This window comes from Gluconacetobacter tumulisoli, assembly GCF_014174155.1.
Taxonomy (GTDB): Bacteria; Pseudomonadota; Alphaproteobacteria; order Acetobacterales; family Acetobacteraceae; genus Gluconacetobacter; species Gluconacetobacter tumulisoli.
In genome coordinates, this window is sequence record NZ_JABEQM010000009.1 from 56,383 (window position 1) to 112,442 (window position 56,060).

General features: G+C 66.8%; 53 protein-coding genes, 2 tRNA genes and 2 pseudogenes (1 of these 57 running past the window's edge). 28 read left to right on the forward strand and 29 right to left on the reverse strand.

What is annotated here, in order from left to right; genetic code table 11:
• Window positions 1-150: 150 nt before the first annotated feature.
• Entirely contained in the window at window positions 151-1,479 is a 1,329-nt protein-coding gene (locus tag HLH28_RS11895) for a tyrosine-type recombinase/integrase (protein ID WP_182959390.1), read from the reverse strand.
• A gap of 187 nt (window positions 1,480-1,666) precedes the next feature.
• Here HLH28_RS11895 and HLH28_RS11900 point away from each other — a divergent pair, with 187 nt between their 5' ends.
• Window positions 1,667-1,897, forward strand: a complete 231-nt coding sequence (locus HLH28_RS11900; protein ID WP_182959391.1) for a hypothetical protein — start codon at window positions 1,667-1,669, stop codon at window positions 1,895-1,897.
• 672 nt (window positions 1,898-2,569) lie between these two features.
• Here the strand turns inward: HLH28_RS11900 and HLH28_RS11905 are convergent.
• From HLH28_RS11905 to pdxA, 7 genes are all read right to left on the reverse strand, one after another.
• Entirely contained in the window at window positions 2,570-2,893 is a 324-nt protein-coding gene (locus HLH28_RS11905) for a helix-turn-helix domain-containing protein (RefSeq protein WP_338029723.1), read from the reverse strand.
• A gap of 324 nt (window positions 2,894-3,217) precedes the next feature.
• A complete protein-coding gene (locus HLH28_RS11910) occupies window positions 3,218-3,418 on the reverse strand; it encodes a DUF2905 domain-containing protein (RefSeq protein WP_182959393.1) in 201 nt (66 codons plus the stop codon).
• 9 nt (window positions 3,419-3,427) lie between these two features.
• Window positions 3,428-3,583, reverse strand: a complete 156-nt coding sequence (locus HLH28_RS11915) for a hypothetical protein (protein WP_182959395.1) — start codon at window positions 3,581-3,583, stop codon at window positions 3,428-3,430.
• Window positions 3,584-3,593: 10 nt separating this feature from the next.
• On the reverse strand, window positions 3,594-3,833 hold the full coding sequence (locus HLH28_RS11920; protein WP_182959397.1) for a hypothetical protein: 240 nt from the start codon (window positions 3,831-3,833) through the stop codon (window positions 3,594-3,596).
• Between the two features lie 179 nt (window positions 3,834-4,012).
• Window positions 4,013-4,375, reverse strand: coding sequence for a cupin domain-containing protein (locus tag HLH28_RS11925; RefSeq protein ID WP_182959399.1), 363 nt, complete (start codon window positions 4,373-4,375; stop codon window positions 4,013-4,015).
• A gap of 14 nt (window positions 4,376-4,389) precedes the next feature.
• Window positions 4,390-5,070: a 4-hydroxythreonine-4-phosphate dehydrogenase gene (locus tag HLH28_RS11930; protein WP_182959401.1), complete on the reverse strand. Its 681-nt coding sequence runs from the start codon at window positions 5,068-5,070 to the stop codon at window positions 4,390-4,392.
• A complete protein-coding gene (pdxA, locus tag HLH28_RS11935; RefSeq protein WP_182959403.1) occupies window positions 5,067-6,089 on the reverse strand; it encodes a 4-hydroxythreonine-4-phosphate dehydrogenase PdxA in 1,023 nt (340 codons plus the stop codon). Before pdxA ends, HLH28_RS11930 begins: the two co-directional genes overlap by 4 nt.
• Window positions 6,090-6,164: 75 nt before the next feature.
• Here pdxA and HLH28_RS11940 point away from each other — a divergent pair, with 75 nt between their 5' ends.
• Window positions 6,165-7,028 (forward strand): LysR substrate-binding domain-containing protein, encoded by an 864-nt coding sequence (locus tag HLH28_RS11940; RefSeq protein WP_182959405.1) that lies wholly within the window; start codon window positions 6,165-6,167, stop codon window positions 7,026-7,028.
• A gap of 149 nt (window positions 7,029-7,177) precedes the next feature.
• On the opposite strand, the gene HLH28_RS18115 is transcribed toward HLH28_RS11940, so the two are convergent.
• Both HLH28_RS18115 and HLH28_RS11945 read right to left on the reverse strand, forming a co-directional pair.
• On the reverse strand, window positions 7,178-7,717 hold the full coding sequence (locus HLH28_RS18115) for a TonB-dependent siderophore receptor (RefSeq protein ID WP_246396090.1): 540 nt from the start codon (window positions 7,715-7,717) through the stop codon (window positions 7,178-7,180).
• Window positions 7,600-8,433: a TonB-dependent siderophore receptor gene (locus HLH28_RS11945; RefSeq protein ID WP_338029724.1), complete on the reverse strand. Its 834-nt coding sequence runs from the start codon at window positions 8,431-8,433 to the stop codon at window positions 7,600-7,602. The genes HLH28_RS18115 and HLH28_RS11945 overlap by 118 nt, the downstream gene beginning before the upstream one ends.
• Here HLH28_RS11945 and HLH28_RS11950 point away from each other — a divergent pair.
• The 5 genes and pseudogenes from HLH28_RS11950 to HLH28_RS11970 all read left to right on the forward strand — a co-directional run.
• Window positions 8,318-8,866 (forward strand): annotated as a pseudogene (locus tag HLH28_RS11950) (energy transducer TonB family protein); the annotation flags it as partial. The gene HLH28_RS11945 and the pseudogene HLH28_RS11950 sit on opposite strands and share 116 nt — an antisense overlap.
• Before the next feature lie 20 nt (window positions 8,867-8,886).
• On the forward strand, window positions 8,887-9,546 hold the full coding sequence (locus tag HLH28_RS11955; RefSeq protein WP_246396062.1) for a hypothetical protein: 660 nt from the start codon (window positions 8,887-8,889) through the stop codon (window positions 9,544-9,546).
• Window positions 9,547-9,621: 75 nt separating this feature from the next.
• The gene (locus HLH28_RS18400; RefSeq protein ID WP_338029725.1) at window positions 9,622-10,059 is read left to right on the forward strand and encodes an RcnB family protein; all 438 of its coding nucleotides are present in this window, start codon (window positions 9,622-9,624) and stop codon (window positions 10,057-10,059) included.
• 317 nt (window positions 10,060-10,376) lie between these two features.
• Window positions 10,377-10,817 (forward strand): PadR family transcriptional regulator, encoded by a 441-nt coding sequence (locus HLH28_RS11965; protein WP_246396063.1) that lies wholly within the window; start codon window positions 10,377-10,379, stop codon window positions 10,815-10,817.
• 29 nt (window positions 10,818-10,846) lie between these two features.
• Window positions 10,847-11,464 carry an O-methyltransferase gene (locus HLH28_RS11970; RefSeq protein ID WP_182959414.1) on the forward strand — a complete coding sequence of 206 codons (618 nt, stop codon included), beginning with the start codon at window positions 10,847-10,849 and terminating at the stop codon, window positions 11,462-11,464.
• An 87-nt stretch (window positions 11,465-11,551) separates the two neighbouring features.
• On the opposite strand, the gene HLH28_RS11975 is transcribed toward HLH28_RS11970, so the two are convergent.
• Both HLH28_RS11975 and HLH28_RS11980 read right to left on the reverse strand, forming a co-directional pair.
• A complete protein-coding gene (locus HLH28_RS11975; protein ID WP_182959416.1) occupies window positions 11,552-12,268 on the reverse strand; it encodes a hypothetical protein in 717 nt (238 codons plus the stop codon).
• A gap of 787 nt (window positions 12,269-13,055) precedes the next feature.
• The gene (locus HLH28_RS11980; RefSeq protein ID WP_182959418.1) at window positions 13,056-13,859 is read right to left on the reverse strand and encodes an SDR family NAD(P)-dependent oxidoreductase; all 804 of its coding nucleotides are present in this window, start codon (window positions 13,857-13,859) and stop codon (window positions 13,056-13,058) included.
• Window positions 13,860-13,974: 115 nt separating this feature from the next.
• On the opposite strand from HLH28_RS11980, the gene HLH28_RS11985 reads away from it, so the two are divergent.
• Window positions 13,975-14,415, forward strand: coding sequence for a hypothetical protein (locus tag HLH28_RS11985; RefSeq protein WP_182959420.1), 441 nt, complete (start codon window positions 13,975-13,977; stop codon window positions 14,413-14,415).
• Window positions 14,416-14,433: 18 nt separating this feature from the next.
• Here the strand turns inward: HLH28_RS11985 and HLH28_RS11990 are convergent, their stop codons facing one another.
• The gene (locus HLH28_RS11990; RefSeq protein ID WP_220790065.1) at window positions 14,434-14,862 is read right to left on the reverse strand and encodes a DOPA 4,5-dioxygenase family protein; all 429 of its coding nucleotides are present in this window, start codon (window positions 14,860-14,862) and stop codon (window positions 14,434-14,436) included.
• Window positions 14,859-15,521: an NADPH-dependent F420 reductase gene (locus HLH28_RS11995; protein WP_182959422.1), complete on the reverse strand. Its 663-nt coding sequence runs from the start codon at window positions 15,519-15,521 to the stop codon at window positions 14,859-14,861. The genes HLH28_RS11990 and HLH28_RS11995 overlap by 4 nt, the downstream gene beginning before the upstream one ends.
• Window positions 15,522-16,141: 620 nt before the next feature.
• Here HLH28_RS11995 and HLH28_RS12000 point away from each other — a divergent pair.
• Window positions 16,142-16,282, forward strand: coding sequence for a hypothetical protein (locus HLH28_RS12000; RefSeq protein WP_182959425.1), 141 nt, complete (start codon window positions 16,142-16,144; stop codon window positions 16,280-16,282).
• Between the two features lie 69 nt (window positions 16,283-16,351).
• On the opposite strand, the gene mobA is transcribed toward HLH28_RS12000, so the two are convergent.
• Window positions 16,352-16,963 carry a molybdenum cofactor guanylyltransferase gene (mobA, locus tag HLH28_RS12005; protein WP_182959427.1) on the reverse strand — a complete coding sequence of 204 codons (612 nt, stop codon included), beginning with the start codon at window positions 16,961-16,963 and terminating at the stop codon, window positions 16,352-16,354.
• An 84-nt stretch (window positions 16,964-17,047) separates the two neighbouring features.
• Between mobA and mobB the strand changes: the two genes are divergently transcribed.
• The 3 genes from mobB (at window position 17,048) to HLH28_RS12020 (ending at window position 19,780) form a co-directional block, all read left to right on the forward strand.
• Window positions 17,048-17,596 (forward strand): molybdopterin-guanine dinucleotide biosynthesis protein B, encoded by a 549-nt coding sequence (gene mobB, locus HLH28_RS12010; RefSeq protein ID WP_182959429.1) that lies wholly within the window; start codon window positions 17,048-17,050, stop codon window positions 17,594-17,596.
• Complete coding sequence (cysG, locus tag HLH28_RS12015; protein WP_182959431.1) at window positions 17,593-18,996, forward strand: siroheme synthase CysG; 1,404 nt, start codon at window positions 17,593-17,595, stop codon at window positions 18,994-18,996. The genes mobB and cysG overlap by 4 nt, the downstream gene beginning before the upstream one ends.
• Before the next feature lie 115 nt (window positions 18,997-19,111).
• Window positions 19,112-19,780, forward strand: coding sequence for an NnrU family protein (locus HLH28_RS12020; protein WP_246396065.1), 669 nt, complete (start codon window positions 19,112-19,114; stop codon window positions 19,778-19,780).
• A 10-nt stretch (window positions 19,781-19,790) separates the two neighbouring features.
• On the opposite strand, the gene hpxZ is transcribed toward HLH28_RS12020, so the two are convergent.
• Window positions 19,791-20,177: an oxalurate catabolism protein HpxZ gene (gene hpxZ, locus HLH28_RS12025; protein ID WP_182959433.1), complete on the reverse strand. Its 387-nt coding sequence runs from the start codon at window positions 20,175-20,177 to the stop codon at window positions 19,791-19,793.
• 89 nt (window positions 20,178-20,266) lie between these two features.
• Here hpxZ and HLH28_RS12030 point away from each other — a divergent pair, with 89 nt between their 5' ends.
• The 3 genes from HLH28_RS12030 to HLH28_RS12040 all read left to right on the forward strand — a co-directional run bounded on the left by HLH28_RS12030 (window position 20,267) and on the right by HLH28_RS12040 (window position 22,356).
• On the forward strand, window positions 20,267-21,340 hold the full coding sequence (locus HLH28_RS12030; RefSeq protein WP_182959435.1) for a 2OG-Fe(II) oxygenase: 1,074 nt from the start codon (window positions 20,267-20,269) through the stop codon (window positions 21,338-21,340).
• 162 nt (window positions 21,341-21,502) lie between these two features.
• Window positions 21,503-21,718, forward strand: a complete 216-nt coding sequence (locus HLH28_RS12035; protein ID WP_182959437.1) for a hypothetical protein — start codon at window positions 21,503-21,505, stop codon at window positions 21,716-21,718.
• Window positions 21,715-22,356 carry a helix-turn-helix transcriptional regulator gene (locus tag HLH28_RS12040; protein WP_182959589.1) on the forward strand — a complete coding sequence of 214 codons (642 nt, stop codon included), beginning with the start codon at window positions 21,715-21,717 and terminating at the stop codon, window positions 22,354-22,356. Before HLH28_RS12035 ends, HLH28_RS12040 begins: the two co-directional genes overlap by 4 nt.
• Here HLH28_RS12040 and HLH28_RS12045 read toward each other — a convergent pair.
• From HLH28_RS12045 to HLH28_RS12065, 5 genes are all read right to left on the reverse strand, one after another.
• The gene (locus tag HLH28_RS12045) at window positions 22,337-23,701 is read right to left on the reverse strand and encodes a sensor histidine kinase (RefSeq protein WP_220790076.1); all 1,365 of its coding nucleotides are present in this window, start codon (window positions 23,699-23,701) and stop codon (window positions 22,337-22,339) included. The two genes, HLH28_RS12040 and HLH28_RS12045, sit on opposite strands and share 20 nt — an antisense overlap.
• Window positions 23,702-23,760: 59 nt before the next feature.
• Window positions 23,761-24,429 (reverse strand): response regulator transcription factor, encoded by a 669-nt coding sequence (locus HLH28_RS12050; protein WP_182959439.1) that lies wholly within the window; start codon window positions 24,427-24,429, stop codon window positions 23,761-23,763.
• Between the two features lie 135 nt (window positions 24,430-24,564).
• Window positions 24,565-27,624 (reverse strand): efflux RND transporter permease subunit, encoded by a 3,060-nt coding sequence (locus HLH28_RS12055; RefSeq protein ID WP_182959441.1) that lies wholly within the window; start codon window positions 27,622-27,624, stop codon window positions 24,565-24,567.
• A gap of 1 nt (window position 27,625) precedes the next feature.
• Window positions 27,626-28,804: an efflux RND transporter periplasmic adaptor subunit gene (locus HLH28_RS12060; RefSeq protein WP_246396067.1), complete on the reverse strand. Its 1,179-nt coding sequence runs from the start codon at window positions 28,802-28,804 to the stop codon at window positions 27,626-27,628.
• Window positions 28,801-30,111, reverse strand: a complete 1,311-nt coding sequence (locus HLH28_RS12065; RefSeq protein ID WP_182959443.1) for a TolC family protein — start codon at window positions 30,109-30,111, stop codon at window positions 28,801-28,803. Before HLH28_RS12065 ends, HLH28_RS12060 begins: the two co-directional genes overlap by 4 nt.
• Window positions 30,112-30,304: 193 nt before the next feature.
• Here HLH28_RS12065 and lepA point away from each other — a divergent pair, with 193 nt between their 5' ends.
• Together lepA and HLH28_RS12075 are read left to right on the forward strand one after the other, a co-directional pair.
• Entirely contained in the window at window positions 30,305-32,110 is a 1,806-nt protein-coding gene (gene lepA / locus HLH28_RS12070) for a translation elongation factor 4 (RefSeq protein ID WP_182959446.1), read from the forward strand.
• A gap of 107 nt (window positions 32,111-32,217) precedes the next feature.
• A tRNA-Ser gene (locus HLH28_RS12075) sits at window positions 32,218-32,308 on the forward strand.
• Between the two features lie 824 nt (window positions 32,309-33,132).
• Here the strand turns inward: HLH28_RS12075 and HLH28_RS12080 are convergent.
• Window positions 33,133-35,031: an NAD(P)-binding protein gene (locus HLH28_RS12080; RefSeq protein ID WP_182959448.1), complete on the reverse strand. Its 1,899-nt coding sequence runs from the start codon at window positions 35,029-35,031 to the stop codon at window positions 33,133-33,135.
• Between the two features lie 184 nt (window positions 35,032-35,215).
• A pseudogene (locus tag HLH28_RS18125) lies at window positions 35,216-35,323 on the reverse strand (IS630 family transposase); the annotation flags it as partial.
• A 540-nt stretch (window positions 35,324-35,863) separates the two neighbouring features.
• On the opposite strand from HLH28_RS18125, the gene HLH28_RS12090 reads away from it, so the two are divergent.
• Both HLH28_RS12090 and HLH28_RS12095 read left to right on the forward strand, forming a co-directional pair.
• Window positions 35,864-37,459, forward strand: a complete 1,596-nt coding sequence (locus HLH28_RS12090; protein ID WP_182959451.1) for an isocitrate lyase — start codon at window positions 35,864-35,866, stop codon at window positions 37,457-37,459.
• Between the two features lie 479 nt (window positions 37,460-37,938).
• A complete protein-coding gene (locus HLH28_RS12095; protein WP_182959453.1) occupies window positions 37,939-38,697 on the forward strand; it encodes a DUF72 domain-containing protein in 759 nt (252 codons plus the stop codon).
• Window positions 38,698-39,302: 605 nt separating this feature from the next.
• Here the strand turns inward: HLH28_RS12095 and HLH28_RS12100 are convergent.
• From HLH28_RS12100 to HLH28_RS12110, 3 genes are all read right to left on the reverse strand, one after another.
• A tRNA-Thr gene (locus tag HLH28_RS12100) sits at window positions 39,303-39,377 on the reverse strand.
• A 90-nt stretch (window positions 39,378-39,467) separates the two neighbouring features.
• Window positions 39,468-39,881, reverse strand: a complete 414-nt coding sequence (gene dksA, locus HLH28_RS12105; protein ID WP_182959455.1) for an RNA polymerase-binding protein DksA — start codon at window positions 39,879-39,881, stop codon at window positions 39,468-39,470.
• A gap of 185 nt (window positions 39,882-40,066) precedes the next feature.
• Window positions 40,067-41,728, reverse strand: coding sequence for an efflux transporter outer membrane subunit (locus tag HLH28_RS12110; protein WP_182959457.1), 1,662 nt, complete (start codon window positions 41,726-41,728; stop codon window positions 40,067-40,069).
• Between the two features lie 127 nt (window positions 41,729-41,855).
• Between HLH28_RS12110 and HLH28_RS12115 the strand changes: the two genes are divergently transcribed.
• Window positions 41,856-42,512, forward strand: coding sequence for a TetR/AcrR family transcriptional regulator (locus tag HLH28_RS12115; RefSeq protein WP_182959459.1), 657 nt, complete (start codon window positions 41,856-41,858; stop codon window positions 42,510-42,512).
• A 195-nt stretch (window positions 42,513-42,707) separates the two neighbouring features.
• On the opposite strand, the gene HLH28_RS12120 is transcribed toward HLH28_RS12115, so the two are convergent.
• On the reverse strand, window positions 42,708-43,097 hold the full coding sequence (locus HLH28_RS12120) for a DUF4112 domain-containing protein (RefSeq protein ID WP_182959461.1): 390 nt from the start codon (window positions 43,095-43,097) through the stop codon (window positions 42,708-42,710).
• A 147-nt stretch (window positions 43,098-43,244) separates the two neighbouring features.
• Here HLH28_RS12120 and HLH28_RS12125 point away from each other — a divergent pair, with 147 nt between their 5' ends.
• From HLH28_RS12125 to HLH28_RS12140, 4 genes are all read left to right on the forward strand, one after another.
• Complete coding sequence (locus HLH28_RS12125; RefSeq protein WP_182959464.1) at window positions 43,245-45,446, forward strand: TonB-dependent siderophore receptor; 2,202 nt, start codon at window positions 43,245-43,247, stop codon at window positions 45,444-45,446.
• A gap of 118 nt (window positions 45,447-45,564) precedes the next feature.
• The gene (locus HLH28_RS12130; protein ID WP_182959466.1) at window positions 45,565-45,843 is read left to right on the forward strand and encodes a DUF3649 domain-containing protein; all 279 of its coding nucleotides are present in this window, start codon (window positions 45,565-45,567) and stop codon (window positions 45,841-45,843) included.
• Window positions 45,840-47,297: a PepSY-associated TM helix domain-containing protein gene (locus HLH28_RS12135; RefSeq protein WP_246396069.1), complete on the forward strand. Its 1,458-nt coding sequence runs from the start codon at window positions 45,840-45,842 to the stop codon at window positions 47,295-47,297. The genes HLH28_RS12130 and HLH28_RS12135 overlap by 4 nt, the downstream gene beginning before the upstream one ends.
• Window position 47,298: 1 nt before the next feature.
• Window positions 47,299-47,583, forward strand: a complete 285-nt coding sequence (locus HLH28_RS12140; RefSeq protein WP_182959468.1) for a DUF3325 family protein — start codon at window positions 47,299-47,301, stop codon at window positions 47,581-47,583.
• Here HLH28_RS12140 and HLH28_RS12145 read toward each other — a convergent pair.
• Window positions 47,572-48,618 (reverse strand): retropepsin-like aspartic protease, encoded by a 1,047-nt coding sequence (locus tag HLH28_RS12145; protein WP_182959469.1) that lies wholly within the window; start codon window positions 48,616-48,618, stop codon window positions 47,572-47,574. The two genes, HLH28_RS12140 and HLH28_RS12145, sit on opposite strands and share 12 nt — an antisense overlap.
• Before the next feature lie 253 nt (window positions 48,619-48,871).
• Window positions 48,872-49,708: an SDR family oxidoreductase gene (locus HLH28_RS12150; RefSeq protein ID WP_246396071.1), complete on the reverse strand. Its 837-nt coding sequence runs from the start codon at window positions 49,706-49,708 to the stop codon at window positions 48,872-48,874.
• 252 nt (window positions 49,709-49,960) lie between these two features.
• Here HLH28_RS12150 and HLH28_RS12155 point away from each other — a divergent pair, with 252 nt between their 5' ends.
• The 4 genes from HLH28_RS12155 to HLH28_RS12170 all read left to right on the forward strand — a co-directional run.
• Window positions 49,961-50,509 (forward strand): dienelactone hydrolase family protein, encoded by a 549-nt coding sequence (locus HLH28_RS12155; protein WP_246396073.1) that lies wholly within the window; start codon window positions 49,961-49,963, stop codon window positions 50,507-50,509.
• Between the two features lie 159 nt (window positions 50,510-50,668).
• Entirely contained in the window at window positions 50,669-50,935 is a 267-nt protein-coding gene (locus tag HLH28_RS12160) for a hypothetical protein (protein ID WP_182959620.1), read from the forward strand.
• Between the two features lie 458 nt (window positions 50,936-51,393).
• A complete protein-coding gene (locus HLH28_RS12165; protein WP_182959471.1) occupies window positions 51,394-53,928 on the forward strand; it encodes a mechanosensitive ion channel domain-containing protein in 2,535 nt (844 codons plus the stop codon).
• 150 nt (window positions 53,929-54,078) lie between these two features.
• Window positions 54,079-56,060, forward strand: the 5' portion of a protein-coding gene (locus HLH28_RS12170; protein ID WP_182959473.1) for an AsmA family protein. 331 nt of this gene lie beyond the right edge of the window; only the first 1,982 of its 2,313 coding nucleotides appear in the window; its start codon is at window positions 54,079-54,081; the stop codon falls past the right edge of the window.

A 56,060-nucleotide genomic window follows, 5' to 3' on the forward strand; every position in this document is an offset into this window, starting at 1 on the left:
GGGGAGTGCGCGGAGCCAGAGAGCCGCGTCCATGACGAACGCGCACGCGATCGGCCCAATATTCCGGCACACCGCGCATCAGAGCAGATAGAGGCGCCGCGCGTTAAGTCTTTGCAGCGCCCCCTCTGCACCTTCCTTGTCGCGTCGCAACTATGCGCCCATTCTTTCCTTTTCGGCTTCACGTTCGACTGCGTCATCGACGCGGTGCCCAGACGGCCTCCTGATGTGAATGACGCTAAGACTGCCTTGTCCTCCGTCCAGGATCGTCGCAATTTCCCGCGAGACGCGCTCCGCAGCCACGACGAGCGCCGCATCGAGATGGATATAGTTCTGCGTTACACCGCGCGCCGCGTGACCGAGAAGCCCCGCGATCGTTAATTCCGAGAAGCCCAGATCTCCAGCGATGCTTGCGAAAGTATGGCGCAGCACATGGGGCGTGATACCTTCCAGCTTTGCCTGGGCACAAACCCTCGACAAGACCCGTACGACACCGATGAAATGGCCAGTTCCTATATCGGCGGGAAAGACGAAGCGGGAGGGCGAGCCATTCGTCTGGGCCTCAACGCACTCGATCGCCGCCTCGCCCACGACACGGACCTGTTCGCCGCTCTTGGTATCTGGGAAATAGACGCAGTGGTCGGCTCTGCTGACCCACTGGGCCTGAAGGCCCAGCACTTCCATTCGGCGAAACCCGGTCAGAAGCATCAGGCGTATGGCGGCCAGAGCGGTCGGGTGTTCGCCATTCTCCATGGCTTCCCGCATCGTCGCGCCGAGACGTCCGATTTCGGCCGCTCCGAGTCTCCGCTTGCGTTTCGCGACGGCGAGTTGCCTGACGCCCGTCGCGGGGTTGGTTTCGATAATATTGTGGCGTGCCGCATGGCCGAGAAGCGCCCGGAAGGTGCTGATCGTGCGGCTTGCGACGCCGGCGCCTCCCTTGGATCGTCCGCCACGTCCCTTCTTTTTGGCAGCTTTGACGGATTTGCCCTTCGCGATATCGGCCTGCATCGCTTCGATGTCGCCTAGGGTCAGGCCGCTGATCAGTCGGGAACCAATCAGCGGCTTGATATGGGTGGCAATCCGGCTCCGGTCCATCTGCAGGCTCGATGCCTTGATCGGTCTCCTGTTGCGGCCGAGAATCGTGCCGGCCTCCGCGGCTTCCAGATACCAGTCGCATATCTCGGACACAGTCATGCCCGCCCGGACGGCTTGGCGTTCGGCCGACGGGTCTTTGCCCTGCGCGACTTCGGTCAGTCGTTGCCGCGCCATGTCGCGTGCGATTTCGACCGTCAGCACACCGTAAGGGCCCAGGACCAGTCGCCGCGTCCGGTTTTCCGCGTTCCGATATTGGATCAGAAACGCCTTCGACCCCGAAGGTTTTACCCGGACGCCGAAGCCGCGAAGCTCTCCGTCCCAAATGAAGGCTTCAGACTTCGCATTGGACTTTAACGCGTCGACACTACGCTTTGTAAGCTTTGCCATTTTCGTTAGCTCCGTTTCGATATCGTTCCTAGTTTGCTTCCCCGGCTCCTGCGGCGGCGGGCCGGGGAAGCAGGGGGGAAGCAAATGGGCGCGTTTCGAAGGGTAGGAGCAGGATAGAAAAGGGATGGACCGGTGCAACAAAAACCGTTATATCTAAATGTCTTATAGGGCGGCAGGATAGCAAAACATGCTGTGGCGTAGTTTGCCTTATCGGGTTGCCAAGGTTGGGGTCGTGGGTTCGAATCCCATCGCCCGCTCCAGATTTTCCAAGGAAAATCAGTCGGTTAAAGCGGCCCTTCGGGGCCGTTTTTTGTTTCCCCATCCCCGGCAGACCAACCGGGGAAGCGGGAGGGAAGCAAACGGCGGCGTAATCGCCGCCGCTTCCGAATACTGGCGACACGAGCGTCTTCCCGTGTGACGAGCGAAGTTTTTCTGCCGTTCGCGACGCCTTCAAACCTACCGTAATCCACGAACCGAAGCGACGCGCTTCATGCGTCCGTGGCTAGGCATGTATCATGTGAAAATGATGCAACAGAACCAGTTTTCTTCCATGACACGCTTCGTTGTGCCTGGCGATGCAGGGCACGTGACGTCAATCGGCGGGCTGGCACTCTTATTTATCATGATGTCCTGAAAGCCGTATTCGGGTGGAAGCGTGCAGCCTCGTTTCCGTTTTTCCGATTCGACTTGTCGGAGAGAGGACAGGTGGGATTTCGCGACGGATTGAAGGTTGGAGGAGAGTCCTCCGGCCGTCATGGAGTTTCCTGTCACGGCAAATGCCATCCGGAAGATCATGCCGAGCGGGTCGCGCGACATCCCCTTCAACAAGCTCGTCCTGACCCTACGATGGCTTCGCACTCTCCATTGTTCCGGAACATGGCGGAACGCAGCCCTCGATACGCGATGAGCCGCCCGGCGATCCGCAGCAGGTCGTGGAGTTCGCCCTACTGTGCGTGCGAAAATTCCGGCTGGGCACATGGGGACCCGATCTCGGCCGCCACTGCACCCGTGTGATGGATTACCACTACCGTCTCTGGCTGATGCGGACATCACAGACGGGGAAAGCCCTGCCCAAGCTGGCTGAACCCGTTCACGGTGGGCTGGCGAACCGCCGGCGATATTCTCGCGGCGCGAGGCCGGTGATCCTGATGAACAATTTACGGAACGAACCCGAATCATCATAGCCGGCCTGCCAGGCGATCTCGTCGATCGACGCGGTCGTGCTCTCCATCAGGTCACGCGCCCGGCTGATCCGCAGATGCTGGCAGTATTCGATCGGCGTCAGCCCTGTGGCCTTATGGAACCGCCGCAGAAAGGTTCGTTCTTCCAGCCCGGCCTGCGCCGCCATCGCGGTTGCCGATACGGCGCGTGGATCGGCGTCTCGAAGCCAGCGCTGGACCGTGAGCACCGCCACGTCGCCATGCGTGAGCCGGGGTATGAAGGCGCGTCACATCAAGCCCTCGATCCCCGTCACGGGGGAAAACGGCATTCCCATTCGCGATGAGCTGGTTCTCAGGCTGGATCTCCGTTCGCAGTGAGAGTGCGAAAGGTGGACATGCCGATTGCGTCAGATCGTCGCCAGTCAGATAGCGGACGACGCCAGGACCGATCATGCGCATGACATCGCTTCATTTCCGCCATGACATCCGCGTCCATATCGGACGCCATGATGCCGCCTTCCAAGAGCAGGACGGTCGCAAGACAGAGACGCCCGTTCGAGAATGGCAACGGATCCAGCCTACCGCCTGACGAGCCAGAAGATCAGCGAAAGGGCCACGCTGATCACGACGCAAGTCGCGACCGGCGCGTAGAAGGTGAAATTCTGCCGCTGGATCACGATGTCGCCCGGCAGCCGCCCAAGCGGCAGTCGTGACAGGAAAGGCCATAGCACTCCAACGAGCACCAGAACGATGCCAAAGGCGATCAGGGTTCTGGACATACGGCTCCCTCAGCGTTGAGCGAGCTGGCCTACGAGCTTTTTATTCTCTTCGGTCAGCGCGCGGACGTGCTCCGGGTTGTCCTTCTCCGCCCGCGCCAGATCGCGCTCCACTTCCTTCAACCGATGGGCGAGAGCCGCAGCAGACGGTTCATGATACGTGGTCATGGTCGCGTTCTTATTTCCTGTCCAGAATCTGGCGGGCAAGTGCGACGATGTCGGACTTTTCCATGCCCTCGGGGTTATGCCGCGCCTTCTTCGCAATCTCGCGTTCCGGCTCCGAGGCATGTTCACCGCCCTTGAGCACGAAATCCGCCAATTCCGTTACCTCGGCCTTCGTCAGCAGCTTGGGCTCCTTGACCGCCCGTTCGGCGAGGGCGTGCAAGCTGCTCGTTTCATGAGGAAGCCTGTCGGTCATGTCGATTCCATCCTGTTATGGGCGTGCGTTTCCAGTCATGGACGTGGGGACGCAAATGCGGGTCAGCAACCCTCGGACACAAGCGTGGGACTGCAGGTTGCTGTATCGGGCACGCGCGGCGGGTCGAGGAACCACGCTGGCGCAGGATTGCCGGGCATCATCGACCGTCCCGTCACCGGCTATATCCGGGAAAGCGCACGCACGGTACGGTCGTTGTTCACGTTGCCCGTGTTGAGGGTCGTGTTCGGTTCCAGCAGGACGACATGACATTCGTCGCCCAGGGCCTCGGGACAATGCTCCACGCCATGCGGTACGATAATGAATTCCCCGGCTGCGACGTCGATGTCGCGATCCCGGAAATGCATGCGCAATGTCCCGGAGACGACCAGGAACAGTTCGTCCTCATGCTCGTGATGGTGCCAGTCGAACGCCCCTTTGAATTTCGCCAGCTTGATCTGGGACGTATTGATGTCGCCCGCCACGCGGGGGTTCCAATAGTCGGAAAACATCGCGAAGGCCTGCGCCAGGTTTATCTTTTCCATCGGTCGGTTCTCCATCAGATCTGGGACACGATAGTCTGGACATGGGCGATCTGGCCCGAAAGATCCGGCGGCGCCGGAAACGCGCCGTCGAGAAGCGCCGTGCCGACTGTAAAACCGGCGGCCCCTGCCGAGGCGATGGCCCGGATCCGCTCTGCTCGATCGAGCGAGCCGGCGACAATGACGGGCTTGTCCGCCACGGCGGCGCAGACCCGTCGCAACACATTCGGCACGTCTCCAGCAAACCGATAGGCCAGCAGATCCAACCCGTGCACGCCCGGCCGGGAAGCGAGATCGACCGCGCTGCGCACGATCTCGGCCTCGGTCCCTTCGAGAATGCTGGGATGCCCGCTGATCCGGCCGGGAAAGGGGTAATAGCGGATCGTCGTGCCGTCCAGCAGCCGCAGCGCGTCATCGACATGCGTGCCGCCCAGCAGATAATCGACGCCCAGATCGATCCCGGCCTGCACCGAGCGAAGCTCGCTATCACGATCGAGCGAGACGACTTCGAGATAAATCTTCGCCCCGGCCCGCCGGATCGTGCTGGCAAGCGTCTGGAGCGCCACAAAGGGCAGGCCGATATCCTTGAATCCGATATGGCGTATACCCGCGGCGCGGGCGGTTTCGACCAACTCGGCAGCATTCTCTATCGTCCGGTCATGGCGCGTCAGCATGAAGATGAAATCGGGTTCGGTCATGCTGCGGCTCCTGGCCTCGGAACGGGTATGGTGAGGCGACAGGCGCAGTCGAATGCAGTCTCCAGGCTGGACGGATCCGCGATGCCGCGCCCCGCGATATCGAAGGCGGTGCCGTGGTCGGGGCTGGTGCGGATGAAGGGCAGTCCGAGCGTGATGTTCACACCCTGCGCCAGGCCCATATATTTCACCGGAATCAGTCCCTGGTCGTGGTATTGCGCGACCACGACATCGAAGCGTTTTTCCCGCGCCTGCATGAACACCGTGTCGCCGGGCCACGGACCGGACGCGTCGATGCCCTCGCTCCGCGCCTGTGCGATGGCGGGCGCGATGATGCGGGCTTCCTCCTCGCCGAACAGGCCGCCTTCCCCGGCGTGGGGATTGAGGCCCGCCACGGCGACGCGCGGGCGTGCGATGCCCAGCGCGCGTGCGCCCGCCTGGGCGAGGCGGATCGCCGTCATCTGGGCGGGAAAGTCGGCGCGCCGGATCGCGTCCCGCAGCGAACAATGGATGGTCACCAGCACGACGCGGATATCCTCGTTCGCCAGCATCATGGCGACGCGCGCGCCGCCGGCCTGTTCGGCGAGGATTTCCGTATGGCCCGGATAATGCAATCCGGCGGCGGCGAGCGCCTCCTTGTGGATCGGCGCAGTGACGATGCCCCGGATCGCGCCATCCCTGGCCATCTGGATGGCGGTGCTGATCGCCGCATAGGCGGCACGGCCGCTTTCGGCACTGATACGCCCCACGGGCGGCAGGGCCACGCATTCCGATGACGCCAGCACATTCAGCACCCCGTCATCGAACCGGGCCTCGGCCGGCGTCGCGACCCGGCGCACCCGCGCCGCCGGGTCGAGCGCGGCCAGGACATGGCGCATCACCATCGGGTCACCGACGACGATCCAGCGCCGTTGCGCCGGTCGCCGCAGGAACATCCGGGCCACGATCTCCGGCCCGATCCCTGCAGGATCGCCCATCGTGACGGCCAGCGGCCGGGCATCAAGGGAAGCACTCTCGATCATGATGGTGAGAATAGCGGAACGGTCCAAAGGGAAAATCGATATGAACTGACCCGTTCCGATGATAAAAACTGACCAATGAAGCGATCCGACATCCCATCGCTCGACGATCTGCGTGCGTTCGAGGTCGTAACGCGCCTCGGCTCGATGCGGGCAGCCGCCACGGAACTGGCCCTGACGCATGGCGCAGTCAGCCGCCGGATGTCCAAGCTGGCTGCCGACCTGAAACTGCAGTTGCTGGAGCCGGACGGGCGCGGCGTGCGGCCGACCAGGGAAGGCGCGCGTTTGGCAGAAGCGGCGACCGACGCGCTGAAGGGGATAGCGGCGGCGCTGGCCGAGATCAGGTCGTCGTCCGGTGCGCAACCGATCGTGCTGTCCTGCGAACGGTCGCTGGCGATGCGCTGGCTGATCCCGCGGCTGTCCGACTTCCAGGATCGCCATCCCGGCATCGACGTGCATCTCTCGACCGGCGGCGGCGCGCTGGATTTCGCGCGCGACCGCGTCACGTTGGCGATCCGGCGCCTCGATTTCCCGCTCGATCCCGACTGGGCCGTCACCACACTCGTGCCGGAGGCGGTCGGGCCGGTCATGCGGCCCGACATGGCGGAGCGGTTCGCGGGCGGAGACTATCTGGCGCTCGGATCCCGGACCCGCCCCGAAGCATGGAAGAACTGGCTGGCGTCCCGGCCGGACATTCCAGCACCGCGCGACATTCGTTTACATGACCATCATTTCATGATGCTGGAAGCCGCCGCCAATGGCCTGGGCGTCGCCCTGTCGCCCCGGATCATCGCGGCGGACGAAGTCGCGAACGGGCGGCTTCTGGCGCCGGCCGGATTCGATGCGGACGGAACGGATTATGCGTTAATCCGGCCCAGGGGCACGCAGGTGGCGGAAAGCGTGGAGAGTCTCGAGAGGTGGCTCGCGCAACAGGCAGGATAATCCGTCTGGCCGGAGCCGGGATACGGGTTTTCGCTCTCCTCTGCCATAACCCCGAAAAGGCTCTTTCCCGCAGGCAATCAGCCACTCGCGTACAGGTCTCCTGGGGCATGATGATAACGGGCGAAAAGCGGACATCGTCCGGCGGAGGATTACCAACTGTAGGTGATCTTTCCGATCACGTTCCGGTTCGCGCCGATATAGCAACCCGTGTCCGCCGAGGTGCATCCAGGATAGTAACGCGTGTTCAGAAGATTCTGGGCCGTGACCTGCAACAGCATCCCCTTCAGCCGGGGTACCATTGCGTCAAGCGCGTACTGGGCCTGCGCATCCACGAGCGTGTAGCTCGGGGACACATACTCAAGCGTGTTATCGACCAGAGTATTGCCATTGTAACGCACGCCCGCACCGATCCCGAAACCCTGCAACGGACCGCTGTGAAGATCATAATGTCCCCAGACGGAAAACGTCTGCTTCGGTACGGAAGTGGGACGCTCCCCGGTCAGGTCACCACTTCCCTTGGTATAAGCTACATCCTGGTAGGTATAGGCGGCGATGATATTCAGATTGCGCGTCAGGTCGACATGCGCTTCGACTTCGACGCCGCGGGCACGCAGACCGCCAGTCTGGGTGTAAAAATCGAGATGAACCGGGTCGGAAACCAGAACGTGGCTTTGCTTGAGATCGTACAGCGCCACCGTGAAAAAAAACCATTGAAGTTACGCGGTTGATATTTGAGTCCCATCTCGAACTGTCTGCCGCGGGTCGGCTTGAAGGGCGTTCCGTTGAACGACAGGGAGTTCGTGGGCTGGAAGGATTCCGCGTAATGGAAACAAGGAGAGAGGCCCGAGTCGAACGCATAAAGTATGCCGGCACGCCATGTTGTCGCCTGATCCGCCTGGTTGAACCCATCGTCATCCGTCACATCCCGCGTGTCGATCCGCGACCAGTCATGACGCACGCCGCCCTGCACATGCAGCCTTCCCCAGGTCATCTGGTCTTCACCGTATATGCCTTCCTGGTTCGTCGTGATGCCCTGCGCCGTAATCAGGGAAGGTGCGTCGATGGCCACCCCGTAGGACGGTGAAAACACGTCCAGCGGCGGCGCATCACCTGCATAAAGGTTCGCCGAATCGCGGATGTTCTGCCAGTTTCCTCCTACGATGACCTGATGTTTCACCGGACCGGTGCGGAAATGGCCGAGAACCTGTTCCTCGACCGTGACCGTGTCATAATGTTCTTCGGACGCATACGTCTCGCGTTCGAGCGTGCGATTGTCGTCGTCGAGCATGCCGCCCAAGGTGACCGCGCCGCCGTCTCCCGCCCCGAACCCGCCCGTGCCGGTACCCAAGCCGGAGAAGCCCCGGCCGGTGAAGAAGAAGACGAAGCCCGCGCCGAAGCAGTCCATGAAAACGCACGACAGGCTGCCCCCCGCGTCCGAGACCACGGCACCCCCGTCCTCCGAGGCGCCCCCCGCACCGACACAGGCGGCTCCTGCGCCGGGCTCCTCCGCGTCGCAGGAATCGCGTGATCCGGTGAGTTGGCAGGGCGCGCTGCTGGCCCGGCTGGAGGAATACAAGCGCTATCCGGCCGAGGCCCAGGCCGACCGGCAGGAAGGCACGGTGATGCTGCATTTCGCGATGGACCGGAAAGGCCATGTGCTTTCCGCCAGTATCGAGGGCAGCTCCGGCCACGGCCTGCTGGACCAGGAGACGCTGGCGCTGGTCCGTCGCGCCGAGCCCCTTCCACCCCCACCCGACACCGTGACGGGCGATCCCATCACCCTGACCGTGCCCGTGGAATTCTGCCTCAATCAGTCCGGGGACCAGACCCCGCGCTGAACAGAACGAAAGAACGCACCATGCCGGCCCTTTCCGAACGCCGCCGTTCCCCTCTCAGCCTTTGCTCCATTCCTGTCCGGATGCGCGCCGATCGTCACGCGTTCGAGGCACTGAGGGCACGCAGCAAACAGGCCGGGATCCGGATGACCGATCTGCGGGATGTGCTGCTGCACGGCATTCTGCGGGCGGGCGAAGGGGCGTCGGCCATCGAAATCTGGAAGACGCTGGTCGGCATGACGGACGGGCGCGCGCCCAGTTGCGGTTCGCTCCAGCGCAACCTCAACATCCTGGTGGACCTGGGCATCCTGCGCCGGAAAGCCGGGGCGGACCGCGTCTGGCGCTACGGCATCGCACCCGATTCCACCGAAATGGTCGCGACGTCACCGCCCGCGGTGACCTTTCTCGACGCGGATACGGTCACAGGACGTCGTGCGACCTGCCGGAAATCGCCGCTTTCCTGCATCGCGTCGCCGTGGAGCGGGGTTTCGCCATCCGTAGCGCCGCGATTACCGTGCTGCCCCGTGAGCACGCGGGCTGAAATCGAAACGGAAAGAATTTCCGGCGCGGGAAAACACACCCGCGCTGTTTTCAGGCGCCGCAACGGGCCGCATTCTCGCCCAATAGGACGAATTTTGAACCAGCCTTCCGGGATGCCATTCTCGTTTCCAGCCATTTTGTAATCCTGGGCGAAGGATCGTGTCTGGATTTCGCCACAAGGCGGCAACATGATCCGCCCCGTGCAAGTGGAGAGTCATGTGAAAACAAAACTGATTGCCGCCCTGCTGCTGAGCGGTTTCGTCGCGGGTGCCACGGGGGCTTACGCCGATCCGCGAGGGCCGGGCGGCCCCGGGGGCCATGGCGGCGGGAACGATCACGGTGATCATCGTGGTCCAGGCGGTGGCGGTCCCGGCGGTGGTGGCCCCAGGGGCGGTGGTCCCGGCTACGAGCGTGGCGGTCCGCAGAACGGCGGCGGCCGCATCTGGAAACGCGGAGATCGCTACGACGGACCTCGTTCCGGAATGTGGGCGGTGCAGGACTGGCGGCGGTATCGCGGCCTCTATGCGCCGCCGCCGGGTTATTACTGGGTCCAGTACGGGAACCAGTTCCTCCTGACCGCCGTGGCGACGGGCATCATTTCCAGCGTGATCGCCGGCTCCTATGGCGCCGGGCCCATGGGGCCCGGCCCTTACTGATCCCGGCAACAGAAGACCTGCGGCCCTTAGCGGCAGGTCTCTGACCCGCGGCCAGACCTCTCCCGCCTCGGGACGAGGCTGGCGCGGGATACGGATCGGCATCCGGACATGTCCAAAAATACATCTCGATATATCTTGATTTACGATATATCGAGATTTATATCGGATCCATGAAACACAGACACAGACACGCAGGCGGTCATGACCGCCGGGTTTTTTCCGCCGAAGAATCCGCAGGCCTTTCCGGGTCACGCGGCCACCATGGCCGTGGCGGCGGTCGGCGGGGGGGGCGCAACAGGCTGTTCGATTATGGGGAGATGCGCCTTCTGGTTCTCGCCCTGATCGCCGACAAGCCGACCTACGGCTATGAGCTGATCCGGCACATCGAGGAAAAATTCGGTGGCAGCTACACGCCAAGTCCGGGGGTGATCTATCCCACCCTGACCTGGCTGGAAGAGGGTGGCTACATCCGGCCGGTCGAGGCAGAGGGCCGGAAAAACTACCATATAACCCCCGAAGGCACGGCTTTCCTGACCGCGAACCGCGCGGCACTCGACGAGATCCTGGCCCGCGCCGCGACGGCCGGACCGGAAGGCCGGGGCGGGCGGCGGAACATCCCCGTGCCGGTGATGCGCGCAATGGAAAACCTTCGCACCGCCCTGCGCCTTCGGCTGCGCAACGGGGGGCTTGATCCTGAAGCCGAGGAAAGAATTGCAGCACTCCTGGACGGGGCAGCCCGCGCGATCGGACAGGTCTGAGGTCGCATCAGCCGATATGGAGCACGATCATGGATGACAGGATTTCCACGGTTCTCGATCTCTATCACACTCGGATGCAGGCGGAACGCAGCCAGCCGCGGGTGGAGGCACCCGGGGGCCGGGACGGCGGACATGACCAGCGCATGCGGGCCATCGGGCCCGAGACCGGGCGGCTTCTGAACATCCTCGCGCGCAGCCTGGACGGGCCGGCCATTCTCGAACTCGGCACGTCCTTCGGCTATTCCGGCATCTGGCTCGCCGAGGCGGCCCGCGCGACGGGCGGGAAGCTGATCACGATGGAACTTCACGATTATAAATCGGCTTACGCCCGGCGGATGGCCGAACAGGCGGGGCTGGCCGACTGGATCGATTTCCGTGTCGGCGATGCGGTCCGGATGATCGGGGAACTGTCGGGGAAGGTCGATTTCGTCTTCGTCGATTTGTGGAAGGACCTCTACCTGCCGTGCCTCGAGGCGTTTTATCCGCGCCTCAACCCGGGCGCGATCATTGTGGCCGACAATATGATCAGGCCGGGAACGGAGGACGTGAAACGCTACGCAAGGGCGATCCGCGCCCTGCCCGGCATGTCCAGTGTCCTGCTGCCCGTCGGCACCGGGATCGAGGTCAGCCGCTTTGAACCGAACTGAAATCGGCGTCTCGCCATGGCGCCGGTGCCGGTACCGGTGCGAACGACCGCATGGGGTTTTCGGAACCGTACACCGCCTTTTCCGATATCAACGCCCGCCTGGCGAAGTCATCTCGTGATCGTCCGCGCCGATTCCGCCCGTGACGGCGATGTCCCCACCCGCGTGCATGTCACCTCCGCCACCTCCCCCGCCGCCCGTTTTGCCGGCGCCCTCTTTCGACCCGTCATCCTTCCCGCGACCACCTGAAGCCTGCAGGCGGGCAGGTCCCTGCATCGGAATGGCCAGGCCGGGTGGAATCGGGTCGAGATCCAGAGCCTTGCGAATGAAATTGCGGAGCGAGACGACCAGATCATGGGTATGCACAAGCTGCCCGGACACCAGTTCCCGTGCCGCCCGTTCGGCCAGCCGCACGTGCTCTTCCGTTCCCAGAAGGATGATATCCGACAACGCGGCCTCGACCGCGTCGCGGATACGGCGGGCGCGATCCGACCCGGCCTCGTTCCCGCTGTCGTTTCCATCCATGGCCTCCCCGCCGGATCCCAAGCTCTCGCCCGTCCGGATCCTGAGTTCGCGGCGGTGTCTCGGGTTGACCGCCAGGTCGCCGGTGAACGAGCCACCCAGCGTCCGATAGGCCGCAATCAGGGTCCGCAGGCGTTCGTTGATCTGCCGGTTCATGCGCTCGCGACGCTGCTGAATGACAAACATCACCAACAGCCGGATGCCCACGCCGATCAGCGTGATCAATGACAGCCCGATCATGGTGGCAAGCAGATTATGCCAAGAACTGAAGTCGAGATTATGCAATGTCAGCCTCCGGCGGATAGGATGGCGAATGAGCAGGGCGGCACCGATTTCAATGCCGCCGCGGACGCGGATGCCGTTCCAACGCGCCTGGCGGCATGTTCGGATTCCTGGCCATCGTTGCCTTTTACGACGACAGGCGTGGTGCGCGGGTGAACGCTGTCCCGGTAAGTGGTGACCTCGGTATTCGTGGACGACGACGAGCCACAGGTGCTGGTCGGCATGGCGCCGTCGTGGGAGCGGTATAACGGCAATGTCGTACGGCGCATTTCCTGCAATTCGATGCGCATACCGACACCGTACTGCACGACGACGCCACCCCGCCCAGACGCGGATCGGTTTCCTGCAGCTGATGCTGCGTCTTCATGCAAATTTGTTCACGGGGCTGACCGGGAATCTGTTCTCACTCTTATGGCCGTGTTTTTCACCACCGCCATCTTCTCGGACGTCGCGCTCCACGATCCGTTCATAAACGGCCGCCCTTCGGCACGATGCGGACGAAGCATTCGTCCGGCTACGCTGGCTGGATCTGCACAACTGGACAGGTCTTGGGCGTGACCGGCCGGCTGTTCAGGCCCGTTCTCGTAGACGCCCGCAGCGGCAAGGTAACGGCCGTCGTCCCTATCGGCACGACATCCTCCTTCATCGGCCAGTTCGGCACGATCGCGGCCTCACGACCACCTTTACCGGCAACCGGTGGCAATCTACGACCATCCGACCGGCCGGTCGGCGTCCTGCCGGGCACAGGGCGCCGACCTGGCCGCACCGGACATGCCCGCGCCGCGCGATTTCACAGGATACCGCCGGAAATCGGCACATTGACACCCGTCATGTAACTGGAATCGTCGCTCATGAGGAATGAAACGACACCCGGTATTTCGGAAATATCGCCATAACGTCGCATCGGCACGCTCTCGATCATCTGTTTCGCCACCTCCTCGGGGTTCGAAGAAAAATACTGCGTTCCAGCTTCAGCCTGAAGTTCGACCTGGCGATCCCACATGTAACCGGGCCCCATGAAGGCGGGGCTGATCGCGTTTACCCGAATATTGTAGGGTGCAAGGTCCTTGGATGCGATCTGGGTCAACCCGACGACACCGAACTTCGAGGTACCGTAGGCGACCATATTCGGTGGGCCCTGGACACCCGCCATGCTTGCCGTATTCACGATACGACCGAACCGCCGCTTCACCATGTGCCTCGAAACGGCCCTGAGCATATGGAAGGCGCCGAAGACATTGATCCTGATGACGGCTTCGAAGTCTTCTTCGGGATATTCATGGATCGGCTTGAAAGCCCCCTGAAACCCCGCGTTGTTGAAAAGAAGATCTATGGCCCCGAATGCGCTGACGATCCGGTCGACGGTTGCCGCTACCGCGTCCCGGTCGGTGATATCGCAATCATAGGCCTCCACGGGAACACCGCTCGCGCTACATGCCGCCTTCGCCTGGGACAGCTTTTCAGGACTTATGTCTACAAGAGCAAGTGCGGCACCTTCATTCGCCAGGCGCAAGGCGGTCGCCAGGCCGATATTGCCTCCGGCACCGGTGACCAGGGCCGTTTTGCCGTCGAATTTCCGTCCATCCTGTGGCATCTTTCCCTCCGTCAAAAACAATACGGCGACCTCGCCAGGATATTCTAGCTGGTAACGCCGGCAAAAGTTTCGTTGCGAATTGGATGTATGTCCGCTCGTAACGAAGGAGACCGCCATGACGTCCACCCGCTCACGCCCGCTGGTTTCGTTGACGGCGGCCGCCGCCATTCTGCTGGCCGTCACGGACGCACGCCCGGCCGGGGCACAGGCCACGGCCGCCGCACCACCGCCCGGCCATGCGGTCGCGACGCCCGATAACGCGATCCTGCTGACGATTTTCCTCCGGCACGACGAGGGCCGGCCTTTGGGCGAACTGAACGCGCAGCTCCAGCGGCAGGGCTTCTACAAGGCCTTTCCGCCGAAGGGCGTCGAAATCGTCAGCTGGTATGTCATGATGGGGATCGGGCAGGTCGTCACCCTGCGCCTGCCGGCGTCCCGGCTGCGCGAGGTGAACCGCGTGCTCGAGGACAGCGCGTGGGGCGTCTATCACACCGAGTTCTATCCGACCTACGACTACAAGCCGATCGGGGTGGCGCAGCATGAAAGCGCGAAGTGACCGGCCTGCCGCATCCGCCTAGATCGACGTGTCCCCCGTCGGCGTCGTGTTCGGGACGCCGGCGCCATCCGCTTCAGACGCGTCCTCCGGCAGCCGCGCGCCCAGCAATGCGCGGCGCTGTCCAAGCCAGATACCGTCGAGGAGATGATCGCGGCGCGGGAAGCGCGTATTGGGATGGATCAGGACGCTCAGCCCCTGATGATTGAGCATCAGCCATGGCACCAGCGTCGCGAACAGCGCGGTCTCGAAGGCGATCTGATACATCGGCAGCGTATGTGGCCCGACCGGAACCTCATGCCAGCGTCCCAGCCGCACGACGAAGCGTTCCGCGAGGGCGGCGCGCAGATGCTCGGCGGCCGTCCGCTGCGCCGGGTCGTCGAAATACACATGGGCATGGTAGCTGGCGATCGTCTCGATCGACCGGACCGGCTCGGACATCGGCTTCATTTGGCCTTCCATAGGGCTGTCCGCTCGGGTCGGGCCTGGGACAATGCGTTTTTCACGCCCGCCGCGTCCAGATCGGCGACATAGACCGGCGTGCCGGGCTGCTGCCGCCAGGACTCGTCCAGGCCCCCGGCATCGACCGGATCGAAGCCGAGATCATTCACCAGATCCATCACGATCGTCTTGGCGGCGGCATCGTCGCCCGCGACCGGCAGGGCGATGCGTCCGGGACTTCCCTGCGGCGTGCCGTTCTCCAGCAGATGGCGGGCGTAGATGGTGTTGAACGCCTTGATGACCGGATGGCCGATCGTCTTCTCGACCCAGCGGCTTTCCGGTAGCCCGTCCTCGATCGCCGCGATCCTGCCGTCCCGCTGTTGCGGATAATAATTTCCGGTATCGACGACCGGCAACGCAGGCGGCACGTCGGCGAACAGGTCGCGCGGCAGGTGCGGGACATTCTTCTCCGGGACCGTCACCACGACCAGATCGACGCCCCTCACCGCCTCGCGTGACGTCACGGCGGTCGCACCGGTCTCCGCCGCGAGGTCGCGCAGCGTCTCCGGGCCTCGGGAATTGGCCACCTGGACGGTGTACCCCAGCGCCGCCAGGCGTCGGGTCAACGTGCCGCCGATCTGGCCGGCGCCGATAATGCCGATTTTCATTCCAGCCCCCGTTGGATGATCGTCTGTTGGCATGCATTGATCTATGGACGACCTGTCACCCGGGCAAGGGGACGGCAGAGGCCAGACCGAAACATGCGGAGAGCCAGATATCAGGATGCCTGCCCGTTGGGGCGCTTGTGTGTGTCCAGCCCGAACTAACGTTTCAATCTTCGAACATCACCAGTGGATCGCGACATGTTACAAGAGGCCGATGACCGCCATGCCAATGTGCTGCCTGGTAAGCAGGCAAGCCCCGCCGGCTAACCGGACTCCAATGAATCATGACCGCATCGGGAGGCTCCGTTGTGGCTGGCAATGCCTCGACGATCTCCCGCTCGAGTTCTGGAACACACATGACTGCTACCTTCTCAAGCGGTACGAAGGCCGCCGTCCCAATCCGGTTGCACCATTCATGATGTTCTGATCTACGGTTTTCCCGCTGCAGAATATACCGGACAGGAATTGACCCGGACAGGCTTCGCACAAGGGATCACACGGACGATCCGATCTACGTCGATCCGAAGGTCGACTGTCAGGAAATACGGATCCATCATGATCGACCCGGTGATCTGGCAGCCGTCGCGAAAGCTCCGCAACATTCCCCCCGGGCCGAAGCGCGCATGGCAATCGCGTTTCAGAAGGAACTGGGCAAGGCCCGGGTTACGCTTTTCAGTCTCTGCCAGACCCGCCCCGTCATCATCCCCGACACAGGCGGCACGGCGGCGGAAAACCCCCATGGCGAAACCTGGAAGACGTTATGACATCATGACGGAGAGAATCGCTTCGCACCGTCAAGATGACGGATCCCGGACCGGCGCATGTCCTTGCGTTCAGCCTGCCCCGATCAGGGCAGCCAGGCGGTCGGCCTCGGCCAGGTCGGCCGGGCTGTTGACGTTGAAGAACGGATCGAACGGCCTGTTGGAAAACACGACGTCGCGCATGCCGATCGTCGCGGCGAAGGCCCGAACGCCGAACGCCGCGCGCGGGGCGTCCGGCCCCGTCGCCGCCAGACGGTCCCGCAACGCCGCACGCGCCGCGACAGGCCATAACGCGACCAGATGATGACGCCGATCCCCCGACATCGCGACGGCGGGGGCCGGGGCCAGCATGACAGGCAGGTCGCGGGGGATGAACGGCGTGTCGCCCGGCACGGTCAGCACCGCGTCGCAGCCCAGGCCGGCGGCCCAGTCCATCGCCGCCAGCACCCCGGCCAGGGGTCCCGCGCCGGGCAGATCGTCCGGCAGGACCGGCAGCCCGAAGGGGCCGAACCGTCCCGCATCGCCCCGTGCATTGATGGCCAGCGGCCGGCCGTGCGGCCCCAGCCGGTCCAGCACATGATCCAGCAGGCTCCGTCCCCCCGCGCGCAGAAGCGGCTTGTCCCCGCCGCCCATCCGCCTCGCCTCGCCCCCGGCGAGCACCACGCCGGCCCATTCCATCGCCATTCCCCCAATTCGACCGGGCCGACCTTGCCATCATCGCGGATCGAAGGCACCTGTACGCCCAGGTGACAGAAACGGGAAAGAGGCATGCACAGGCCCGCCATCATGGGAATCACCGGCCGCAGCGGCGCGGGCAAGACGACGCTGATCGTTCGCCTGCTGCCGGAATTGCGGCAACGGGGCCTGCGGGTCTCGACGATCAAGCACGCGCACCACGGGTTCGACATCGACCGCCCGGGCAAGGATTCCCACCGCCACCGCCAGGCCGGCGCGCATGAGGTCATGGTGGCGACAGCCGATCGCTGGGCCCTGCTGCATGAACGCGTCGACGAAGCGGAACCCGCCCTGCCCGACCTGATCGCCCGGATGGCCCCGGCCGACCTGATCCTGGTGGAAGGCTTCCGCGGCAGCCTGCCCGTCGCCATCGAAATCCATCGCCCGGCGATCGGCAAGGATCCGCTCTGGCCCGACACCGCGGCGATCGTCGCGGTCGCCACCGACACGCGGCCCGGCCTGCCGCCCCACCTGCCCGCGGGCCTGGCCCGGCTGGACCTGGCCGACGTCCCCGCCATCGCCGATTTCGTGACGGCCCATGCGCGGCCCTGCCCCGTCCCATACCCGGCAGGTCGCGCGTGACCGCGCCCGTCGACCCAGGCTGGTTCCCGCTGGCCCTGCGGCTGCAGGGCACACGAGTGCTGGTCGTCGGCGGCGGCGGCATCGCGCTGAACAAGGTGCGGCTGCTGCTGGCGCACGGCGCGCGGATCGAGATCGTCGCGACTCATCTGGACGAGACGCTGGAACAGTGGCAGGCCGAGGGCCGCATCGCCCTGGTCGGCGCCGACGCCACGCCGGACCTGCTGCGCGCGCTGCTACCCGGCTGCCGCCTGGTCTATGCCGCGACCGACGATCGTGCCCTGAACCGCGACGTGGCGGCCCTGGCACGCGAGATGAACATCCTGGTCTGCGCCGTCGACGATCCCGCGCCCTCGAATTTCATCACCCCGGCGCAGATCCATCGCGGCCCCGTCCGCATCGCCATTTCCACCGGCGGCGCGGCCCCGGTGCTGGCCCGCCGCCTGCGCGAACGGATCGAGGCCGCGGTCCCCGCCGGGCTGGACGGCCTGGCCCGCTTCCTGCAGGCCGAACGCGCGCGGGTCGTCGGGCGCTGCCCCGACATCGCCCGGCGGCGACGGGTGTGGGAGGATTTCCTGGACGGCCCCGGCGCCACCGCCGCGGGGGCGGGCGACGACGATACCGCCCGCCGGGTCCTGGACCGCCTGCTGGATGGCGGGAATACGGGCGGCGAGGTCTGGCTGGTGGGCGCCGGGCCGGGCGACCCCGACCTGCTGACCCTGCGCGCGCTGCATTTGATGCAAAACGCCGATTCCGTGCTGTACGACCAGTTGCTGCCGCCCGACCTGCTGGACCGGGTGCGGCGGGACGCGGAACGCGTGTTCGTCGGCAAGCAGCGCAACCGCCACACCATGCCCCAGGCCGACATCAATGCCGAGATGATCCGCCGCGCCCGCGCGGGCGAGCGCGTCCTGCGCCTGAAGGGCGGCGACCCGTTCATCTTCGGACGCGGCGGCGAGGAAATCGAGGCCCTGATGGCCGCCCGCGTCCCCTTCCAGGTGGTCCCCGGCATCACGGCGGCCAGCGGCTGCGCCGCCTATGCCGGCATACCGCTGACCCATCGGGACTGCGCGCAATCCTGCCTGTTCGTCACCGGGCACGCCCGTGCGGACGGCACGCTGGACCTGCCGTGGGACAGCATGGCGCGACGGGGACAGACCGTTGCCATCTATATGGGCGTCACGGCGCTGCCGGCCCTGTGCGACATGCTGATCCGGCACGGCCTGCCGCCCGACTGGCCCGCCGCGGTCGTGGAACGCGGCACCCGGCCCGACCAGCGGGTGCTGACCGGCACGCTGGCCGACCTGCCCGACCTGGCACGCCGCAACGCCGTCACCAGCCCGGCGCTGGTCCTGGTGGGCGAGGTCGTGAACCACCGCGTCGTCACGCCCCCGCCGATTTGAGCGACTGAACCCTGACCGCGTCCCGAACGGCGAAGGACGGCAGACGCACGTCGGATGGCCGGCCAGACGAGTTTTAAACCAGTTCCTGAAGCCCGGACACCCTGACCGGATTCCCATGCGGGAACCGGATCATATCACGATCGTTTCGACCGGACGGGCGGCATATCCCGATGATCTCCGCACGGCATCGAAGGGGCGTCGCGTCATGCTGCTGCTGATCTGCGGTCTTGTCGTCTTTCTCGGCATGCATTCGGTCCACATGATCGCCCCCAGCTGGCGGGGCCGGCAGGTGGCCTCCTGGGGCCTGATGCGCTGGAAGGGCGTTTTCTCGTTGGTCTCGCTGACCGGCCTGGTGCTGATCGTGATGGGCTTCGGCGCGGCGCGGATGCAGCCGCACATGCTGTATGCCCCCCCGGCGTGGCTGCGCCATGCCAACGCGCTGTTCACGCTGGTCGCTTTCGTGCTGGTCGCGGCCGCCTACGTGCCGCGCAACCATATCAAGGCCCGCCTCGGCCATCCGATGCTGGCCGGCGTCAAGATCTGGGCGTTCGGCCATCTGCTGGCCTCCGGCATGGTGCATGACGTCGTGCTGTTCGGCCCGTTCCTGCTGTGGGCCGCGCTCGATTTCATGGTTTCCCGCCGTCGCGACCGGACGGCCGGCACCGTCTATCCGGCCGGATCGGCGCGGGGCGATGCGACGGCGCTGGTCATCGGCGCCGTGGCCTGGACCGGCATGGCCGTCTGGCTGCATGCTCTCCTGATCGGCGTGCCCGCCCTGGCCTGACGACCGGTTTCTACGAGATATCGGCCATCAGCGAGACATGGGCGCAGGAAATCTTCCACCCCGCGCCGGTCCGGATCCAGGTCTGGCTCTGCCGTCCGATCCGCGTGCCGCCCTCGCGCTGGAATTCCAGATTCACCGTCGCGACATCGCGGCCCAGCGCGGTGACGACGCGCCGCAGCACGCGCCGCTGCGGCGAGCCGCCCGTGCGGCCCTTGCGAAAGGCCGCGATCTCGGCGAAACCGTACAGCACCTCGCCCACGCCATAGCGGATGGTCTCGGGCGCGTCGCGGAACAGCGCGTCCAGTTCGTCCAGGTCGTTGGCCATCAGGGCGGCCTCGTACCGGTCGGACATGGCGGTCACTTCCGCCACGATGGCGGGATCGTCGATCGTCAGCATGCACCCCCCTTCCCGTTTCACCCTTCCGGGAAACTGTCCTAGGCTGCCCGCAATCGCGCGTCCGGTCCATACAGCCACGAGGCCCCAGCATGTCACCCGCCCGGCCCCTCTTCGTCGGAGACCCGGCCCCCTGGTTCATCCAGCGCTGCACCACGCCATTCGGAACCTACAGTTTCGACATGGCGGCAGGACGGCATATCGTCCTGTTCTTCTTCGCATCCTCGGCCGACCCCGCCGTCGCAGCGGCGCTGGAGACCGTGATGCGCAACCGCGCGATCATGGACGGGACGAATTGCCATTTCTTCGGAATCTCGACCGATCCCGCAGACGAGGCGCGCCTGCACGAGACCCTGCCGGGCATCCGCTTCTTCCGCGACGACGACCGCAAGGTCACCGACCTGTACGGCCTGTCGCCCGGCGACGTGCCACGCTGGTTCATCATCGATCCGATGCTGCGGGTCAGCGCGACCTGGACCGACGGGCCCGGCGTCGCCCAACGCATGATGGATCTGCTGTGCCGCCTTCCGCCGGTCACGACCCGCCCACCCGGTATCCCCGTCCCCGCGCTGATGCTGCCGGACGTATTCGAACCGGAATTCTGCCAGCGGCTGATCGCCTATTATGCCGCGCAGGAGACGCGCCAGTCCGGGGTCTTCACCGAACGCCAGCCCGGCCAGTCGCTGTCGGTGACCGACCTGGGATTCAAGCGGCGGCGCGACTGCACGCTGGCCGACCGCACGCTGGTCGGACAGGTGCAGGCCCGCATCATCCGACGCGTCGCCCCGGAAATCCGCAAGGTGTTCCAGTTCAATGCCACGCAGATGGAACGGCTGATCCTGGCCTGCTACGATTCGTCGGACCGCGGCTGCTTCGGGGCGCACCGCGACAACACCGTGGCGGCAGCGGCACACCGGCGGTTCGCCGTGTCCATCAACCTCAACGACGATTTCGAGGGCGGCGAGCTGTCCTTTCCCGAATTCGGCGGCCCCGGCTTCCGGCCGCCCGCGGGCGGCGCGCTGATCTTCTCCTGCGGGCTGCTGCACGCCGTGGCCCCGGTGACGCGGGGGCGACGCTTCGCCTGCCTGCCGTTCATCTATGACGATGCCGCCGCCGCACTGAAGAAGGCCAACCGTGCGGCGGCAGCCCGGACCGAAATCGCCTGAAATCCCGGGGCGCGCTGCCCCGCGCCCCGCCAAAGGCAGTCGCCTTTGGCAACCAATTATTATCAATAATCGGGTCCAGGACCTCAGGCCCTGGTGGGTTCGGGCAAAGCCCGAAAACGGCCACCCGTTGCAACAGGTCGCCGAATTGTCGATCCTCGGCCGATGTGGACACAACCCTATCTGGAAACCTGCTGCCGGTCGGCGCTGCATCGCCTGACCTTGTGCGACCCGACCGGGCGCCCGCCCGGCCTGAAGGACCAGCCCTGCCTGGAGCGCCTGGAACGCATGGGACTGGCGGCCCGGGACACGGCGGGCCGCTATCACGCCACCGCGGCGGGACGGGCGCGCCATGACGACGAGATCCTGAATCCCCCATGATCCGGCATCGCGACCTGTGGCAGGCGCTGGATACCCTGGCGGCGGAACGGGGGCTGACGCCATCCGGCCTGGCGCGCGCGGCGGGGCTGGACGTCACCGCCTTCAACCCGTCCAAGCGCGTGACGCCGGCCGGCCGGCCGCGCTGGCCCGGCACCGAAAGCCTGGCGCGGGTGCTGGACGTCACCGGCACGACGCTGGAGGCCTTCAGCCGCATGCTGGACGGCCACGCCCCGCACCGCGCGACCCGACCGGCCGCCCGGACGCGGCTGCGGATGTCCCCCCTGTCGCACCTGGAGCTGGACGGGATGTTCGACAGCGCCGGCCTGCCCACCGGCCGCCACTGGGACGCCTGGGACCTTCCCGGCGCCGCCGAATCCGACTGCTACGCCGTACTGGTCGACACCGACGCCTTCGACCCGGTGTTCCGCGTCGGCGCGACGCTGGTCGTCTCGCCCGGCGCGGCGATCCGGCGCCACGACCGGGTCGTCCTGCACCGGCCGGACGCGACCCTGTGCGCGATCGTGCGGGACCGGGGCGATGACGGGATGGTCCTGGGCGGGATCGGCACGCAGGACGGCCTGGATATCCCGACCCTGCGGACGGACCATCTGCACCGGATCACGATGGCCTTCCTGTAGATCCGCCGGTCCCGACCGCCAGGCGGTCCGCGTCCCGCGCCGCCGGCACGGCGACGTAGCGGGCCAGGACGACCCGAACCCGGAACCCGCCGACCCGCCCCGGCAGGGGGGACAGGAAATCCAGGCGCGCGCCCATCTGGCCCGCGATGCTGGCGGCGATGGCCAGGCCCAGGCCGCTGCCTTCGGCCGGGCTGTCGCCCCGCACGAACGGCTCGGTCAGGCGCGACAGGACACCCGGTGGCAGCGGCGGGCAGTCATTGACGATATCGACATGGCCGTGCCGCGACAGCGCGACCATGATCACCGTGCCGGGCGTGCCGTGATTGGCGGCGTTTTCGATCAGGTTGCGCAGCAGGATCCCCGCGGCGTCCATGTCGCCCTGGACGAACAGCGCCTCCAGCCCGTCGCAGGAGACCACGACGTCGCGAAAGGCCGGCGGCGTGTCCTGGACTTCCTCCGCCAGGATCTGCGCCACCGCGATCAGGTCGAACCGGTCGTCGGCCATCGCGGCGCCGGACGTCGCGCGCGACAGTTGCAGCAGCTTTTCCGTCATGCGGCCCAGGCGGCGGATCTGGGCGACGATGGTGGCCAGGCGCCCGGGCGCCTCCGGTTCGTGCAACTGCTCGCGCAGCATCTGCGCCTGGGCCAGCAGGGCGGCGATCGGGTTGCGCAGCTCGTGCGCCGCATTGGCCGCGAAGGCCCGTTCCGAGGACAGCGCCTTGTTCAGCCGGTCCAGCAGCGAATTGACCGCCGCATGGATCGCCGACAATTCGTCCGGCAGGTTCAGCGAGGGAATGGGCGCCAGGTTGCCGCCGCCGCGCACGCGGATCTCGGCCTGCAGATCGGTCAGCGGCCGCAACGCGCGGCGCACGACCCAGCGTACCAGCAGCCACACGCACGGCAGGAAGACCAGCATCGGCAGGATCGAGATCAGCATCGCGCGCCGCTCGGCCTCGCGCCGGTGAAAGGTCGGCTCGCCCACCAGGATGTAGTGCCCACCGCCCGGGGCGATGGCGACATAGACGCGAAAGCGCGGCCGGTCGTAGAAACCCGGCCGCAACGTCAGCACGAAGGGATCCGCGGGCGCGTTCTGCGTGCGCAGGACGATGCGCCCGTCGGGGGTCATGATCTGGTAGGCCAGCGTGCGCGGCCCGACCTCCGGCAGTCGTGCCACGTCGCCGGCCTGCTGGCGGGGGGACAGGGCCGAAATGACGAATTCCAGCCGCTCCGCGACCTCCTGCAGGGAATTGTCCAGCCGTTCCGTGACCTCGTAGCGGGTGAAGCCCGCGACCAGCACGCCCAGCATCAGCAGGCAGCCCAGCACGACCGCCAGCACGCCCGCCATGATGCGCGACGCCAGGCTCCATGTCCCGCGCGCCCGCGCGACTATCGCCTGACCGTCGGTCACGACGCGACGTGCCGCGCCAGGCGATAGCCGCGCCCGCGCACCGTCAGGATCAGTCCGGCCCCGATCTTCTTGCGGACGCGGCTGACGAAGACCTCGATAGCGTTGCTTTCGATCTCCTCGCCCAGGCCATACAGCGCGTCCTCCATCTGCTCGCGCGAGCAGATGGCGCCGGGGCGGCGGGCCAGCAGTTCGATCACCGCCCATTCGCGCGCCGTCAGGTCGACCTCCGCCCCCAGGCGCGACATGCGGCGGCGTGCCAGGTCGATCTCGACATCGTCCACGACCAGGCGGTTGTCGGCCAGCGCGACATAGCGGCGGGACACCGCATCCAGGCGGGCCAGCAATTCGTCGACGTCGTAGGGCTTGACGATGTAGTCGTCCGCCCCGCCCGCCAGGCCGGCGATGCGGTCGCTGATCTGGTCCTGCGCCGTGGTGACCAGGATCGCCATGCGCGACCCCTCGCGCCGTACCTGCCGCAGCAGGTCGCGCCCGCTGCCGTCGGGCAGGCCCAGGTCCAGCAGCAGGAAATCGTAGCTGGCGGCCGCCAGGGCCGCGCGCGCGTCCTCCAGCGTCGTGAACCAGTCGGCGGCATGCCCCGCGCGGCGCAGCCGGTCCTGCACGGCCGAGCCCAGCGGCGTTTCGTCCTCGACGATCAGGATCCGCAATCGGCCCTCCTCCGTGATGCCGAAGCGGGCCGCCGCGCCGCAACCCGCCAAAGGCTTTGCCCTGGCAACCAGTCGTTAAAATGGATCGGGGTCAAGGGGCCCGCGGTCCCTCGCGGGTTCGGGCAGGGCCCGACCTTACCCCCGGCCCCGCATCATCCGCGCATAAAGCGACGGCAGCACCAGCAGCGTCAGCAGCGTCGACGACACCAGCCCCCCGATCACCACGGTGGCCAGCGGCCGTTCGACCTCCGCCCCCGCGCTGGTCGAGAAGGCCATCGGGAAGAAGCCCAGGCTGGCAACCAGTGCCGTGGCGACCACCGGGCGGAACCGCTCCTCCGCCGCGTCGAACGCCGCCCGGGCCGCATCCAGCCCGGTCCGGCGCAGATGCTGGATATAGCTGACCAGGACGACGCCGTTAAGGATCGCCACGCCGAACAGGGCGATGAAGCCGATCCCGGCGGAAATGCTGAACGGCAACCCGCGCGCCGTCAGCGCCAGGATGCCCCCGGTGGCGGCGATGGGCAGGTTGACGAACACCAGCACCGCCAGCCGGACCGAACCCAGCGCCACGACCAGCAGCGCGAAGATCAGCGCCAGGGCGATCGGCACCACGATCTCCAGGCGCGCCATGGCGGATTGCAGGTTACGGAACTGCCCTTCCCACGTGATGCGATAACCGGGCGGCAGGCGCACCTGGGCGGCAACCGCCGCCTGCGCTGCCGCGACATAGGACCCCAGGTCGCGGCCGCGCACATTGGCCTGCACGATCATCCGGCGCTGGATTCGGTCGCGGCTGATGCGCGGCGGCCCGTCAGCAACCGAGATCGTCGCCACCTGCGACAGCAGAACCGTCCCCGTTCCGTCGGCCCGGCGCACGCGCAGCCGCGCGATCCGGTCGCGGGAGCCGACCTGGGCCGGATCGAAGCGGATCTGCGTGTTCACCACCGCGTTGTCGACGATGACCGGGCGGCCGATATGCCCGCCCACGGCCTCGACCGTATCCAGGACCTCGGACATCGGCACGTCCAGGCGGGCGGCGCGGTCGCGATCGACATCGACATGGATGAAGGGCACCGTGCCGTTGCCCTGGGGCGCCACGTCGGCCGCGCCCGGCACGCCGCCCAGGGCCGACGCCACCTGGTCCCCCAGGCGCGAGAGCATGTCCAGGTCGGGACCGTAGATCGACACCGCGATCTGCGTGCGCACGCCCGACAGCAGGTCGTCCATGCGCATCTGCACCGGCTGGCTCCAGGAAAACAGCGCATCCGGCAACTGCTCGCGCAGGGTCCGGTCGATCGCCGTCACCAGGCCCTCCTGCGTGCGCGCGGTCCGCCATTGCGACGGGTCCTTGAGGAAGACGAAGGTATCGGTCTCGTTCACGCCCATCGGATCGGTCGGGATCGCGGAGGTTCCGGTGTTGCTGACGACGGTGGCGACATCGGGGAAGCCCATCAGGATCCGCTCCTCCACGCCCACCGAATGCAGCACGGTGGGCAGGGACGCGCTGGGCAGGCGCGTGGTGGTGACCACCAGCGCCCCCTCGCCCAGCTGGGGAATGAATTCGCCGCCCAGCCGCGTCGCCAGGACCACCGACACCAGGAAGACCGCGATGGTCGTGCCGAACAGCAGGCCGGGATGCGCCTCGCCCCATTTGACCATCGGCCCGTAACGGCGGCGCAGCGCGGCCACCAGGCGCGTATCCCCATGCGCCGGCGCGCGGCGCAGCGCCAGCGCCGCGATCACCGGCACGCACAGCACGCAATAGGCCAGCGATGCCAGCAGCGCCATGATGACCGTCTGGGCCATCGGCCGGAACATCTTCCCCTCGATCCCCTGCAGGCTGAGGATCGGCAGATAGACCATGACGATGACCAGGATCGCGAACGTGACGGGCCGGATCACCTGCATCACCGACGACACCACAAGCCGTCCCATCTCCGCCCCGCCCCGCTGGCGATGGGCCATCAGGTTTTCCACCACGACCAGCGAACTGTCGACGATCATCCCGAAATCGATCGCCCCGAGGCTGAGCAGGTTGGCCGAAATCCCGAACTGCCGCATGCCCGCCATGGCGCAGACCAGCGCGAAGGGGATCACCGACGCGATCACCAGCGACGCGCGCCAGTCGCCGATGACCACCACCAGCACCAGTACCACCAGGGCGGCGCCGATCATCAGGTTCTCGCGCACCGTGGCGATGGTCCGGTTCGTCAGGTCGGACCGGCTGTAGTACGGATCCAGCACGACCCCGGGCGGCAGCGCCCGGCGGATGGCCGGCAGCGCGTCGCGGATCGCCGCCAGCGTGGCGTCGGAACTGGCGCCCATGCGCATCAGCACGACGCCGTTGACGATTTCGCCGCGGCCGTCACGCGTGACCGCGCCCAGCCGCGTGCGCGGCCCCATCGACACCGCCCCCACGTCGCGCAGGCGGATCGCCGTGCCATCCGGACCCAGCCGCACCGGCAGCGCGCCGAAATCGTCCAGGCTGTGGACCAGGCCGCGCCCGACGACGATCTGCTGTTCGGCATGATGTTCGATCCACCCGCCGCCCGACGCCGCGTTGTTGCCGTCCACGGCCCGGTAGACGTCACCGACCGACACGCCGTACGCCGCCAGCCGCGCCTGGTCCAGCGCGACCTGGTAGGTTTCCTCCGCCCCACCGTTGACGTTCACGTCGACCACGCCGGGCACCAGCTTCAATTGCGGCGCCACGGTCCAGGTCATCAGCCGGTTCAGCTCCATCAGGGACTGGCCATCCCCCCGGATCTGGACCTGCATGATCTCGCCCATGCCGGTGGCCAGCGGGCCCATGTTGATCGCCAGGCCGGGCACCGAAATCGACGACCGGGCCTGCTGGATGCGTTCGTTGACCCGCGTGCGGTCCAAATCGATGTCGGTGTCGTCGTCGAACTGGACGTACACGACCGACACGCCCGAGCGCGAGACCGAGCGCAGGTCGCTCATGCCCGGGATGCCGGCCATGCTGGCCTCGATCGGGAAGGTGATCAGCTGTTCCACCTCCTCCGTCGCCAGGCCGGGGGCGACGACGGACACCAGCACCTGGCGGGGCGAGATGTCGGGCACCGATTCGACCGGCAGGCCGACCACCGCGACGATCCCCGACAGCAGGATCGCGACCAGCGCGCCCAGGACGACGAAACGGTTCCGTTGCAGGAAAACCAGGACGGATTCCATCTCAGTCCCCGCCCAGGGCCGAGAGCAGCAGCATGGATTTCAGCGCGAAACTGCCATGGGCGGCGATGGATTGCCCCGCCGCCAGGCCGGACAGGACGACCGTGCTGCCGCCGCTCTCCAGTCCGAGCGTGACGGGCACCGGCCGGAACATGTCGGGCGCCGTGCGGACGAAGACGACATCGCGCCCCGCGACCCGCTGCACGGCCTCGGTCGGGACCAGCAGGCCGGACGCCCGTTCGTCCGTTTCCAGTTCCGTGTCCACCATCATGCCGGGGCGCAGGTCGCCATCCGGGTTGGGCACGGCGCTGATGACCCGCACCAGGCCGGTCGCCGGGGCGGCCATGCCGTCCACCGTGCCGATCCGCGACAGCAGGCGGCGGTCGCCGATGCGCGTCTCCTGCCGTCCACCTACGACCACGCGGGCGGCATCCTGCGGCGGCAGGTCCGAAACGATCCAGACCAAGGACAGATCGACCACCGTCATCACGTCCTGCCCCGGCGAGACATCGCCGGCGACCGAGGCCGCGACGGTCTGCACGGTTCCCTCGACCGGCGACAGAAGGGTCGAGGTCTCGTCCGTGCCATCGCGTTCGGTGACCGAATTGAACTCCTCGCGGAAACGGTGGGTCATCGTGCCGACGTCGGCCTGCCGTGCAACGACCGTATTCTGCGCTTCCTGCAACACCGCCAGCCTGCGGCGGACCTCGCCGGCCGACACCGTGCTGCCGGACAGGTCTCGCCCCCGGCGCCACGCTGCGGCGGCCTCGTCCCGCGCGGCGACAGCGGCATCCAGCGCCGCCTGCATCTGGGTGGCCTGCAGGCGCGCGACATGCAGGCTGTGATCCAGATACTGAAGCAGGGTCGCATTGCGCGCGACATGCTGGCCCGCCATCACCGCGACGCTCAGCACCTTGCCCGATCCGGCCGGGCGGATATGGACGACGCGGCTGTCGTCCGGCATCACGCGCGCCAGGGCCGGCAGGACGCGCGAGAGGGTGCCGGACCGCACCTCGACGACCGTCAGGCCCTCGTTCCGCTGGGCCTGCGCCCCGATCCTCACTGGGGCCGGATCGGGCGCGTCGGACCAGGCCGGCCCCTCGGCGACCGGCATCAGCACGGCGGACAATATCATGGCGGGCAGCATCACGGCGGACGGCACCGCACGCCGCGTCCGCCTCATGGCGTCATGCCCGCTGCGATGGCGGCCCGCACGATCGCGGCGTGCCAGCCGACCTCCGCCGCATTCAGCGACAGGATGGCGTTATAAGCCGCCTGCCGCGCCCGCAATGCCTCCACCAGCGATGTCTCCCCGACCTTCCAGGACCGTTCCAGTTCGTCCGCCCGCCTGTTCAGCGCCCCGGCCGACGCGCGCGCGCCGTCCAGCGTCACGCCCGACGCCTCCAGCCGGGCGCGGACCTGCGCCAGTTCCACGCGGACCATGCGCCGTGCCTGCCGTTCCTGGCTGTCCGCCGCGGCCAGGCGGTTGCGGGCATCCGCCATCATCGGCACGTTCCGTGCCGCGCTGGGCAGCGGCACGCTGATATTGACGCCCACCCGGTCGTCCCACGGGCTGCCGTACGAGCCCTCGTGGATCGCGCCGATCCCGACCTCCGGATTGGGCATGAAGGATGCCCGCGCAAGCTTCACGCCGTCCTCGGCCGCCAGGGTGGCGCGGTGGCTGGCCCGGACGCGGGGGTCGTTGTCCTCGATCAGTTGCGGGGTGTCGAGGCGCGTCCGCGCCAGCAGGCGGGAATCGTAGGTCATGATATCCGGCAGCCCGTCCCGCCCCAGCAGGACCGCCAGCGCCGCGGCGGACGACGCGACCTGCTCGCGCGCCAGCCCGACCTCGTTGCGGGCGCCGGCCAGTTCGGCCTCCACCGCCTGCCGGTCGGCCAGAGTGGATTCCCCTGCCCCGGCGGCCCGGGCGACGGCGGCATCGATCCGCTGCATCGCCTGCACCAGCGACAGCGCCACCGCCTGTCGGCGTTGCGCCACCACCAGCGCGCCGGCCGCATCCAGCACGCGCACGGCAAGGACCATGTGCTCGACATTCATCCGTTCCTGGATGGCGGCGGATTCGGCCTGTGCGACGCGCGTCGTCGCACTGCCCTGCCCAGGCAGCCACAGCGGCACCGACACGCCGCCCTGATAGGTCGTGTAGCCGATATTGGTGCCGATCGCGTGGTCGTCATAATATTGCGCCGACAGGACCGGGCCGCCGGGAAACCACGATTTCGCGGCGTCGGCCCGCGCATCGGCGGAATCACGATTGACCGTCAGCTCGGACCGGACCGGATCGATCGCCCACGCCGCGCTGACCGCGTCGTGGAACGACAAATCGCCCGCCCGCGCCCCGCCTGCCGCCATCGCCAGGGCCGCGCCGGCCAGCAGGGCAAGCGCACGTCCCGCGCGCGAAGGCCGGCGGCCGGCATGCCTGCCCCCGGAACCGTGAACCGGCGGGAAACGCCGGTGGAAATCGCTGCCCATTCGTCCGCCCGCACCATCCGGACGGCCCGTCGCCGCCCCTGCCGGTCAGGCGATCTATCACATGAACCTGACAGGAGCCTGAACGACGCCCGTCCGCCGCCGCTTTCCACCTCCCTCGCCCGCCCCTTCCGGCACGGGAGAAATTCGCATCATCCCCGCTGACTTGCGCGGGGATTTGGCTTATGTCTCCGCCATGACCGACACGCCCCTCTCGCTGATCCGCAATTTCTCGATCATCGCCCATATCGACCACGGCAAGTCGACGCTGGCCGACCGGCTGATCCAGGCCTGCGGCGCGCTGACGGCGCGCGAGATGACGAACCAGGTCCTGGACAACATGGAGCTGGAGCGCGAGCGCGGCATCACCATCAAGGCCCAGACGGTCCGCCTGACCTATCCGGCCAAGGACGGCAAGACCTACGTGCTGAACCTGATGGACACGCCGGGCCATGTCGATTTCGCCTACGAGGTCAGCCGGTCGCTGGCCGCGTGCGAGGGGTCGCTGCTGGTCGTCGACGCCTCGCAGGGGGTGGAGGCGCAGACGCTGGCCAATGTCTACCAGGCCATCGATGCCAACCACGAGATCGTGCCGGTCCTGAACAAGGTCGACCTGCCCGCCGCCGAGCCCGAGCGCGTCAAGGCGCAGATCGAGGAAGTGATCGGCATCCCCGCCGATGACGCGGTCGAGATTTCGGCCAAGACCGGCCTGAACATCGAAGGCGTGCTGGAGGCCCTGGTCACCCGCCTGCCCCCACCGAAGGGCGACGAGACGAAGCCGCTGCAGGCCCTGCTGGTGGATAGCTGGTACGACCCGTACCTGGGCGTCATCATCCTGGTCCGCGTCAAGGAAGGCCGCCTGAAGAAGGGGTCGCGCATCCGCATGATGTCGAACGGCGCGGTCTATCACGTCGACCAGGTCGGCGTGTTCGCGCCGCGCATGGTGCCGGTGGACGATCTGGGCCCCGGCGAGATGGGTTATATCAATGCGGCCATCAAGACGGTCGCCGACTGCAATGTCGGCGACACCATCACCGACGACCGCCATCCGGCGGCGACCGCGCTGGCCGGGTTCAAGCCCTCGATCCCCGTCGTCTGGTGCGGCCTGTACCCGATCGACGCCGACGATTTCGAAAAGCTGCGCGACAGCCTGGCGAAGCTTCGGCTGAACGACGCCTCGTTCCACTACGAGGCCGAGACCTCGGCCGCACTGGGCTTCGGTTTCCGCTGCGGCTTCCTGGGTCTGCTGCACCTGGAAATCATCCAGGAACGGCTGAGCCGCGAATTCAACCTCGACCTGATCGCCACGGCGCCGTCGGTGGTCTATCGCCTCTACCGCACCAATGGCGAGATGGAGGAGTTGCACAACCCCGCCGACATGCCCGACGGGTCGGTGATCGAGAAGATCGAGGAACCGTGGATCACCGCGACCATCATGGTCCCGGACGATTACCTGGGCGCTGTGCTGACGCTGTGCACCGAACGGCGCGGCATCCAGAAGGACCTGACCTATGTCGGCAACCGGGCGATGGCGGTCTACCGCCTGCCGCTGAACGAGGTCGTGTTCGATTTCTATGACCGTCTGAAATCGGTGTCGCGGGGCTATGCCAGCTTCGACTACCAGATGGACGGGTATGAGGAGAGCGACCTGGTCCGGATCTCCATCCTGGTGAACCAGGAGCCGGTCGATGCCCTGTCCTTCATCGCCCATCGCGCCGCCGCCGAGAGCCGGGGACGTTCCATCTGCGCCAAGCTGAAGGAACTGATCCCCCGGCAGCTGTTCAAGATCGCGATTCAGGCCGCGATCGGCAGCCGCGTCATCGCGCGTGAGACGATCGGCGCCATGTCGAAGGACGTGACCGCCAAATGCTACGGCGGCGACATCTCGCGCAAGCGCAAGCTTCTGGAAAAGCAGAAGGAAGGCAAGAAGCGCATGCGCCAGTTCGGCAAGGTCGAAATCCCGCAGAGCGCCTTCCTGGCCGCACTGAAAATGGACCACTGACCCGCCGGGACCCGCCGGAAACGGACACGGCATTCCCCCCTTGCGCGGGCGGCAAATGTTGCTATGTTCCGCGCCCAGGCAGCGGGCTTCGCCCCGTCCCCTGCGCCGGAGAGATGGCCGAGCGGCTTAAGGCGCACGCTTGGAAAGCGTGTGTACGTTAATAGCGTACCGTGGGTTCGAATCCCACTCTCTCCGCCATAGGTCAAAAACACCTATAAAATCAGTCAGTTAGAGAAACCCAGCGTTACGGGTCTGTAGCTGTGCGTCACTGGTCGAACGTCACGCCTCCCTCTGCTAGAAGGAGGCCATGGATATGGCGAACCTGACTGTGAAAGACCGGACCTACTACGTCCGCTTCTACATCCCCAAGGACCGTTGGGAAGACGCGGGGCGGGTCCTCAAGTCCTCTACCGGCGAGCGCCGGGACATCATCAAGAGCCTTAAAACGAGGGACTACAGGGCCGCCCTACGGCTTCGGGACGCAGCTATTGAGGCGGTCAGACGTGATCTGAATCAGAAATTGATCGCCGCTGACCTAAAGCCCCTGCACGGGGATTCCGTTCCAGACTGGATGGTAAAGGACCGCCTCTTGGACGATGCCCTAGCCGCCCGCCAGGAAATACAGCGAGCCTCAGAACAATCGGACGATTTCGATGAGGAGTCCCATACACTCGAAAGCCCGAAGACCGCGCCATTTCCATCATGCAGGACGTCATCCAAGACCGTGCCGAACGCATGGGCAACAAGGAAGGCACGGCCTACTATCGGCAGTTCATGCCATTGCGGAAGGCAAGGCTACCCCATCGGGCCGCGTTTGATCGCTGGATCAAGGATATAGGGCCCACTTCCAACAGCAGACACTTAGGAGCCACCATCAGTCCTTCCGACTCTTGGGGGAGTTTCCTTACACTTTCGTCAGAGATAGAGCAGGAGGTGAATCCTGAAAATCATATGTCATCATGACTGACCAGCAGCTTCCAGGTCATCCTTTCTCTCGGAGCATCGGCAGTGGCGTAAGCCAGTCAGATCATGGCCGCAGCCACCTGTGCAGCCCTGGTGCCCTGTTTGAACGCGCCGGTGTAGTTTTGTGCGCCTTCCAGTTCGGAATGGGCGATGATGATCCTGCCATACCCTTGCGCTACCACATCGCGCGGGGGCGGCTTGCCGCCTGTTCCATAGTAGAAGCCCGGTTGCTGAATGACGCGTGCATGTCCCCAGCGGTTCAACACGATCCCCGCGATGTCACGCGCCGCGTCGAAGCCCTGCGGACCAAACATCCTCGTCATCTGGCTGCGGATCTGGCGCTCATATTCCGCCCAGGAGGTGGACAGCAGACGCATCCTGCCCATCGTGCCTTGAACACGCGCATCATATCCTGGCGTGTATAGTCCCATATAGAAGGTGAGCAGGGCCGGCTTGTCTGGATGAAGGGGCGGATCGAACGACGGCGACGTCATGGTTCGGCGAATATTGGCTGAAAATCCGAACATGGTTCCATCGTCGAACCACCGCGCGGCTGTCGCACCGAGATTGTAGAGAAAACGCCAATTATGAAGGGCGACATTCGCGATCATGGCGGGCGCGTAGGCAAAGCTCTGGTAGGCCGTCATGATCTCGTCCGGCAAATCGGCAAGAATATGTTTGTTGACCCAGCCGCCCGATGCCATGACCACAGCCTTGCCCCGTGTCAGGGTCAGTTTTCCATCCCGCTCCCAGATCACTTCGACGCCTTCGGCGACGTTCCTGACGCGCGCCACCGTGGCATTCAGCCGGATTCGCGTGGTCTGACCGGGCCGGTCCAGGCGGTCGAAATGAATCGCGCCGCAATTGGCAGCATCAAACCCCGGTTCCACCGCACCAGGAATAAGCCCGGCGGCCAGATAGCGCGCCAGCAGGGCGTTCCCGCCAGGAAAGGACAGGGTCAGGGGATCGCGGCTGTTTCCCATCACGAGATGATGGCCGGTGCGTGCAGAAATGGCGTCCGCACCCACCCCGCCCAGCAATCCCACCATCGGCTGCGCAAAGCCGGTGACCGCGGGGTCATATTTTTGCACGACTTCAAGATAATGCTTGTATGTCATGGTATCGAGCACGCGGGGATCGTCGGTACCCGTATTGCCGACTTCGTCACGCCAGCGCGCAAGATCGGCCTTAACCGACCCGGACCAGGGCGTGCGCGCGAGGCCATCCCGCCAGATGTTAAGCACCCAGCCCGGCGTCTTCGCTCCGGTCTTCTGGTCAAAATAATAGGCGACGTCTACCTTCTGCTCGTCGAACCCGTCCATGTTGGAATAATTGTCAAGCGCGAAACGGAGCGGCCTGAGAGCCGTGTCCCATTTCTGAAAATCATAACTACGTGGAATGGAGAAATCGCGGAACATCTCGGCAAAAGGCGTAACGGCATCTTCCGCCGGCGGCAGAAAATCGTTCGAACCCTGGGGACCGATCAGTTTTATCCCATCGACCGAAAATTCATTCTGCCGGGCTTCGCCCCCGAATACCGGGTGGTTCTCCAGGATCAGGACACTCTTGCGTCCACCGGTCGCCTGGACGAATTGTCGTGCCGTCATCAGGCCGGTCAGGCCACCGCCGACGATCACAAGATCGACCGACTCTCCATCGTCGTCGGCCCTTAATGCGCCGTCATACAGACCGTCACGGATCCGGTGCGCCGCACGCACGACTCTTCGGACATTGCCATTGGCCCGTGCATAATCGCCCACGCCGCCATAGCCGTCGAATATGGCGGGACTGCCGCTATCCTGCGCCATCGCATGCATGGGGCAAGACGCCCCAAGCAGGGATGCACCGGCCCCAATCATTGTGGAATTGAGGAAATCCCGCCTGGTGATGCCCTTACCCATCCCCAGGCTGATATCTTCGCGGGAGAGACGCGCGCTGTCAGGTTTTTTGTCCATCATCCGCTATTCTACACGATGTGACTGTTGGTGCAGAAGCGTCTCCGTCGCCACGGCCGGTCGGAGGTGGAGAGGAGCGGAACCGGAAACCGGCCTGGGCGGTGTAGCCGTTTCCGGCGGCGGTGGCCGGCAGCCGAGACGACTGTGCGGACGGATGGTATTGTAATGCCGACGCCCCCCCCCCCCCCGCCAGCGGCAAAAGCCGACACACGACGTCTGTATTCCGGCTACGCGCCGCAAGTCGCCGCAAATCAGAAGCCGGATAACCTTCCCATAGCTTCACCGCCGTCGTCATCAGCCAGATCCTCCCCCAGCAAGAGAATCAGAGCCGCGGTCAGCCGTCACTTCACACACGAGTCAGTGGCCACGCTCTTTGATATAGCTGACACCGCAGTAAGGAGTACAGCTCCGCAAGAAAACCGTTTAAATTGGTCGATTCGCAAGAGCTTTTCGAATGGCGCGCATCTGTGGCGCATGAAATATCGATATGGAGGCAAAGAGAAACTGCTGTCCTCTGGGGCATATCCCAGGCCTCCTTGGTGGCCGCCCGGCGGGCGTGCGCACGCCTGAAGGCCGTTACCATCCGCTGGCCGACGGGTATCCGCGCGGGTGCGGAATTCGCGATGCCGACAAACGGCTGACACGGGTGCGGGCGGGCCGGTTGCGCGGCGGCGCGCTCGGCCTTATCGGCGTAAAAAGGCTTTTCATTGGAAATCACCGTTTGTAAATCCTTTACAGAAATACAGCGTGATTACCGGTTTCCACCTTCCTGCATGGGGCGTGATGGCGTTACGCCTTGTGACGCCACGCCTTCCAAGGATAACGGAACCGTCACATGTCATATCAGGAATCGGCAACCACCAAGCTCAACCATATCATCCAGGCCAAGCAGGGCACCTGGGGCGGGATCAACCCCGAATATGTGGTCCGCATGCGCCTCCAGAACCGTTTTCAGACCGGGCTGGACATCGCGCGCTACACGGCCGCCATCATGCGTCAGGACATGGCCGCCTATGATGCCGATCCGACGCAGTACACCCAGTCTCTGGGGGCTTGGCACGGCTTCATCGCGCAGCAGCAGATGATCTCGGTGAAGAAGCATTTCGGTTCGCTCAAGGGCCGTTACCTGTATCTGTCGGGCTGGATGATCGCGGCGCTGCGCTCGGAATTCGGACCGCTGCCCGACCAGTCGATGCACGAGAAGACGGCGGTGCCCGCGCTGATCGAGGAAATCTACACCTTCCTGCGCCAGGCCGACGCCCGTGAACTCGGCATGCTGTTCCGCGATCTCGATGCCGCGCGGGAAGCGGGCGACGCGGCGCGCGAGGTCGAGACCCAGGCGAAGATCGACAATTACCAGACCCACATCGTGCCGATCATCGCCGATATCGATGCGGGTTTCGGTAATGCCGAGGCGACCTACCTGTTGTCGAAGAAGATGATCGAGGCCGGCGCCTGCGCCATCCAGATCGAAAACCAGGTGTCGGACGAAAAGCAGTGCGGCCATCAAGACGGCAAGGTCACGGTGCCGCACGAAGACTTCCTGGCGAAGGTGCGCGCCGTCCGCTACGCGTTCCTGGAACTGGGGGTGGAAGACGGCGTGATCGTCTGTCGCACCGACAGCCTGGGCGCCGGCCTGACCAAGCAGATTGCCTACAGCAGCGAACCGGGCGACCTGGGCGACCAATACAACGCCTATCTGGATTGCGAGGAGGTGACAGACGGCACTGTGCGCAATGGCGACGTGATTATCGCCCGCCACGGCAAGCTGCTGCGCCCGAAGCGCCTGCCCAGCAACCTCTACCAGTTCCGTCCGGGCACCGGTGCCGATCGCTGCGTGCTGGACTGCATCACCGCATTGCAGAACGGCGCCGACCTGCTGTGGATCGAAACCGAAAAGCCCCATATCGAGCAGATCGCCGGCATGATGGATCGCATCCGCGATGCCGTGCCCAATGCCAAGCTGGTCTACAACAACTCGCCGTCCTTCAACTGGACGCTCAATTTCCGCCAGCAGGTCTTCGATGCCTGGAAGGAAGAAGGACGCGACATCTCGGCCTATGACCGCGCGAAGCTGATGGCGCAGAACTACGACGATACCGACCTGGCGACGGAGGCCGACCTGCGCATCCGCTCGTTCCAGCGGGATGCGGCGAAGCGGGCCGGCATTTTCCATCACCTCATCACGCTGCCCACCTATCACACGGCGGCACTGTCGACCGACAATCTCTCCAAGAGATATTTCGGCGACGAGGGGATGCTGGGCTACGTCCAGAACGTCCAGCGCGAGGAAATCCGCCAGGGGATCGCATGCGTCAAGCACCAGAACATGGCCGGTTCGGACATAGGCGACGACCATAAGGAGTATTTCGCCGGCGAAGCGGCGCTGAAGGCCGGCGGCGCACATAACACCATGGGGCAGTTCGGCTGAATCCAAGCACCCCCGGCGTGCAGGAATAACAACAAGCAATAACGGTTATCGCGCCTTCTGGCCCGGTCTTCCCAGCGAAGACCGGGCTTTTTTGCGGGCATGGGCTTGGCATCGAACGAGGGTTTCCCGCGTTTCCTTCCTGTTTCCGGGAGGATGTCGCAATGGATCGGTAAGCCCTCGGACTGCGAAAGCCTGCGGGATCGCCAGCCGGACATCCTTCCGCTGGCGGCATCGTTGTCCTGCTGTCCCCCTCCCGTGCGCAGCCTGCACCCATGAGCGGCATTGTTGAGGGGGAATGAGACCTCTTTCGCCGGCCTTTCAAGGGACTGCACGCCTCGACCCACCCGAAGCACGGCAGCACCCCACCACGTCCGGCCGCCGCCATCGGGGCACACCCATGCAAGATCGAATTTCGGGGCGGCGCAAGCTGAGAGTTGCATCCGTCGTCGTCCGGTCATAGCTCATAGGAGAAGCCGCTCATGACCATTCGCGTCGGCGTCGCTGGCTGGTCGATTCCATCCGCGCTTGCCGGACAGTTTCCCTCGGTCGGCACACATCTTGAACGCTATGGCGCGCGCTTCTCGGCTGTCGAGGTTAACAGCTGTTTCTATCGATCGCACCGACGCACGACGTATGAGCGCTGGGCAGCAAGCGTGCCGCCCGAGTTCCGCTTCTCCGTCAAACTGCCCAAGACGATCACGCATGAGCGCCGCTTGATAGATTGTCGGACCCTCGTCGAGCGATTTGCCGAGGAAACGAGCGGCTTGGGTGACAAACGTGGTCCCGTCCTGGTTCAGCTCCCCCCGAGTTTCGCCTACCCCGGCGACGTCGCCGAACGATTCATCGATGAGCTGAAGGCCACGATTACCGGACCTGTCGTTTTGGAGCCGAGACATGCCAGCTGGTTCCTGCCGGAGGTCGAGCACATGTTAAGGAGGCAGCAGGTGTCCCGGGTCGCGGCGGATCCGGCCAAACCATTGCTTGCGGCGCAACCCGGAGGCTGGAGCGGCCTCGCCTATTTTCGACTGCACGGCTCCCCTCGCATCTACGAGTCGACTTATGGAAAAGAGGCCATTGAAGCTCATGCGAAAGCCGTTGCTTCGCTCACCACGCGCGGCGCCGATGTTTGGACGATCTACGACAACACCACCTATGGTGCCGCCACGCAGAATGCGTTTCAGCTTGTAGAAGCTTTCGTTGAACACAAACTCGGAAACGACTTGTTCAATTGCCGATAAAGCTGATGGCTCAACTGAAGCAGCGACCTGTCAGGGGTCTCGAGGTCGGCGCAGGTCGCTTCGAAAGAATGGCAATGAAACAGCACGCCTTCGGCCCGCATGGCCTGGATATCCGCAGGCGTCTAACCCTTGTCGCCGACAACCTGAAATGGTTCGCATGGCGGGCGGTCGATCATGTCTGTGCGAATGGCAGTTCGTGCGCCTGACCGGGAGCAAGGATGAAAATGACGACCCGGCCACGTCAGCGACTATGCAGATCTTGGCTCCATAACCACCACAAAAGCGGCCCGGTGCCAGTGGCCTAGGGCAGTCGAGAAGACCCCGTCAAAGGCTTGTCCACGTTCCTGCACCTGACAGGGCCTAATACCGGCTCGGAAAGAGGCGGACGCTCTGCAGGATTCCCCTGGGAGCTGAAATCTGATTCGATAGCGCGTTGATGCCAGTTCGAATGGGGCACGGCGGTCAGGCTCATGCGGGCCAGTGTTGCCTTTGTACGAGCGAGCATAAGCTGCTGATTTACGTCGCCCGCCACCACCGTGCTGGGACTGTGTTAGCGTAAGATCAAACCAGCTTTAGGGCAAAACCCCTACTAACCCATTGGAAAATGGTGCTGCTGGACAGGATTGAACTGTCGACCTCTCCCTTACCAAGGGAGTGCTCTACCACTGAGCTACAGCAGCAACGTGGGACGGGCGCTTCCTACCGTCTCTGCCCGCGGGTTGCAAGCCCCCGCGATCGGAAATCGGCATATCCCCGCCCCGCAGGGGTGATCAGTCGTCGCGATGGATCTTTTCCATCCGCTCGTGCCGCTCCTGGGCCTCGATCGACAGGGTGGCGATAGGGCGGGCCTCCAGCCGCTTCAGGCCGATAGGCTCACCCGTTTCCTCGCAATAGCCGTAGGTCCCGTTCTCGACCCGCAGCAGCGCCTGGTTGATCTTGGAAATCAGCTTGCGGGCGCGGTCGCGGGTACGCAGTTCCAGCGCCCGGTCGGTCTCGACACTGGCGCGGTCGGTGATGTCGGCCTCGTGGATGCCACCTTCGGACAGGCTGGCCAGGGTCTCGTCCGCTTCCTTCAGCAGGTCGGCCCGCCATTTCAGCAGCTTCTGGCGGAAATATTCCACCTGCAGCGGGTTCATGAATTCCTCGGCTTCCGAGGGGCGGTAATCGGGAGGCAGTGTAATCATGATACGCGTCCTTGAAGTTCGCCCCCGGACGAGACTTCGCCGGACAGGGGCCCGCCGCGAAACGGGCGGCTTATACGCTGCCCACCGCCATCCGCCAAGCCCGAACGCACCTTAAAATCGCCGCAATCCGCCCGAATCCGGGCAAATCCGGCCGATTCCTATCGAAACGACCTGCGTGCCGGACCTCAGGCCGGACCGTGGGAGGCGGCGGATTGCGGCAGCGTCGCCACCTGGGGGGCGGCAGCCCGGTCGGGGAAGGCGGTTTCCCATCCGCCGCCCAGCGCGGCATAAAGCTGCACCAGGTTGGTCGACAGGGTGGCGGTGCTGGTCGTCAGGTCGGTCTGCGCCGCCAGGACCCGCCGTTCCGCGTCCAGCACCGTCAGGAACGTCACCATGCCGTGACGATACTGGTCGCGCGCCAGATCCAGCGACCGTCCGTCGGCGGCGACCTGGCGCGCCAGGCTGTCATGACGCATCTGTTCGTCGCGATAGGCGGTCAGGGCGTTGTCCACCTCATGCCAAGCGCCCAGGACCGTCCGGCGATAGGAAATCGCGGCCTCCTGCTGCGCCGCCTTGCGCAGTTCCAGCTGCCCGCGCAGCCGCCCGCCCTGGAAGATCGGCAGGCTGATCGACGGGCCGACATTCCAGGCCCGCGCGTTCCAGAACCCCAGGTCGCGGAACGACAGCGACTGGAAGCCGAACCCCGCGTCGATGGTCACCCGGGGATAGAACTCGGCCACGGCCTCCCCGACCTGGGCGGTGGCGGCGTGCAGCTGCGCCTCCGCCTGGCGGATGTCGGGGCGGCGGCGCGCCAGTTCGGACGGCAGGCCGGCGGGCACGCGGGGCGGCACCGGCGGAATGTCGGTGTCCTTCAGCAGTTCGCCCGCCAGGGCGGCGGGCGGCGCCCCCAGCAGCAGGCTCAACGCATTCACCTGAACGGCGATCTGCTGCTCCATCTGCGGGATGCGCGCGGTGACGGCGTCCAGCTGCGACTGCGCGCTCTGCACGTCCAGCTCGGTCACCAGGCCGGCGCTGTTGCGCTGCTGGCTCAGCTCCAGCGTGTGGGCGGCGGTGTCGCGATTGTCCATCAGGATCCGCAGCTGCGCCTGCGCCTCGCGCAGGGCGACGTAATCGCGCGCGACCTCGGCCATCTGGGCGGTCAGCACGCCGCGCCGTTCCTCGACCGATGTGTCGAGGTCGGCCGACGCGGCCTCGTACTGCCGGCGGACGCGGCCCCACAGATCGACCTCCCACGTCGCGTCGATACTGTCGCGCCACTGGTCCAGCAATGGAATGGTGAACTGCCCCGACAGGTCGGACAGGTTGGTGCCGTTCAGGTTCAGCTGCTGGGACTTGCCGACATCGCTGACGATACGCTGCAGCATCTTGGTGCTGTATTGCGACCGGCTGTACGACCCGGCGGCGCTCAGCCCCGGATAGCGTTCGGCCCCGGCGATACGCAGTTGCGACCGGCTTTGCGCCAGCCGGGCCGTGGCGATGGCGACCGACAGGTTTTCCGACGCCACCCGGCGCTCCAGCGCGGACAGCTCGGCATCGTGGAACACGTCCCACCAGGCCGGATCGGGGGCGGTGTCCACGATATCACTGGCGACCGGCCCCCGGGCCGGCCCGGGGTGTCCCGCCGACGCGGCCTTGGCGGACAATTCCCCCGGCCCCGTCCAGTGCGGCGGCGTCCACGGGGCGGGTTTATGGAAATCGGGCCCGACCGCGCATCCGCTCGCGACCGCCGACAGCCCGACGATGGCGGCCCGCCATGAATATCCCCTACGCACCAGAACCGGCCCCCTGTCGCCCTCGATCCCGTCACCTCCGCCCCCTATCGACATGACGGGGCCCGGTATGACATTATCCACCGAAACTGACCGACCCGTTCGGTCAGGACCTTACCCTATCGGCTTTCCATCCCGGGTCAATCCACCCCGGGCGGGGAAACCACCGCAGGAGCCTTGTGCCATGTCAGCCGACCCGTCCCCCCCCGCGCCGGACCTGCCGGGGGCATCGGCCGCCAAGCGGCAGCAGATCCTGGAGGGCGCCGCCCGGATCTTCGCCGCCCATGGCTACGAGGGCGCCAGCATGTCGCAGATCGCCCGCGACGCCGGCGTGTCCAAGGGAACGCTGTATAACTACTTCGACAGCAAGGCGACCCTGTTCTCGGCCTTCGTGCAGCAGAGCGCATGCCAGAACCTGCCACGCCTGTTCGAACCGATCGGCGAGAAACGCACGCCCGAGGAAACGCTTGTGGGAATCGCGACCGCGATGATCCGCCTGACCATCTCGCCGGTGCCGCTGATGCTCCATCGGATCATCGTGTCCGAGGCCGCGGCCTTTCCGCATCTGGCCGAGACGTTCTGGCAGAACGGCCCGCAGAAGGCGATCGGCATCTTCTCCGGCTGGCTGGCCGAACGCTCGCGCGAGGGCGTGCTGGACGTGCCCGATCCGGCCCTGGCGGCGGAATTGTTCTATGCGCTGTGCCAGACGCGGATCACCGGGCGCAAACGCCTGCAGCTGCCCGTCGATTCCGACCCGGCGCATATCGAGGCCATCGCCCGGCTTGCGGTGCGGGTCTTCCTCAACAGCTTCCAGCCCGGCCGGGACCGGACGCCCGTCTGACGCCACCACCTGCCCGCCGCGCGGCACCCAGGCGCGCCGAATCGCGGCCTTCCCGCGCCGGACACGCTGGCGGGTCGTCCCGACGACGCCCGCGGACCACGCGCGAACGCTTCTTCGCCATCGCATGCGATAGCTAGGGCGAACCGGTTCGTCAGGAACGTGGCCGCCCCATCCGGGCGACGTGGCCGGCCGCGCCTACCGGCGGCCGGTCAGGTCGCGCTCGATCAACGCGACATTGCGCAGATTGGCCTTGAAGACGGCATCGAACATGTCGCCCGCGACCGGCACGGTATCGACCGCAGTTTCCAGGACGACATTGGCCACCATGCGCGCCAGCACGCCCCCCGACACGCCCATCCGCCAGGCTTCCCAGATGATATAGAGCGACACCAGCCCCATCACCGCATTGCCGACGCCGGGAAACAGCCCGATCACGGCATCCAGCCCCACGCGAAAGCGCGTGCCCGGCACCCGGAACGCCGCATCCAGCACCCACGCCAGACGCTTCACCCGCCGCAGGCGGCGTGCGACATCGGCCCCGACCGGGGGCAGGACGTCGCCAGTATAGATGCCAGCATGTACCATGCCCCGCATGTGGCCCGCACCGAATCGGATTTCAACGTCCCGACGATGAATGGCCCGATTCTCATGTCTGCGACCGATTCTCATATTTGCTATTGCGAATCATTATCACATGTAAGATGGTCCCGCCCGTCAAAGGGAACCATCAATATGAAGTCCGCTCGTCTGCACCCCAGTTTCAGCGTCGCCATGGCCGGCCTTCTCGCCGCCATCAGTACGGCGCATGCGGCGGAGACCACGCCCCCAGCCGCCGATTCCACGAAAGCCAAGACCAAGGTCAAGGCCGAGAGCATCATCGTCAAAGGGCGGAAACCCGCGTCCGTCGCCTCGTCGGGCACCAAGACCGATACCCCCCTGATCGACACCGCCCAGTCGATCACGGTCATCGATCGCCATGAACTCGACATGCGCGGTGTTCTCAGCCTCAGCCAGGCGGTGCGCTACACGGCCGGGATTACGCCGGACCAGCGCGGATCCACGGCGACTCGCTACGACCAGTTCGCATTGCGCGGCTTCACGGTTCCCAATTTCCTCGACGGCCTCAAACTGCAGGACAGCCCCACGGGCTACGCCACGGCGCAGATCGACACGTCGCGCCTGGACCGCATCGAGGTGCTGAAGGGCCCGGCCTCGGCGCTGTACGGACAATCCAGCCCGGGCGGCCTGGTCGCAATGTCCAGCAAGCTGCCCACCAGCGCGCAATCCTACGGCAGCCTGACGGCAACGGGCGGCAGCTTCGACCTCTATCGCGTGGACGGGGATGTCGGCGGGTCGCTGACCCGCGACGGCTTCGTGCGCTACCGGCTCTACGGCACCGTCAACGGGTCGCACAGCCAGCTCAGCCAGACGCAGAGCCGCCGCTACAGCATCAGCCCGGCGGTCACGTTCGGCGGGGACGGCAACACGACACTGACGCTGCTGGGCAATTACCAGGACGACCCGCAGAATGCCTCCTACGGCTCGGTTCCCCTGGAGGGCTCGCTCCGCCGCGCCGCCTTCGGTCGCATCAGGCAGAATTTCTACGACGGCGATCCGAATTTCGAGGAATTCAATCGCAAGCACTGGGCAACGACCTATATCTTCAACCATAAGTTCAATTCGAACTGGGCCTTCTCGTCGCGCGGCCGCTACGACGACATCCGCACGATCTACGAGAGCGTCTACAGCGAGGGCGTCTATATGGACGCCGATTACGTGCGCGACTTCGCGCAGGAGGCCCTGGGCAATTTCAGCCGCGGCACGGCCTATGCCAACGAACGCCTGAAGAACCTGGCCTTCGACAATCAGTTTACCGGCCATTTCTCGACCGGCATCCTCCATCATTCCGTCATGATGGGCTTCGACTACCAGCAGAGCCGGGCGACCGAGTATGACGGGTTCGGATCCGCGCCCTCCATCAATGTGCTGCATCCGATCTATGGCCAGACGATTACCCCGCCGGCGATTGCCAACCATTATATCACCGACCAGCACCAGATCGGCCTGTACGCGCAGGACCAGATCGACATCGCCAATTTCCACCTGACGGGCAGCCTGCGCAACGACTGGTACCGCAGCCACCAGCAGGATTATATCGGCGGCAGCAGCTCCAGCCAGAGCCCCGAACAGATCACCTGGCGGGCGTCCGGCCTGTATCATTTCAATTTCGGCCTCGCCCCGTACATCAGCTATTCGACCTCGTTCCAGCCGCAATCCGGCATCACGTCCGACAATGGCGGCCGCACGACCCGCCAGGCGGACCCGACGATCGGCAAGCAGCTGGAAGGGGGCGTGAAATACCAGATCCCGGGCCTGCCGATCCTGCTGACCGCCGCGGGGTTCCATATCGAACAGACGAACGTCCTGACGGCGGTACCGAACGCGAACTACAGCGTCGAAAACGGCAAGGTCCGTTCCGACGGCTTCGAATTCGAGGCCCATGTCAATGTCTACAAGGGCCTGACCGTGGTCGCCACCGTCAGCACGCAGAAAGTCCGCGACCTCTCGACGCACAAGCCGCTGGTCCAGGTCGGCAAGGGCGGCGAATCCCTGTTCGCCTTCTACACGATGCAGTCGACCCCGCTGAAAGGGCTGGGATTTGGCGGCGGCCTGCGCCATGTCGCCAGTTCCTATGGCGGCACGGCGTCCTATGGCGACGTCACGGTGCCGGCCTACACCCTGTTCGATGCCACGGCGAATTACGACCTCGCCAACCTGGGGCATGCCTTCCGGGGCTGGAAAGTCCAGGCCAGCGTGCGCAACCTGTTCAACAAGCGCTATGTCGCAAGCTGCTATGGTTACGCCCCGTATGACGAATGGTGCTGGTACGGGGAACGCCGTTCGGCCCAGGCGTCGGTCGGTTTCAGCTGGTAATGCCAGTGCAGGCCAGACGGGTCGGTTTCCCAAGGTCCGTGATCTTTGGCAGGGGCCAGGGCAGGACCCCGGGTCCTGCCGCCAAGGCGTCATGCGCCACCCGGACCGGTATCGTCCCATGACGCGTCGCCACCTGGCCATCGCCGCGCGGACCGTCGCGGGCGTGGCCGGCGGCTACGGGGTCGGGTCGCTGGTGGCCATCGTCGCCGCGTGCTGGCTGCCCCTGTCCCGGGCGGACGCCGCGACGGCGGGCACGCTGCTGGGCCTGCTGGCGTGGCCGCCGGTCGTGATGGCCTGCTTCTACGCCCGCAGCGCCACCCGGGCCTGGACGGGCCTCCTCCTCCTCGCCGTCCCGCTGGGCGGGGCCGCGATGCAGGCGACGGGATGGCGGCCATGAAGCCCGATTTCCGGGCGGCGATGACATGGCTGCACGACTGGGCGGGCCTGGTGACGGGCTGGCTGCTCTTCGCGATCGTGCTGTCGGGCACGCTCAGCGTCTTTCGTCCCGAAATCGGCGCCTGGATGCGGCCCGAGGTTCTGGGACGCCCCGCCGATCCTATCGTCGCGACCGACGCCGCCATCCGCTGGCTGTCGATTCATGCCGCGCGGTCGCCCGCCTGGTATCTCGACGTCGCCGGCGACCGCGCCCCCTATACCCAGGCCATCTGGGCCGAGGGCGGCGACTACGTGCAGCGCGCGCTCGACCCCCAGAACGGCAGCCCCGCCGCGATACGGGACACGCTGGGGGGCGAATTCTTCTATCGTTTCCATTTTGAACTGCAGCTGCCCTACCCGTGGGGCCGCCTGCTGGCGGCAGCGGCGGCGATGGCCCTGGTGCTGGTGCTGCTGACCGGAATCGTCGCGCATCGGCGCTTCTTCGCCGATTTCTTCACCTTCCGGCCCGGCAAGGGCCAGCGCAGCTGGCTCGACGTCCATAACATGCTCGGCGTCGTCGCCCTGCCGTTTCATCTCATGATCGCCTTCACCGGCGCGGCCACGCTCGCCAACCTGCTGATGCCGTGGGGGATCGCGGCGATCTACCATTCCGACATGTCCGCCGCGCAGCAGGACCTGAACCCGGCGGCGATCGACCGCCCCGCCACCGGCCGGTCCGGGCCCCGCGCCCCGGTTCTCCCCATGCTGCGCGAGGCACAGCGCCGTTTCGGAGAGGCCGGCCTGGAACGCGTGACCGTCTTCAATCCCGGCGACGTCGCGGCGGTCGTCACGATGGTCGCGGGCGGCGGCGACGGAATCGGCATCGATCCTCATACCCTCAGCTTCGACGGCACAACCGGCCGAATTCTCGCCGAACATGTCGAAGGGCGCCCGGCCGTGGGTCTGTTCGATTTCCTCTATGGCCTGCACGTCGCCCGCTTTGCGCCAGGCGTGACGCGCTGGCTGTATTTCGTCTCGGGGCTCATGCTGGCGGGGGTGGTCGGCAGCGGACTGCGGCTGTGGACGATCAAGCGGCACCGGCGCGCCCCCGGCTTCGGAACGGCCCTGGTGGAGCGGCTGAACGTGGGCGTCATCGCCGGCACGCCCACCGCCTTCGCCGCCCTCCTCCTCGCGAACCGCGTGCTCCCGGCCGGCCTGGCCGGCCGATCCGCGCTGGAGGTCCGGTCGGTCTTCGTCACCTGGGCGCTGGTCCTGGCCGTCGGCGTGCTGCGCGCCCCGGACCGCGCCTGGGGCGAACTCCTCGGCCTGTCGGCCCTGGCCTGCCTCGGCGTCGCGCTCGCCGGCGGCCTGCCGCGGGATGGCGTCGCGCAGGGCGTGGCGCTGGTCGCGCTTGCCCTGGCCTGCGGGCTCGCCGTCGCCGCCTGGCGGTCGATCCTGCGCCGCCGTGATCCCTGACATGTCGCTCATCATCGCGCTCCTCGGCCTTGTCGCCGTGCCGCTGCTGGCGCTCGGCACGACGCGCCAGGCGACGGACCTGTTCACGCCTCCGCTCGACGCGACGCGATGCCGGCGCCTGCGCGGAACCGGATGGAGCTTTCTCCTGGCTGGATTTCTCGCCGTGCTGTTCAGCGGCGACGTGGCGCGCACGCTGGTCGGCTGGATCGGCCAGCTTGGCCTCGACGCGCTGGTGACCGCGCTGGCCTGCACGCTCGTCCGGACGCGGCGCGCATCAGGGTCCTGACGCGACGCCCCCGCCCCGCCGGCCTCGGGTCGCAAGAAGCGTCCCGTCCGCCTCGCGAGCGTCCTCTGACGCGTCTTCGGTTTCATCGAAATGCAGGCCCAGCGACGGGGTGCCGGCCCGGTCGGACGTCGGCTCGAAATAGAAGCGGTGACGGGGGAAGTCGAACAGCGCGACCACCCGGCGAAAGAAATCGCCGCCCAGGGTCCCGGTATCGATGCGATCCTGGACGTTCAGCGTCATGTTCGCGAAGGATGCCCCGCCGATATCGACCGCCGCGAACCGATGCAGGCGGCCCAGCGAGACGCCGACATATTTCGTTCTCGTCCGCGGATCCGCCTCGAGCGCGACATCGGTCACCCCGATCGCGTGCGCGACATCCGTCGGCAGGACGCTGGTGCTGAGATCCGGATCCAAGCGCATCCGCACCGCATGGCCGTCGATCGAGACCGAAAGGGCGGGCGCGTCCGGCCCCATGTTTTCCCCTTCGGGGACAGATTGGAACAGGGCGGCCGGGGACCCGCACCCGGGCCCTCCCCACTCAAAGAGGGCGAGCCGGCGATGCGGGACGTCCAGCAGGACCGAGACATGGGTCAGCAGCGGCCGTCCGACGATGCCCAGGACGGGCCTGTCCCCCACGCGATGCCGGGCATCCCCATCCAGCAGCAGGATATCATGCGCTCCCGCATCGATGTTTCCGAATTTCAGATCGTCGACCCGGGAATGGAACACGGTCGTGAGGGATCCATCCTGCCCCCGAAGCTGCAATTCACCACCACGCGGAAACCAGAGCCGGTCCGGTTTTCCATCATGCAGGAACGTATGGCTGAAGACCGGGGAAAAATAGAGGGCGGCCCGTTCGCCGTCGATCGTTACGGGAATCACCGGCGCATCCCCCTCGCCGCCGAGAAGCGGCAGAATTTCCACCCCCTTGATGCAGGCCCCTGCCGGCGCCTGCGCCGACGCGGCAGGAAGCCGGAAGAACAGGCACGCCGCCACGCAGCCGGACGCCCACCCGATCATCCGAACTGTCCACATGCCTAGGCCATCCTTACCCCGACGGCCAACCGTGGACGGTATCGCCGCGACGCAGGTCAGTCTTCTGGGGCCTGTTTCCAGACGGCTCCAGAAGACTGGTTCAAATTCATCCTGTTGCGTGAGAGTGCCACGCAGCGGCACGTCCGGCGTGATTTTTCGCGCATCGGAGCGAAACGGCGTTGATGGCCGCGAACACCGAATTACGGAAAAAGCATGTCGGAACGGCGCCGGTGCGCATTTTAGACCAGCGCTCTCAGCGCCCGCCGGACACCGTCAGGGACGTACCCGTGACATACGACGCCGCGGGGGACAGCAGGAACAACACCGCCGCCGCGATCTCGTCCGGCGTGCCGACGCGCCCCATCGGCACGCCGCTTTCGGCGGCATATTTCGCCGTCTCGGGCGATACCATGTCGGTCGCCGTCAGGCCGGGGGCGACGGCGTTCACGCGCACCCCTTCCTGCGCGACCTCGGTTGCCAGCCCTTTTGTGAAGGTCTCGATCGCGCCTTTGGTCGCCGCATAGGGCACCAGGCCGGCCAGGCCGCCCAGACGCGCCGCCACTGACGAGATATTGACGATCGCGCCCCCCTTGCCGCCATGCTTGGTGGACATCCGCCGCACTGCCTCGCCGGCCGCGAGGATGCTGCCGGTCACGTTGACGGCCAGAAGGGCGGCCAGTCCCGCCGGGGTCTGCGCGTCGATGCGGAGCTTGTCGCCCAGGATTCCCGCATTGTTCACCAGTCCGACGAGCGGCCCCAGTTCCGCCTCGGCCGCCGCGAACAGGCCCGGGATCTGTGCCGGGTCGCCGATATCCGCCCGGATGGCCGCGGCCCGGCCGCCCGCCGCGCGGATCGCCTGCACCAGTTCGTCCGCCTGGGCCGCGCTGTGGGCGTAATTGATCGCGACGGCATAGCCGGCGCCGGCTACCGCCCGGCAGATCGCCTGGCCGATGCCGCGCGCGCCGCCGGTGACGACGATGGTGCCGGATGCGGGTGTTGCGATGGCGGTCATGGGATGCGCCTCTTCCTTCTCGACGACGGATGCGCCCGGCGCCGCCCGCAGGCGGGCGGCAGGGGCGAGGTCCCGCAACCATGCCGCCGAAGCAGGGAGATCGCAACGGCGGCGTGGCCGCGCGCCGCCGGAAAAACCCGAGTGCCCGGCACGCGTTGTCCGGTTGCGGGCCCCGAATGCGGCCTGCCAGCCTGGTGGTCGGGGCAATGAAGTCCAGCAGTCACACGGACGGACCCTTCCGGTCGGTCGACACCACGACGGTGCAGGCCGGCCCGACGATCGGCCTGCTCGGCATCCCGCCGGAAGCGCATGGGCTGGTCCTGTTCGCCCATGGCAGCGGCAGCGGGCGGTTCAGCCCCCCGCAACACCCATGTCGCCCACGCGCTGCAGCGTGCAGGCCTGGCGACACTGCTGATCGACCTGTTGCGCGAGGACGAGGAACAGGACCGGCGCAAGGTCTTCGACATTCCCCTGCTGGCCGCACGGCTGGCCGGCGCCGCGCAGTGGGTGCGACAGGCCGCCCATCTGGCAGCACTGCCGGTCTGCTATTTCGGCGCCAGCACCGGCGCCGCCGCCGCCCTGCTGGCGGCGTCCACCGACGCGGGACGCATCGCCGCCATCGTCTCGCGCGGCGGCCGTCCCGACCTGGCCGGCGCGACCGCACTGGGCCGCGTCCGGTCGCCGACCCTTCTGATCGTCGGGGGCCGGGACGACGACGTCCTGGCGCTGAACCGCGCGGCGCTGCAGGCGATGCACTGCGAACGCCATCTGGTGATCGTGCCAGGGGCGACCCATCTGTTCGAGGAACCCGGAACGCTGGACCAGGTCGTCGATCATGCGACCAGATGGTTCCTGGCGCATGTCCGCGACCCACCCTGATGCCCGCGCCCGACGTCCGCGATAACGCTTCGGTGAGGCCCCGCCACCACCGGAAACCCCGGCCATGCCTGCCTGTTCCGGAATAAGAGGCGCGATGTCCGCGACGATCGCGTCCGACCCGCCACCCGGCGGCGACACCCCAGCACGGAGGCCCGCTGCATGAAGGCCGCACCCGGCAATCCGGCCCCAGGCGGGCCCGGTCCCCTGATGGCGACGCCCCTGCCACTCCCCGGCGGCGGCTCGCCCCCCGCCCTCACCACGCCGCCGACGATGCCCGTGACCGTGATCGACATGACATCGCAGGCTCGCGCCACGGTGGCGATCCGCGACATCATGCCGGGCGTGCAGGCGGATCTCGACGCCCTGGGACGCGTCATCCGGCTGCGGGTCGGGCACGTCCATCCGGACCATCTGCCGCTGGCCTGACACCACCCGCCCGACCCGTCCCGGTCGCCGCCGGCAACCAACGGGCCGCGTGCCACGTTGTCCCGTCATCGACGATGTCGGGACGGACCGCCGGGCACGGACGCGCCACCCTGTCATCACCCCCCTCACCATGGCCGCCAGGCCCGGCCGGAGAAAGGGCCGGCGACGACCGGACCCCTGTTACCGGACCCATGTCGCGCCGCCCTGGCCGCCCCTCGCCCCCAGGAGGTTCAATGCAAGCGGCTGCACGCGGCAGGCATCGTCACACCGACCCCCATACTCTCCCACGACGCGGTCCCGGCCGACGGCGCGGAATGCGCGCCCTGCTGCTGCTGGCATGCGTGGCCCTGCTGCTTCCGCTCGCATCCGGCCGGGCACAATCGCCCGCCCCAGACGCACCCGCCACCGCAACGCCGGACCAGACCCAAACGGACAGGGCCCCAACGGACCGGGCCCAGATGGACCGAGCCCAAATGGATCAGGCGCGTATCCGGCACCTGGTCGGAACGTTGAGCGATCCGGACCGCCGGGCGGCTTTCCTCCAGGACCTGCGCACGCTCGGTGACCTGCCGGACCCGGCCCTCCTCCACGACGCGCCGGTGGTCGCGGCGGCCCCCACCCGGGGCTCCGCCACATCCGCTCCCGCCGCCTCCGCATCGGCGGCACCCGCTGTCCCGCCATCCGCCGCCCCGGTCCGCGCCACGCCCACCCCGACCGCCGCTCCGACCGCTCCCCCGGCCGGCGCCACCACCGCAACGCCGCCCGCCACAGACCGGATCGCGCTGGCCCCGGGCAGCCTCGGCGCCGAAATGCTGACGGGGCTGACCGGTGTCGCCCTGACCGTCGGCCAGAGGGTCAGGACGTTCGGCGCCCTGTTCGTCGACCTGCGCGATGTCGGGACATGGTTCGGCCACATGGTCCGCCATCCCGGGTCGCGCGCCTTCCTGACCGGCCTGTCCTGGCGGCTGGCGCTGGTCATGCTGGCCGGGATCGTGGTGGAACGCGTCCTGTCCATTCCCCTGGCACGGCGGGTACGGCGGCTGGACGCCCGTCTGGCGACCCGCCTCCCGGCGCCCCCGCCGGCGTCGCCTCCCCCACCCGCGCCCCTGCCGGCCCCCGCCGCGCCGCGCCAGCCCGGCGAGACCGGCGCCCTGGCGAACGCTGGCCCGGACGCCCGTCCCGACCCCGACGGCAATGCGGACCGGGCGGCGGCGGCCCAGCGCGAACGTGACGCCCGTCTGCGGCGGCGTACGGCCCGGGCGCTGCGGCTGACCCCATGGGTCGCCCTGCGGCTGGTGCTGGACCTGCTGCCGCCGGCGGCGTTCTTCGGCATCGCCAACCTGGCCGCCCCGGCCCTGGTGGACCAGCCCCGCGTGCTGGCCGTCATCCTGATCGTCGCGGACGCCTATGTCATCGCCCGGCTGGTGACCGTCGTGCTGGACGCCCTGCTGTCGCCCCGCCTGCCGCACCTGCGCCCCCTGCCCCTGCGGGACGAGACGGCGGGCATCCTGGCCTGGTGGATGACGGCCCTGGCGCTGGTGCCCATCATCGCCCTGTGCGTCGCCGATGCGGGCCAGGTGCTGGACCTGCCCGATCGCGGACAGGATGCGATCGGGCGGCTGATCGTCCTGGTGGAACATGTGCTGTTCGCCATCCTGATCGTCCGGGTCAGGCGGCCGGTGGCCAACGTCCTGCGTCCCCTGCGGCAGATCCACCCGCGGCTGGCCAACAGCGTCTTCGACGGGCTGGCCGACCGCTGGTGGATCGTGGCGCTGGTGCTGGATTTCGCGCTGTGGCTGGTCTGGGCCGCGCAGATCCCCGACGGCTACCTGCGGGTCTGGCGCCTGTCCCTGACCGCTGCCGCCATCCTGGTCGCCTTCCGCGTGCTGGCCATCCTGCTGTTCGGCCTGCTGGACCGGACGTTCCGGCCACGCCCCGACACGGACGGCCATCTGTCCGACCTGTCGCGGCGCGGCGCACGCTACTATCCCTTTGCCCGGCGTGGCCTGGCCTGGGCGCTGGCGGCCGCGGGGCTGGTCGCGCTGCTGCAGGCGTGGGGGATGCCGGCGTTCCAGTGGTTCGGCGACGGCCGCATCGGCCGGCGCCTGGTCTCCGCGGCCAGCACCATCCTGGTGGCGCTCGCGGTCGGCGTGGCGGTCTGGGAATATGTCAACGCGGTGCTGGACCGCCAGATCACACGCTATACCACCAGCGACCAGGGCCTGCGGGCCATGCGGCTGCGCACCCTGTCGCCCATCCTGCGGACGGTGCTTCTGGTCTGCCTGATCATCGTGGTGGCCATGACGATGCTCAGCCAGATCGGCCTGAACATCGCGCCGCTGCTGGCGGGCGCCGGGATCATCGGCGTGGCGGTGGGCTTCGGCTCGCAGAAGCTGGTGCAGGATTTCATCACCGGCATCTTCCTGCTGCTGGAAAACGCGATGGAGGTCGGCGACTGGGTTACCGCCGGCGGCCTGTCCGGGTCGGTGGAAACCCTGTCGATCCGCACCCTGCGCCTGCGCGCGGCCGACGGATCGGTCCACATCATCCCCTTCAGCGCCGTGTCGACCGTGACCAACACCAATCGCGGTCTGGGCAACGCCGCCGTCAGCGTGGACATCGCCCCCGATCAGGACGCCGACCACGCGGGCGCGGTGCTGAAGGACATCGTCGCCGGCATGCGCCAGGACCCGGCCTTCGCGCCCGGCATGCTGGGCGACCTGGAATACTGGGGCGTCAACGCGGTGTCGGCCCAGGCTGTCACCCTGGCCGGACAGGTGCGCTGCACCGACACCGCCCGCTGGGGCGTGCAGCGCGAATTCAACCGTCGCCTGGTCCAGCGCTTCACGCAGGAAGGCATCCGCCTGGCCCGCCCGGTCAGCACGGTGGAACTCCTTCCCCCGCCGGCCTCTCCCACGGCAGCCTCACCCCCAGCAGCCTCTCCTGCGCCGGCCGTTCCCCCGGCCAACCCTCCAGCCGCTCCGCCGGCCTGACCCTCGTCCTCTCCCGGCGGAACGACGCGGCGCGGCGCAACCCGCCGCGCATCCGGCGCGTTGCCCCCCGGACATGCACGCCAGACGCCCCGCCCGACCGGTCGGCCCTCGGATCGCCTCCCCGCTCCGGCCGGGGCGGCGGCACGGCGCATGAGGGGCGCGGCACACCCTTCCCTGCCGCGCAGGCCTCCCTCGCGCCTGGCCCGGATCCTGGACCTGGCCGCCCTGGCGCTGATCTGCGTGCTGGTGGTCCTGCCCTGGTCGTGGGACTGGTTCGTGCCGCTGATCGAGGACCGGGCGACCGGTCTGCTGGACCGCGAAACCACGATCACCCACCTGCATATCCTGCCCGGACGCGTCGTCACCGCCACCCTCGACGACCTGGTCATCGAGCAGCCCTGGGGGTTCGAGGACCAGAGCCAGCCCTTCGCCACCGCGCGTCACGTCGTCATCTCGTTCGATCTCTGGACCTATCTGCGCCGGCGCAAGGCCTCCTTTCCCCTCGTCGCCTTCGACACGCTGCGGGTCAACCTCGCGCGTCGTGCCGACGGCACCGACAACATGATGGCCGGCCCGTCCCCCCGCGTCCCCAGGCGACCCGCCCTGCCGGATATCCGCGACCTGCGCGTCGAGGACGGCCAGCTGCAGTTCGTCGATGCCCCCCGCGGGGTGGACCTGACGCTGGCAGTGCACACCACCCCGCCGCGCGACGGGAACCATGACGGAGGCCGGGAGGCGGACCCTGACGACGGGGGCCGGATCGTCGCCGATCTGCAGGGCAGCTACGCCGGCCGGCCGGTCGAGGGGCATATCGTCGGCGGCGCGGTGCTGGCGCTGACGGATGCCGGCCGCCCCTATCCCGTCGACCTGACGATGCATGGCGGCCAGACCCTGGCCGCGCTGGAGGGCACCCTCGTCAATCCGCTGGCCCTTGGCGGCGCGCATCTGTCGTTCCATCTATCCGGCCCCGACCTGTCCCTGCTGGGACCGCTGGCCGGCTTGGCGATCCCCCCGACGCCCGCCTATTCGACCGCCGGCACCCTGGATTACGACGGCGCCGCCCTGCGCCTGGGCAATATGCGTGCCAAGCTGGGATCGAGCGACCTCGACGGCGCCCTGCGCCTCGATTTCCACAGCCGCGTGCCCGCCCTGGACGCCGATCTGCAGTCCCGCCGCGTGGACCTGGCGGACCTGGCCGGCCTCCTCGCCGCCGCCCGCGACGCGACCGACATCCCGCCGGACCTCTCGCTCGCCACGCCGATCCCCGTCGCCTGGCTGCACGCGATCGAGGCACGCCTGCGCTACCACGCGGCGCGCATCGACGGACCGGCCGCCACCCTGGACAGCGTCGAGGCCGACATCGCCCTGCATGGCGGCACGCTCGACATAAACCGGCTGGCAGCCGGCCTCGATGGCGGCACGCTGGCCGGGGTGATGACCCTGGCCGCAACCGCCCCCCCCATCCCGGCTGGTCTCAGGACGCGGGTCCGCGTCGACGCCACGCATGTCGACCTCGCGCGCCTCATGCGGACGATCGCGAACGCGACCGACGGAGCCGATGCTCCGGCCGTCACGGGTGCCACGGGCATCGTCGGCGGCCATGCGCGCCTGGAGGCGACGGGGGCGTCGGCCGCCGGCCTGCTGGCGCACGGCAGCGGCCGGATGACGCTGGCGCTGGACCGCGGCGGCAATCTGTTCGCCCTGCTGCCTGCCCTGCTGGGGCGGCCCATCGGCCGCACACTCCTGTCCGCGCTGGGATTTCCGAACCCGACCGACGCACGCTGCGTCATCGCCGACCTGCCGCTGCATGACGGCCTGCTGTCGGTCGCCACGCTGCTGGAAACCGGCGCCGGCCGCACGCTGGGGCGCGGCACCGTCGACCTGCGCCGCGACACCCTCGACTATACGCTGGCGACGCAACCCGCCCATCCCCCGCCCAAACCCGGCGACGGGACGCAGATGGTGTCGTCCCCCTACATCGCCCGCCTCACCGGCCCGCTGGCGAACCCGTCGATCCTGCCGGCGGCCGAGACCGTCACCCCTCCGACAACGACCGGGCCGGATCTCGCCGCCCTGACGCCGGCATTGCTGCCGGCCGTGCTGCCGATCGCGCCGACGACGACCCAGGCCGG

What these genes read in the sequence shown, in the direction of transcription:
- HLH28_RS12155 (WP_246396073.1), top strand. Translation starts at nt 49,961, where the DNA reads ATGGCAGCGGCAGCGGGCGGTTCAGCCCCCCGCAACACCCATGTCGCC.
- HLH28_RS11920 (WP_182959397.1), bottom strand. Translation starts at nt 3,833, where the DNA reads ATGACCGACAGGCTTCCTCATGAAACGAGCAGCTTGCACGCCCTCGCC.
- HLH28_RS12165 (WP_182959471.1), top strand. Translation starts at nt 51,394, where the DNA reads ATGGACCGAGCCCAAATGGATCAGGCGCGTATCCGGCACCTGGTCGGA.
- HLH28_RS11985 (WP_182959420.1), top strand. Translation starts at nt 13,975, where the DNA reads ATGACGTCCACCCGCTCACGCCCGCTGGTTTCGTTGACGGCGGCCGCC.
- HLH28_RS12135 (WP_246396069.1), top strand. Translation starts at nt 45,840, where the DNA reads ATGAAGCCCGATTTCCGGGCGGCGATGACATGGCTGCACGACTGGGCG.
- HLH28_RS12110 (WP_182959457.1), bottom strand. Translation starts at nt 41,728, where the DNA reads ATGTCGATAGGGGGCGGAGGTGACGGGATCGAGGGCGACAGGGGGCCG.
- HLH28_RS12140 (WP_182959468.1), top strand. Translation starts at nt 47,299, where the DNA reads ATGTCGCTCATCATCGCGCTCCTCGGCCTTGTCGCCGTGCCGCTGCTG.
- HLH28_RS11900 (WP_182959391.1), top strand. Translation starts at nt 1,667, where the DNA reads ATGCTGTGGCGTAGTTTGCCTTATCGGGTTGCCAAGGTTGGGGTCGTG.
- HLH28_RS11925 (WP_182959399.1), bottom strand. Translation starts at nt 4,375, where the DNA reads ATGGAAAAGATAAACCTGGCGCAGGCCTTCGCGATGTTTTCCGACTAT.
- dksA (WP_182959455.1), bottom strand. Translation starts at nt 39,881, where the DNA reads ATGATTACACTGCCTCCCGATTACCGCCCCTCGGAAGCCGAGGAATTC.
- HLH28_RS11995 (WP_182959422.1), bottom strand. Translation starts at nt 15,521, where the DNA reads ATGAAAATCGGCATTATCGGCGCCGGCCAGATCGGCGGCACGTTGACC.
- HLH28_RS11910 (WP_182959393.1), bottom strand. Translation starts at nt 3,418, where the DNA reads ATGTCCAGAACCCTGATCGCCTTTGGCATCGTTCTGGTGCTCGTTGGA.
- lepA (WP_182959446.1), top strand. Translation starts at nt 30,305, where the DNA reads ATGACCGACACGCCCCTCTCGCTGATCCGCAATTTCTCGATCATCGCC.
- HLH28_RS12125 (WP_182959464.1), top strand. Translation starts at nt 43,245, where the DNA reads ATGAAGTCCGCTCGTCTGCACCCCAGTTTCAGCGTCGCCATGGCCGGC.
- HLH28_RS11945 (WP_338029724.1), bottom strand. Translation starts at nt 8,433, where the DNA reads ATGGACTGCTTCGGCGCGGGCTTCGTCTTCTTCTTCACCGGCCGGGGC.
- HLH28_RS12080 (WP_182959448.1), bottom strand. Translation starts at nt 35,031, where the DNA reads ATGATGGACAAAAAACCTGACAGCGCGCGTCTCTCCCGCGAAGATATC.
- HLH28_RS12055 (WP_182959441.1), bottom strand. Translation starts at nt 27,624, where the DNA reads ATGGAATCCGTCCTGGTTTTCCTGCAACGGAACCGTTTCGTCGTCCTG.
- HLH28_RS11940 (WP_182959405.1), top strand. Translation starts at nt 6,165, where the DNA reads ATGAAGCGATCCGACATCCCATCGCTCGACGATCTGCGTGCGTTCGAG.
- HLH28_RS11965 (WP_246396063.1), top strand. Translation starts at nt 10,377, where the DNA reads ATGCGCCTTCTGGTTCTCGCCCTGATCGCCGACAAGCCGACCTACGGC.
- HLH28_RS12160 (WP_182959620.1), top strand. Translation starts at nt 50,669, where the DNA reads ATGAAGGCCGCACCCGGCAATCCGGCCCCAGGCGGGCCCGGTCCCCTG.
- HLH28_RS12065 (WP_182959443.1), bottom strand. Translation starts at nt 30,111, where the DNA reads ATGGGCAGCGATTTCCACCGGCGTTTCCCGCCGGTTCACGGTTCCGGG.
- HLH28_RS11930 (WP_182959401.1), bottom strand. Translation starts at nt 5,070, where the DNA reads ATGACCGAACCCGATTTCATCTTCATGCTGACGCGCCATGACCGGACG.
- HLH28_RS12090 (WP_182959451.1), top strand. Translation starts at nt 35,864, where the DNA reads ATGTCATATCAGGAATCGGCAACCACCAAGCTCAACCATATCATCCAG.
- HLH28_RS12040 (WP_182959589.1), top strand. Translation starts at nt 21,715, where the DNA reads ATGATCCGGCATCGCGACCTGTGGCAGGCGCTGGATACCCTGGCGGCG.
- HLH28_RS12000 (WP_182959425.1), top strand. Translation starts at nt 16,142, where the DNA reads ATGGCAATCGCGTTTCAGAAGGAACTGGGCAAGGCCCGGGTTACGCTT.
- HLH28_RS12030 (WP_182959435.1), top strand. Translation starts at nt 20,267, where the DNA reads ATGTCACCCGCCCGGCCCCTCTTCGTCGGAGACCCGGCCCCCTGGTTC.
- hpxZ (WP_182959433.1), bottom strand. Translation starts at nt 20,177, where the DNA reads ATGCTGACGATCGACGATCCCGCCATCGTGGCGGAAGTGACCGCCATG.
- HLH28_RS12120 (WP_182959461.1), bottom strand. Translation starts at nt 43,097, where the DNA reads ATGGTACATGCTGGCATCTATACTGGCGACGTCCTGCCCCCGGTCGGG.
- HLH28_RS11970 (WP_182959414.1), top strand. Translation starts at nt 10,847, where the DNA reads ATGGATGACAGGATTTCCACGGTTCTCGATCTCTATCACACTCGGATG.
- HLH28_RS12145 (WP_182959469.1), bottom strand. Translation starts at nt 48,618, where the DNA reads ATGTGGACAGTTCGGATGATCGGGTGGGCGTCCGGCTGCGTGGCGGCG.
- HLH28_RS12095 (WP_182959453.1), top strand. Translation starts at nt 37,939, where the DNA reads ATGACCATTCGCGTCGGCGTCGCTGGCTGGTCGATTCCATCCGCGCTT.
- HLH28_RS11990 (WP_220790065.1), bottom strand. Translation starts at nt 14,862, where the DNA reads ATGAAGCCGATGTCCGAGCCGGTCCGGTCGATCGAGACGATCGCCAGC.
- mobB (WP_182959429.1), top strand. Translation starts at nt 17,048, where the DNA reads ATGCACAGGCCCGCCATCATGGGAATCACCGGCCGCAGCGGCGCGGGC.
- HLH28_RS11980 (WP_182959418.1), bottom strand. Translation starts at nt 13,859, where the DNA reads ATGCCACAGGATGGACGGAAATTCGACGGCAAAACGGCCCTGGTCACC.
- HLH28_RS12130 (WP_182959466.1), top strand. Translation starts at nt 45,565, where the DNA reads ATGACGCGTCGCCACCTGGCCATCGCCGCGCGGACCGTCGCGGGCGTG.
- pdxA (WP_182959403.1), bottom strand. Translation starts at nt 6,089, where the DNA reads ATGATCGAGAGTGCTTCCCTTGATGCCCGGCCGCTGGCCGTCACGATG.
- HLH28_RS11955 (WP_246396062.1), top strand. Translation starts at nt 8,887, where the DNA reads ATGCCGGCCCTTTCCGAACGCCGCCGTTCCCCTCTCAGCCTTTGCTCC.
- HLH28_RS12045 (WP_220790076.1), bottom strand. Translation starts at nt 23,701, where the DNA reads ATGGCGGGCGTGCTGGCGGTCGTGCTGGGCTGCCTGCTGATGCTGGGC.
- HLH28_RS11915 (WP_182959395.1), bottom strand. Translation starts at nt 3,583, where the DNA reads ATGACCACGTATCATGAACCGTCTGCTGCGGCTCTCGCCCATCGGTTG.
- HLH28_RS12020 (WP_246396065.1), top strand. Translation starts at nt 19,112, where the DNA reads ATGCGGGAACCGGATCATATCACGATCGTTTCGACCGGACGGGCGGCA.
- mobA (WP_182959427.1), bottom strand. Translation starts at nt 16,963, where the DNA reads ATGGCGATGGAATGGGCCGGCGTGGTGCTCGCCGGGGGCGAGGCGAGG.
- HLH28_RS12060 (WP_246396067.1), bottom strand. Translation starts at nt 28,804, where the DNA reads ATGAGGCGGACGCGGCGTGCGGTGCCGTCCGCCGTGATGCTGCCCGCC.
- HLH28_RS11895 (WP_182959390.1), bottom strand. Translation starts at nt 1,479, where the DNA reads ATGGCAAAGCTTACAAAGCGTAGTGTCGACGCGTTAAAGTCCAATGCG.
- HLH28_RS12035 (WP_182959437.1), top strand. Translation starts at nt 21,503, where the DNA reads ATGTGGACACAACCCTATCTGGAAACCTGCTGCCGGTCGGCGCTGCAT.
- HLH28_RS12115 (WP_182959459.1), top strand. Translation starts at nt 41,856, where the DNA reads ATGTCAGCCGACCCGTCCCCCCCCGCGCCGGACCTGCCGGGGGCATCG.